The organism is Stenotrophomonas sp. 82F1, from assembly GCF_056861525.1.
Genome location: NZ_JBSPUD010000022.1, coordinates 4772 through 61928, shown reverse-complemented (window position 1 = coordinate 61928; position 57157 = coordinate 4772). Strand labels below are relative to the sequence as shown.

Here is a 57157-nt window from a genome sequence, read left to right as displayed (position 1 = left end):
CGGCCGCGTTTGGCGAGGGCGGACGTCATTTCACCACCCATGACGCGCTGTCGCAGGCGCTGAAGGACGAGCTGCACGCCGGCGTGCGCTGCCTGGTCAAGGGTTCCCGTGGCAGCGCCATGGACACGATTGTCAAAGCGCTGCTGGCGCAAGGAGAGGAATCCCCGCATGTTGTATGAACTGGCTCGATGGTTGCAGCAGTTGGAGAGCCTGTTCGGGCTGTTCAACTACCAGACGTTCCGCGCCATCCTTGCCGCGTTGACGGCGCTGTTCTTGTCGCTGTGGCTCGGCCCGGCGATGATCCGCAAGCTTGCCCAGTTCAAGGGCGGCCAGCCGATCCGGACCGATGGTCCGCAGACCCATTTCTCCAAGGCCGGTACGCCGACCATGGGCGGTTCGCTGATCCTGCTCACCGTCACCCTGTCGGTGCTGATGTGGGCCGACCTGCGCAACCGCTACGTGTGGCTGGTGCTGGCGGTGATGCTGTGCTTCGGTGCCATCGGCTGGTACGACGACTGGATCAAGATCGTCCGCCGCGACCCGAACGGCCTGAAGTCGCGCTGGAAGTACTTGCTGCAGTCGATCTTCGGCCTGGCTGCAGGCATCTTCTTGTTCCAGACCGCCGACGTGCCGGCGGCGCTGACCTTCTACATCCCGATGTTCAAGTCGGTGGCGCTGCCGCTGGCCGGCATCGGCTTCGTGGCCATCGCCTATTTCTGGATCGTCGGCTTCTCCAACGCGGTCAACCTGACCGACGGCCTGGACGGGCTGGCGATCATGCCGACCGTGCTGGTGGCCTGCGCGCTGGGCGTGTTCGCCTATGCCTCGGGCAACGCCGTGTTCGCCAACTACCTGCAGATCCCGCAGATTCCGGGCGCCGGTGAGCTGGTCATCATCTGCGCGGCAATCGCTGGCGCAGGGCTGGGCTTCCTCTGGTTCAACACCTATCCGGCCATGGTGTTCATGGGCGATATCGGTGCGCTGTCGCTGGGCGCGGTGCTGGGCACCATCGCGGTGATCACCCGCCAGGAACTGGTGCTGGTGATCATGGGCGGCGTGTTCGTCATCGAAACGCTGTCGGTGATGATCCAGGTCGCCTCGTTCAAGCTGACCGGCAAGCGCGTGTTCCGCATGGCGCCGATCCACCACCACTTCGAGCTGAAGGGCTGGCCGGAGCCGCGCGTGATCGTGCGCTTCTGGATCATCTCCGTCGTGCTGGTGCTGATTGGCCTGGCCACGTTGAAGGTACGCTGATGAATGACCTGTCGCACCAGGCAACACGCCTTGAGGCCATCGGTGGCAGCTACGACAAGTGGCTGCTCGGCGCGATGATCGCGCTCACCGGGCTGGGCGTGGTGATGGTCGCGTCCAGTTCGATCGCGTTGATGAGCAGCCCGTTCTACTACCTCAACCGCCACCTGATCTTCCTGGCGGTCGGCATCGTGCTGGCGATCATGGCCGCGCGTACCGAGCTGAAGACCATCGAGCAGTACAACCAGATGCTGCTGCTGGGCTGCTTCGCGCTGCTGGTGGTGGTGTTCGTCCCCGGCCTGGGCAGCAGCGTCAACGGCGCCCGCCGCTGGATCAACCTGGGCATCTCCAAGTTCCAGACGGTCGAAGCGGTGAAGGTGCTCTACATCGTCTGGCTGTCCAGCTACCTGGTGCGCTTCCGCGACGAGGTCAACGCCACCTGGCCGGCGATGCTCAAGCCGCTGGGCGTGGCCGGTGCGCTGGTGGTGCTGCTGCTGCTGCAGCCCGACTTCGGTTCGTCCACCCTGCTGCTGGCGATCACCGCCGGCATGCTGGTGCTGGGCGGGGTGAACATGCCGCGCATGTCGATGCCGGTGGTGATCGGCCTGGTGGGCATGAGCGCGCTGGCGATCATCGAGCCGTACCGCATGCGCCGCATCACCTCCTTCCTCGACCCGTGGGCCGACCAGCAGGGCGACGGCTACCAGCTGTCCAACGCGCTGATGGCGGTGGGCCGTGGCGAGTGGACCGGCGTCGGCCTCGGCAACTCGGTGCAGAAGCTGTACTACCTGCCCGAGGCACACACCGACTTCATCTTCTCGGTCACCGCCGAGGAATTCGGTTTCCTCGGCACCTGCACCATCGTGGCCCTGTATGCGCTGCTGGTCGGCCGCACGTTCTGGCTGGGCATGCGCTGCGTGGAAATGAAGCGCCACTTCTCCGGCTACATCGCCTTCGGCATCGGCCTGTGGATCAGCATGCAGACCTTCGTCTCGATCGGCGTGAACCTGGGCATCCTGCCGACCAAGGGCCTGACCCTGCCGCTGATTTCGTCGGGCGGTTCGTCGGTGCTGATGACCTGCGTGGCGATGGGCCTGCTGCTGCGCGTGTCGTATGAGCTGAAGCGTGCCGAGCGCCGCCAGGCCGTGCGCATGGGCGCCGCCGACGACGTTGCTGGCCCGGCTCCGGCCGAGGCGCCAGCCGCACCGGTGGCGAAGAAGGTGCCGATGGCCGCCGAACCGGCCGCTGCCGAGTCGGCTGCCGTGCGCGGCACCAGCCGCCTGCAGTCGCGCGTCGAACCCACCTTCGGGAGGCTCGGATGAGCGCGGTCCAGAACAACGCCCGGCCGGTGATGATCCTGGCCGGTGGTACCGGCGGGCACATCTTCCCGGGCCTGGCCGTGGCACGCGTGCTGCGCGCGCGTGGCGTGCCGGTCACCTGGATGGGTGCTGATGGCGCCATGGAAACCCGTCTGGTTCCGCAGCACGACATCCGCATCGATACGCTGGCCATCACTGGTCTGCGTGGCAAGGGCAAGCTGGCCCTGCTGGCCGCGCCGTGGCGCCTGATGCGCGCGCTGCGTGCCGCCGGCCTGATCATCCGTGATCGCCAGCCGCGTGCGGTGGTCGCCTTCGGTGGCTTCGCGTCCGGCCCCGGTGGCATGGCCGCGCGCCTGCACGGCCTGCCGCTGATCGTGCACGAACAGAACCGCGCGCCGGGCCTGACCAACCGCATCCTGTCGCGCTACGCGCGCCGCCTGCTGACCGGGTTCCCGGGCACCTTCGCTGCACGCGAGGAATTCGTGGGCAACCCGGTGCGCGCCGAAATTGCCGCGGTCGCGCCGCCGCAACAGCGGCTGGCCGATCGCAGCGGTCCGCTGCGCCTGCTGGTGCTGGGCGGTAGCCAGGGTGCTCGCGCGCTCAACAGTGGTGTGCCGCAGGCACTGGCCGCGCTCGGTGCGCAGGTGCCGGTGGTGGTGCGTCACCAGAGCGGCGAGAAGCTGCATGCCGAAGCGGTCGAGGCCTATGCCAAGGCGGGCGTGCAGGGCGACGTGACGCCGTTCATCGCCGACATGGCCGAAGCCTTTGCTTGGGCCGACCTGGTGGTGTGCCGTTCCGGCGCGTCCACGCTGGCCGAACTCTGTGCGGTCGGCATCGGTAGCGTGCTGGTGCCATTCCCCGCTGCTGTCGACGATCACCAGACCCGCAATGCGGAGTATCTCGTCGAGCGCGACGCGGCCGTGTTGCTGAAGCAGGACGAAACGCTGGCAGACGGCATTGCCGCGCTGCTGCGTGATCTGTCCGAAAATCCCGCCCGCCGCATGCAGATGGCGCAAGCCGCGCGTGCCCTGGCCAAGGTCGATGCCGCCGAGCGCATCGCCGATATCATTCTCGAGGAAGCTGTATGAAGAAGGCACGCTCCAGCGCCTGCCCTGCGCGAGGCCGCGCATGATCCGCCGCCTGCATGACACCAACGATCTGGTGCGCGCGTTCCCGCGCGTGCATTTCGTCGGCATCGGTGGCACCGGCATGAGCGGCATCGCCGAAGTGATGCTGACGCTGGGCTACGAAGTGTCCGGTTCGGACAACGCCGACAACACTGCCACCCGCCGCCTGGCCGGCCTGGGCGCGCGCATCATGCGCGGCCATTCCGCTGCCAACGTGCTGGGCACGGACTGCGTGGTGGTCTCCAGCGCGATCCGCGAAGACAACCCGGAGCTGATGGAAGCGCGCAGCCAGCGCATTCCGATCATGCCGCGCGCGGCGATGCTGGCCGAACTGATGCGCTTCCGCCGCGGCATCGCCGTGGCCGGTACCCATGGCAAGACCACCACCACCAGCCTGACCGCTGCGGTGCTGAGCGAAGGCGGGCTGGACCCGACCTTCGTGATCGGTGGCCAGCTGCTGGCAGCCGGTGCCAACGCCAAGCTCGGCGGTGGCCAGTGGCTGGTGGCCGAGGCCGACGAGAGCGATGGCAGCTTCCTGCGCCTGAACCCGTTGATGTCGATCATCACCAACATCGATTCCGATCATCTGGAGAACTACGGCAACGACTTCGCCCGCGTGCAGGCGGCGTTCGCCGAGTTCCTGCAGCGCCTGCCGTTCTACGGCCTGGCAGTGCTGTGCATCGACGACCCGGAAGTGGCCGCACTGGCCGCCAAGACGCCGCGCCACGTGATGAGCTACGGCATGAGCCCGCAGGCCGACGTGCGCGCCGAGAACGTGGTGCAGGAAGGTTCGCGCATGCGCTTCACCCTGCGCCTGCCGCAGGGCACCAGCCAGGAAGTGGTGCTGGCGCTGCCGGGCAAGCACAACGTGCTCAATGCGTTGGCCGCTGCGGCGGTGGGTTGGCAGCTGGGCGTGTCTCCGGACACGATCGCGCGTGCGCTGGCCAGCTTCGCGGGCGTCGGTCGCCGCTTCAACGATCTGGGCGAAGTGACCACCGCCACGGGTGCAAAGGTCCGCATCATTGACGACTACGGTCACCATCCGAGCGAGCTGGAAGCGGTGTTCGCTGCCGCGCGTGGCGGCTGGGCCGACAAGCGCCTGGTGGTGGCCTTCCAGCCGCACCGCTACAGCCGTACCCGCGATCAGTTCGACAAGTTCGCCGCGGTGCTGTCGAGCGTCGATGCACTGGTGCTGAGCGAGGTCTATCCGGCCGGTGAGGAGCCGATCGCCGGTGCTGATTCGCATGCGCTGGCCCGCGCCATCCGTGCGCGTGGCCGCAGCGAGCCGGTAGTCGTGGGCAAGGCGTCCGAGCTGGCAACCGTGCTGCCGGACGTACTGCAGGACGGTGATCTGCTGCTGATGATGGGGGCGGGCGACATCGGCGCCGTCGCCAGCCACATTGCCGTGGAAGGCTTCAAGGCGGAGGGCGAGGCGTGAGCACGCTGACCTTCCCGCCGCTGCGCAGCACCGACCCGGCCGTGTTCGGCCGCGTCGCGGTGCTGCTCGGTGGCAGCTCCAGCGAACGTGAAGTGTCGCTGGATTCGGGCCGCAACGTGCTCGAAGCACTGCAGTCGCGCGGCGTCGATGCGGTCGCCATCGATGGCATTCCGGCGCTGGCCAAGGCGCTGGCGGCCGGCGGCATTGATCGCGTGTTCAACATCCTGCACGGCCACAACGGTGGTGGTGAGGACGGCATCGTGCAGGGCCTGATGGACGCCTTCGGCGTGCCCTACACCGGTTCCAACGTGCTGGGCTCGGCATTGAGCATGGACAAGATCCGCACCAAGCAGGTGTGGCTGTCGCTGGGCCTGCCGACCCCGCAGTATCGGAAGGTCGATGCCTCCACGGTGCACGCGCTGGCGGCCGAACTCGGCCTGCCGGTGGTGGTCAAGCCGGCCAACGAAGGCTCCAGCGTGGGCATCAGCCGGGTCACCGACGACGCCGGCCTGGACGAAGCGGTGGCCCTGGCCGCGCGCTACGACGGCCAGCTGCTTATGGAGCAGATGGTGGTGGGTGACGAGCTGACCGTGGCCATCCTCGGCGATGTTGCGCTGCCGTCGATCCGCATCGTGCCCAAGGGCCAGTGGTACGACTACAACGCCAAGTACATCGCCGAAGACACCCAGTACCTGTGCCCGGGCCTGGACGGTGAGGACGAAGCAGAGATCCGCCGCATCGCGCTGGCGGCCTTCCGCGCCGCAGGTTGCCGTGGCTGGGGTCGCGTCGATGTGATGCGTGACCGCACCAGCGGCCGCTTCTTCCTGCTGGAAGTGAACACCGCGCCGGGCATGACCAGCCACTCGCTGGTGCCCAAGGCGGCCGGGCAGGCCGGCATCAGCTTCGAAGAGCTGGTGTGGCGCGTGCTGGAACAGACCCTGGAGGCATCGCACGCATGAACGCGGTGCTGCGCATCTTCGTCTGGCTGTTGGCCCTGTCGGTGGTTGCACTGCCGGTGGTGGCCGTGGTCAATGGCTGGGTCGGCGCCGAGCGCTGGCCGCTGGCGAAGCTGCGCGTGCACGGTGAGTTCAAGCGGGTACCGCCGGAACAGCTGCAGCAGGTGCTGCTGCCGTATGCACATGCCGGCTTCTTCGCGGTGAAGCTGCAGGACGCGCAGGACGCACTGGAAAAACTGCCGTGGGTGGAAAGCGCGCAGGTGCGCAAGCAGTGGCCGGACGTGCTGGAAGTGACGCTGGTCGAGCACAAGCCGTTCGCGCGCTGGGGCGAAGGTCGCCTGCTGTCCGAGCAGGGCAAGCTGTTCCCCACGCCGAAGAAACTGGCCGACCTGCAGCTGCCCGAGCTGGACGGCCCGGACAGCCAGACCGAGGAAGTGGTCAAGCTCTACAACGATTCGCGCGCGCTGTTCGCGCCGGCTGGCGTCGATGTGCGCCGGCTGACCATGGACGCGCGCGGCAGCTGGTCGCTGCTGCTGAGCAACGGCACTGAAGTGGTGGTCGGCCGCGACGATGCGCGTTCGCGCCTGCAGCGCTTCGTGCGCGTGCTGCCGCAGCTGGCCAACCAGGCCGCGCCGATCGAGCGCGCCGACCTCCGATATACCAATGGTTTCACGCTGAGCTGGGGCACTCCGGCCGCCCCCGCCAATGCACCGGGCACCCCGGCACGAAGGACGCAGGAAAGAACATGAATCGCAAGGGTGACAAATCGCTGATCGTCGGCCTGGATATCGGCACCTCCAAGGTGGTGGCGCTGGTGGGCGAGTATTCGCCGGGCAACCCGATCGAGGTGATCGGCATCGGCTCGCACGAGTCGCGCGGCCTCAAGCGCGGCGTGGTGGTGGATATCGAATCGACCGTGCAGTCGATCCAGCGTGCGGTCGAAGAAGCCGAGCTGATGGCCGGCTGCGAGATCCGCTCGGTGTATGCCTCCATCTCCGGCAACCACGTGCAGTGCAAGAATTCGCCCGGCATCGTGCCGATCCGTGACGGCGAAGTGACCTGGGGCGACCTGGATCGCGTACTCGATGCGGCCAAGGCGGTGGCGATTCCGGCCGACCAGAAGATCCTGCATGCGATCCCGCGCGAGTACGTGCTGGACGATTCGCAGGAAGGCATCCGCAACCCTGTCGGCATGACCGGCGTGCGCCTGGAGGTGCATGCGCACCTGGTGGTGTGCGCGCAGTCGGCCGCCGCCAACATCAGCAAGTGCGTGCAGCGCTGTGGCCTGCAGGTGGACGACCTGGTGCTGTCCTCGCTGGCCTCCAGCGTGGCGGTGCTGACCGCCGACGAGCGCGAGCTGGGCGTGGTGCTGGTCGACATGGGCGCCGGCACCACCGACATCGCGGTGTTCGTGCAGGGCGCGATCTGCCACACCGCCTCGCTGCCGATCGCCGGCGACCACGTGACCAACGACATCGCGCACATGCTGCGCACGCCGACCCCGGAAGCCGAGCAGATCAAGGTGCGCTACGCGTGTGCCCTGGCCCAGCTGGCCACCGCCGAGGAAAGCATCCAGGTGCCGTCGGTCGGTGATCGTCCGCCGCGCCGCATGCCGCGCCACGCGCTGGCGCAGGCCGTGCAGGGCCGCTACGAAGAGATCTTCGAAATGGTGCAGGCCGAACTGCGCCGCTCCGGCTTCGAGGAACTGGTGCGCGCCGGCATGGTGCTGACCGGTGGTGCCTCGAAGATGGAAGGCGTGGTCGAACTGGCCGAGGAAATGCTGCAGATGCCGGTGCGCGTGGGCATTCCGCAGCACGTCACCGGTCTGGGCGAAGTGGTGGGCAACCCGGTGCATGCCACCGGCGTGGGCCTGCTGCTGATGGGCAGCCAGATCGAGCATCCGCGCCGGCCGTCGCTGCCGACTGGCCGCGCCGGAAGCATGTTCAAGAAACTCAAGACCTGGTTCCGCGGCGAATTCTGACGCGGGACCTGCACTACCCGGGCTCGCCCGGTTGCAACACCGGCAACACGACGCAACACCGGCAACACATAACCCACACAGCCGCAACGACGGCATGCAGCACGAAGGCAGGACGCCCGAAGGCCCATGCAATCGAAAGCGGATACAACGAGGACACGGACATGGCGCATTTTGAACTGATCGAAAAGATGGCACCCAATGCGGTGATCAAGGTGGTTGGCGTGGGCGGCGGCGGCGGCAATGCCGTGGCGCACATGGTCAACTCGGCAGTGGATGGCGTGGAATTCATCACCGCCAACACCGACTCGCAGGCCATCAAGAATTGTGGTGCCAAGCTGCAGCTGCAGCTGGGTACCAATGTCACCAAGGGCCTGGGCGCAGGCGCGAATCCGGAAGTCGGCCGCCAGGCTGCGCTGGAAGACCGTGAACGCATCATGGACGCGCTGCAGGGTGCGGACATGGTGTTCATCACCGCTGGCATGGGCGGTGGCACCGGTACCGGCGCTGCGCCGGTGGTGGCACAGCTGGCCAAGGAAATGGGCATCCTGACCGTGGCCGTGGTCACCAAGCCGTTCCCGTTCGAAGGCCGTCGCCGCATGCAGGTCGCGCTGAAGGGCATCGAGGAACTGAGCCAGCACTGCGACTCGCTGATCACCATTCCCAACGAGAAGCTGATCACCGTGCTGGGTCGCAACGCGACCATGATCCAGGCCTTCCGTGCCGCCAACGACGTGCTGCAGGGCGCCGTGCAGGGCATCGCCGACCTGATCGTGCGTCCGGGCCTGATCAACGTCGACTTCGCCGACGTGCGCACCGTCATGTCCGAAATGGGCCTGGCGATGATGGGTACCGGTACCGCCCGCGGCGATGACCGCGCGCAGGCAGCGGCCGAGTCGGCCATCCAGAACCCACTGCTGGACGATGTGAACCTGGCCGGCGCCAACGGCATCCTGGTCAACATCACCGCCGGTGCCGACTTCACCATGGCCGAGTTCGACGAGATCGGCCGCACCATCGACGGCTTCGCTTCGGAAGACGCGACCGTGGTGGTGGGTACCGTGCTCGATCCGGACATGCAGGACGAAGTGCGCGTGACCGTGGTCGCCACGGGTCTGAACCGCGTCTCGGCCAGCAAGACCCAGCGTCCGGGCGAGCGTGCACCGATCAAGCTGGTCCGCAACGCCACCACCGGCCAGCCGGAGTTCGGCGAGTTCGACAACGGCGGTGATGCGGTGTCCAAGGCCGTCGGCGGCATGGGCCTGGGCCTGCGTCGGGCCAGCAGCGACAGCGTGGCAGCTTCCACCCCGTCGGCTCCGGCCTCCTCGGCCCCGGCCGCGGCGGAACTGCCGAACGATTACCTGGACATCCCGGCGTTCCTGCGCCGCCAGGCGGACTGATCGACGCTGCCCGGGGCTTGTCCCCCCGGGTTGCGCCACCATGTCCTGAAAACGCGGGCGCCGGGCCAGGATGGGCCCGGCCGCCCTGCTTTACGCGCGTCCCACCGGCGCGCCGGTGTGTCCTGCCGGCGTTTCAGTCAGGGTAGGGGACCCTGCGTGTTAATCTACTGTGTCACTTCCGGTCGTCCCCCATGATCCAGCAACGCACCCTCAAGAACACGATCCGCGCCACCGGTGTAGGCCTGCACAGCGGCGACAAGGTCTACATGACCCTGCGTCCGGCGCCGGTCAACCATGGCATCGTGTTCCGGCGCGTGGACCTGGACCCGGTAGTGGAAGTGCCTGCCAAGGCCGAGCTGGTCACCGAAGTGACCCTGTGCACCGGCCTGACCTGCAACGACGCCAAGATCCAGACCGTCGAACACCTGATGTCGGCCCTGGCCGGCCTGGGTGTGGACAACATCATCGTCGAACTGTCCTCGGCCGAGCTGCCGATCATGGACGGTTCGTCCGGCCCGTTCGTGTTCCTGCTGCAGTCGGCCGGCATCGTGGAACAGGATGCGCCCAAGCGCTTCATCCGCGTGCTGAAGACCGTGGAAGTGACCGAGGGCGACAAGGTGGCCCGCTTCACCCCGTATGAGGGGTACAAGCTGGGCTTCACCATCCAGTTCGACCACCCGATGATCCCGGCCAAGCAGTCGCGCCAGGAAATCGAGTTCTCGACGATGGCCTACACCAAGGAAATTTCCCGCGCGCGCACCTTCGGCTTCATGCGCGACCTGGAATACATGCGCGAGCGCAACCTCGGCCTGGGCGGTTCGATGGACAACGCCATCGTGCTCGATGAGTTCCGCGTGCTCAACGAAGACGGCCTGCGCTACGCCGACGAATTCGTGCGCCACAAGATCCTCGATGCGATCGGCGACCTCTATCTGGCCGGCGGCCAGGTGCTGGGCGCCTACGAGGGCTTCAAGTCCGGCCACGCGCTCAACAACAAGCTGGTGCGGGCGCTGATGGCCGATGCCACTGCCTGGGAATGGGTCACCTACGACTCGCCGGCGGTGCCGGACCCGGTCGTGTACGCCACACCGGCCTATGCCTGATCGCACAAGCTATTGAATTTTAATGCAAAAGCGCCGCCTGCCAGGGCGGCGTTTGCGTTTCCGAGGTTCCGTGAGGCGGTGGCGCAGCGGGTGACGCGACGGCCGGGCCGAGGTCACGGTTTTGTGAACCTGTTGGATCGGAAGCCTGAATTTAACGTTGTTTTAACAACAATCTAACGACTGCCCCACCGGGGCCAGCTAGGATGCGACCCGGCCCCCGAAATGTTTCACGCTGCGGTGACACGCGCGACGGGGAGTGGAGCAGGACGCTCCGCTGCTTTCAGGTTTCCCGCTTCGGTTTCGAAGGAAGGTCCTGCAGAGCTGCCAAGGCGTCGCGTAGCCCTTTGTGCGTGGCGGCTGAAACTGCGTGGGGTCCATTCCGGTTGTCGAGCGCTGGGGAGCGCGTGGGAGTGGGAGACGCAGTCTTGACGGTCACCTTGGTGGCCTTCAGCCCGATGGACCGGGCCGCGTCGAGCAACTGGGCTTCGGCAAGCCGCAACTTGGCATGCCAGACCGGGGACTCGACGAGAAAAACGAGGTGTTCCCCGTCCACATTGGCCAGCCGGCAACGGCTGCGCAGAGGTGGCGGCAACTGGGGGCGCAACTGACGGTCCAGCGCGTCGAGCCATAGGGCACGCCGCAGCGGGTTCCCGCTTTTGTCCGCCATCACTACATCCAGGGCCGGTTTCGGTCTGGATGCGGGACGAACGCTGGATTTCGGCTCAGACATGAAAACTCACTGATGGCATTCAAAAAGATCGTAATCAAAACGCGTGAAGGACAGGCCAAATCGGCGCTCACGCGTTTGCGGTTCTACTTCGAGGACCGCCCCCGAGCCCTGCTGGGCAGCGTGCTCGGCGCAGGTTGCATTATCGGCCTTGCCGGCGGCATTGGCGCCAGTGCGCTCAATGATTCGCGCCTTCAGGCCAAGGTCGACCGCCAGGAGGCCGAGCTGGCCAAGGTCCAGCGCGATGCGCAGACCCAGGTCAACGCGCTGGCCGCCCGCCTCGGCGAGCTGCAGGCACAGGCTACCCGCCTGAACGCCCTGGGCGAGCGGCTGACCCAGATGGGCAAGCTGGAAGACGGCGAATTCGACTTCAACGAGACCCCCGGCCTCGGTGACGGCGATGCTGGCGGCCCGACCGCCGACATCCCGGTGAAGGACGTCAACGCCGACTTACAGGTGCTGGAGCAGCGCTTCGCTGCTTCAGGCCGCCAGTTGTCGGTGATGGAATCGCTGATGTTCGACCACCAGCTGCAGCAGAACGCCGTGCCCTCGCGCATGCCGATCCGCAACAGCTATGTCACTTCCGGCTTCGGTACCCGCGCCGACCCGTTCGGTCGCGGTGCCGCCACCCACAAGGGCATGGACTTCCACGCCCGCGTCGGTGACCCGGTGATGGCCGTGGCCGATGGCGTGGTCAGCTTCTCCGGGGTCAAGGGCGGTTATGGCAACGTGGTCGATGTCGACCACGGCAATGGCTACGTCACCCGCTACGCGCACAACTCGCGCCTGGTGGTGAAGGTCGGCGACCTCGTCCGTGCCGGCCAGGAAGTGGCCAAGGCCGGTTCCACCGGTCGTTCGACCGGCGCCCACGTGCACTTCGAGGTGTGGGAGAACGGCAACGTGGTCAACCCGCGCAAGTTCCTCGGCGATGGCGGCAATACCCCGGTCGGCCGCATCACCCGCGGTTGATTCCAACGCCGGGCGTGGTCCGGCGCTACCGGGACGCCGTCGGATCCCGGCGGTAGCGCGGGGCCATGCCCCGCGAGCGCGAAGCGCGGCCGCCAGGACCCCGGTCCCGGCCGCCTGGACGACCGCAAAGGGTTGAAACCCCTGCCGCCCATCCCAAGCTACAATGGGTGTTGCCATCGACAGGGCGCCAGGCGCCCTGTTTCGTTTGCGGCGGACGGATCCTCCCGGAGCCGTGCGGCATTCCCATCCAACCCGGTTCCTTCAATGATCAACAGCCTGCTTACCCGCGTATTTGGCAGTCGTAATGAACGACAGCTGCGCCAGCTCAACCGCATCGTCGCCAAGATCAATGCGCTGGAGCCGGAGATCGAGAAGCTTTCCGACGAGCAGCTGCAGGCCAAGACGCCGGAGTTCAAGCAGCGCATCGCCGGTGGTGAAGCCCTGGACAAGGTGTTGCCGGAAGCCTTCGCGGTCTGCCGCGAGGCCGGTCGCCGCGTGCTGGGCATGCGCCACTACGACGTGCAGCTGATCGGCGGCATGGTGCTTCACCTGGGCAAGATCGCAGAAATGCGCACCGGTGAAGGCAAGACCCTGGTGGCGACCCTGCCGGTGTACCTCAACGCGCTGGAAGGCAAGGGCGTGCACGTGGTCACCGTGAACGACTACCTGGCCCGCCGCGATGCCGCGCAGATGGGCAAGCTGTACAACTGGCTGGGCCTGAGCGTGGGCGTGGTCTATCCGGGCATGCCGCACAGCGACAAGCGCGAAGCCTATGGTTCGGACATCACCTACGGCACCAACAACGAATTCGGTTTCGACTACCTGCGCGACAACATGGCGCTGTCCAAGGCCGACCGCTACCAGCGCGGCCTGCACTATGCCATCGTCGACGAAGTCGACTCCATCCTGATCGACGAAGCACGTACCCCGCTGATCATCTCCGGCCCGGCCGACGATTCCCCGGAGCTGTACATCCGCGTCAACCGCATCGTGCCGAACCTGGTCAAGCAGGAAGCGGAAGACGGTGAGGGTGACTTCTGGGTCGATGAGAAGGGCAAGCAGGTGCACCTGTCCGAAGCGGGCATGGAGCACGCCGAACAGCTGCTGGTCGAAGCGGGCATCCTCGATGCCGAGACCGAAGGCCTGTACGCGGCGCAGAACCTGACCGTGGTCCACCACCTCAACGCCGCCCTGCGCGCGCACGCCATCTACCAGCGCGATGTGGACTACATCGTGCGCGATGGCGAAGTGGTCATCGTCGACGAATTCACCGGCCGTACCCTGGCCGGCCGCCGCTGGTCCGACGGCCTGCACCAGGCGGTGGAAGCGAAGGAAGGCGTGCCGGTCCAGCGCGAGAACCAGACGCTGGCGAGCATCACCTTCCAGAACCTGTTCCGCATGTACAAGAAGCTGTCCGGCATGACCGGTACGGCCGATACCGAAGCGTTCGAATTCCAGAGCATCTACGGCCTGGAAGTGGTGGTGATCCCGACCAACCGCCCGACCATCCGCAAGGACAGCCCGGACCAGGTGTTCCTCAACCGCAAGGGCAAGTTCAATGCGGTGCTGGCCGACATCGAAGAGTGCGCCAAGCGTGGCCAGCCGGTGCTGGTGGGTACCACCTCGATCGAAACCTCGGAAATGCTGTCCGAGCACCTGCGCAAGGCGGGTGTGAAGCACGAAGTGCTCAACGCCAAGCAGCATGACCGCGAAGCGACCATCGTCGCCAACGCCGGTCGTCCGGCCGCCGTGACCATCGCCACCAACATGGCCGGTCGTGGTACCGACATCGTGCTGGGTGGTTCGCTGGAAGCGGAAATCCACGAGCTGGGCGAAGGCGCGACCGACGAGCAGAAGGCGGCGATCAAGGCTGAGTGGCAGAAGCGCCATGACGCGGTCAAGGCGGCGGGCGGCCTGCACATCGTCGGCACCGAGCGCCACGAATCGCGTCGTATCGATAACCAGCTGCGCGGCCGTTCGGGCCGCCAGGGTGACCCGGGCTCGTCCCGCTTCTACCTGTCGCTGGAAGACAACCTGATGCGCATCTTCGCCTCCGACTGGGTGCAGAAGGCCATGCGCATGATGGGCATGAAGGAAGACGACGTCATCGAGGACCGCCTTGTCAGCCGCCAGATTGAAAAGGCGCAGCGCAAGGTCGAGGCCCACAACTTCGACATCCGCAAGAACCTGCTGGATTTCGACGACGTCAACAACGACCAGCGCAAGGTGATCTACGCCCAGCGCGATGAACTGCTTGACGCCGAGTCGGTGAAGGACAACGTCGATGGCATCCGCGACGACGTGATCTTCGACATCGTCGCCCGCTTCGTGCCGCCGAACTCGGTGGACGAGCAGTGGGACCTGCGTGGCCTGGAGGCCACCCTGCAGTCGGACTTCGGCGTGGACATGTCGCTGACCGATCTGGTCAAGTCGCACGAGGAACTGGATGCCGAAGGCATCACCGCCAAGGTGCAGGAACGCATCAACCAGCACTTCGCCGAGAAGGAGGCGGGTGTGGGCGAAGAGACCATGCGCGCGCTGGAGAAGCACGTGATGCTGACCGTGCTCGACCAGAGCTGGAAGGAGCACCTGGCGCGCATGGATTACCTGCGCCAGGGCATCTACCTGCGCGGTTATGCGCAGAAGCAGCCGAAGCAGGAATACAAGAAGGAAGCCTTCGAGCTGTTCTCGGACATGCTGGAGAACGTCAAGCGCGAAGTGGTGACCCTGCTGGCTCGTGTGCGCATCCGCAGCGACGAGGAAGTGCAGGCACTGGAAGCGGCCGAGCGCCAGCAGGTGGAAGCCCGCCTGAAGCAGTCGCAGTTCCAGCACCAGGACGCAGGCGGCTACAGTGCCGATGAGGAAGCGGCGCAGGTCGAGGCCGCCCAGCTGCAGCGTGACGAGCCGAAGATCGGTCGCAACGACCCGTGCCCGTGCGGCAGCGGCAAGAAGTACAAGCACTGCCACGGCCAGCTGAGCTGACCCCCGGAGAGCCCCGCGAAAGCGGGGCTTTCCTGTTATGGGCCTTGAAGCGTTCGGCGATTGCGCCGGTGCCCCGGTTTTCGGCATGCTCCCCCCATGCCTTCCCCGAAACGATCGATCCACGTCGTAGCCGCCGTCATCACCGACGCCCGCGGCCGCATCCTGCTCAACCGCCGTACCGAAAGCCGCGACATGGCCGGCCTCTGGGAATTCCCGGGCGGCAAGCGCGAGCCCGGTGAGACCTCCGAACAGGCGCTGGCGCGCGAACTGCATGAGGAGCTGGGCATCGGGGCCGAGGTCGGTGAGTGGATCATGGACGTGCCGCAGCGCTACCCGGACAAGGACCTGATCCTGGAGGTGCGGCACGTACGCAGCTGGAAGGGCAGCCCGCGTGGACGCGAGGGCCAGGCCATCACCTGGGTGGCGCCGGACAAGCTGGCCCGCTATTCCATGCCGCCGGCCGACCTGCCGGTGGTGGCTGTGCTGCGGCAGCCGGACTGCTACCTGATCACCCCCGCACCAGAGGGGGATGAGGGGGGCCTGCAGCGTTGGCACGGCCAGCTCCAGCAGGCGGTCGCTTCGGGGCAGCAACGCATCCAGCTGCGCCTGCCCGCCGAGCATCCGCAGCGGCAGGGCATGATCGAGCAGGCCGTACGCGCGCATCGGCGCGGCGTGCAGTGGTTGCTCAACCGCGATATCGAGCTGGCACGCACCCTCGGCGTCGGCGTGCACCTGGGAAGCGAGCAGCTGCAGTCACTGCAGGAACGGCCGCTGCCGGCCGGGCAACTGGTGGCCGCCTCCTGCCATGACCTTGAACAGCTGTTGGCGGCACAGCGGCTCGGCTGCGACTTCGCGGTGCTGGGGCCGGTGCAGGCTACTGCGAGCCATCCCGATGCCGCGCCGTTGGGGTGGGAAGCCTTCGCCGCGATGCGCGCGCAGGTCTCGCTGCCGATCTACGCGCTTGGCGGCATGACACCGCAGCATGTCGCCGAGGCCCGCCGTCACGGCGGGCAGGGTATCGCCGCCATCCGCGGACTGTGGCCGGCGTAGCGCCATACGCGGGGTCGGATCCCCGCGACGCGGGGTTCTGACCTCGTCGCTCGAATCCGGGGTCGGAGCCCTTTCCGCTGGAAAGGGATCCGACCCCTCACCGCAGGCAGTAGATCCACGCCATGCGTGGATGAGCAGACCCACGCCACGCGCCGACCAGTAGATCCACGCCATGCGTGGATGGCGGTTCCGCAGCACCGCTCACAACGTAATCCAGAAACACCCATATTGCCGCCGCAGCCCAAGCACGGTCGCTGCGCGCGTGGCGCTGCCTGGCAAGGTCTGCTCCAACCGCAACCCGACCGGATGTCGCCGCGCAGCCGCTACCGGCACCGTCTGCGAATCCTGTGCGGCGATGTCCTGGCCCTCGTCCAGATCCTGCCGCGGATACACCGGCACCACGTCCACCAGCGGCCGCCGCACCACCGATTCCAGCTGGCCAAGAATCCGCTGAGCGCCCGCATCGGACACCGCGCCCCACAGGTACAGCGAAGAGAGCCGGTTCACATCACCGACGGCGGCCGCCGTGTGCAAGGCCTGCACCAGTTCGCTCAAACGGCGTGGGCAGGTGCTGCCGAGGCTGTCGCGCTGCAGGGTATTGCCGGAAGGCGCCGGCGGCGGACGCCGGGACTGCGCACCCAGGCTGTCGCAGGGACGGTCGGTGTAGACACTTTGCCCCTGCGGATCGGTGCAGCGGTTCAAGCGCGTGGACTGCGCCTGCGCGATGGCGCAGACGCCGGGCAGCAGCAGGAGCAGCAACAGGGACAGGACGACCTTCATCGCCGCAGCGTAGCGCCGATTGCGATAACGCAGCGTACTTTTCAGCCGCGCAGCAGCGTCAGTACCGAGACCGTCGGCTTGGCCAGGTTCAAGGTGTAGAAGTGCAGGCCCGGTGCGCCGCCTTCAACCAGGCGCTGGCACAGCTTGGCCACCACTTCGGCACCGAACGCACGCACCGATTCGGCGTCGTCACCGTAGGCCTGCATCTTGCGGCTGATCCAGCGCGGAATTTCCGCACCGCACTGTTCGGAGAAGCGGCGCAGCTGGCTGAAGTTGGAGATCGGCATGATGCCCGGGGTGATCGGCACCTGCACGCCGAGCCGCTGCACTTCGTCGACGAAGTGGAAGTAGGCGTCGGCGTTGAAGAAGTACTGGGTGATGGCCGCATCGGCACCGGCGTCGATCTTGGCCTTGAAGTGCTTCAGGTCGAGCAGGGCGTCCTGCGCCTGTGGATGCGTTTCCGGATACGCGCCCACTTCGATGCGGAAGGCATCGCCGTGTTCGGCGCGGATGAAGGCGATCAGTTCGGAGGCGTAACGCATGTCGCCGGGGAAGCCCATGCCCGACGGCAGGTCGCCGCGCAGCGCGACCAGGCGCCGGCAGCCGATGGCACGGTACAGCTTGAGCAGTTCGCGGATCTCCTGGCGGGTGCCACCCACGCAGGACAGATGCGGTGCCGCATCGAAGCCGTGGTGCTGGTTGAGATGGCGCACGGTCTCGGAGGTGTAGCTCAGGGTCGAGCCACCGGCGCCGAAGGTACAGGACACGTACTCGGGGGCATACGCCTTCAGCCTGGCCGCGGCACGGTCCAGCTGGGTGCGCTGTTCGTCGGTCTTGGGCGGATAGAACTCGAAGCTGATGGCGATCATGGCACGGGCGGCGGCAGCGGGTGCTTAGTAGTATATCTCTCCATCGAGATGGATGTGCAAATGGTGGTCTCGGCCCGCGGGGGCCACGATCCGCTCCGTATGGAATGGCCTATGGCTTTCACCACAGGCCACCCAAGTCACCAGCTGGCGTGACTCTCAGCGCTTTTCGACCTTGTTGCCATGCTCGGCAAACAGCGCATCGAGCTTGCTCCAGCTGAGTCGATAGCCTTTTTTTCCATCGGCGCGAAACCACACCGCAGACCCGTTGGACACCTTGAGCTCGCCAAACTTGTCGTCATCCTTGCGGACGGCGAATGACACATCAGCCTTACCCAGTTCGCGGGAAGGCAGGGTGAAATGTACTTTATGGGTTGCCATGAGGATTTCGTCCTGAAATTGATGTCATCGAACTTGCAGCTGATTTTCCAGCCACCGAAGTCATGGCGGCATGCACTGGAATTTCTTGAGTGCTGATGTGGTGGAACCAATGCGGGCAGAGAGCGTGTTTGGCAGACGCACTGCCGTCCGACCCGTTACCCTGACGGTCTGTTCCAGTCCGTGGTTCGCCATGTCCATCGTCCTCACCGATTTCGCCCGCCCCCGCCTGTTCCCCCGCGTGCCGCGCGGCAACACCATCCAGGACTGCAGCGCCGAGCAGTTCGAGGCGCATTTGAACGCGCATCCGCCTCTGAAGGTGCTCGATGGCTATGCACCGTTCTGCAAACTGTTCGTGTACGAGAACTGGACCAGCACACGCTGCCTGACGGTGCCGATCACCGACGCCAACCGCCACCAACTGCGCAGCGGCTACGAAGCGCGCAACCGCGAGGAACTGCCGGTGCTGGTGCGCTGGTTCGAGGGCGTGGAATCGCCGCGTGCCAACTACCTGGTGGTGATCCTGTACAGCGCCGAGCAGTTGGCCAAGGAGGGCTCGCCCATTGATGCTGAGTGGGGCATCGTCGGCTGCATCTACACCGCCGAACCGGAAGAAGTGCCGATGGCGCCGATCACCATGATGCGCAATGCACTGGGTGTGGAAGAGGGTGGTTCGGGTGTGCCGCTGGATCGCGAGGCCTACCAGCGCGCGGTGGCATTCTGGGAGAGCAACGCCAACTGGCGGCCGTGAGAACGCAACGTCGCCAAGCGCAGCGCGAGGCCGCCAGGTAGTGCCACGCCATGCGTGGCATCGACAGCGCGCTGGGATGTGAATTCGGGCCGGGTGCCGCGCGATACGATGCAGCCTCCATCACAGCAGGAAGCAACGATGATCAGGACGTGGATGCCGTGGGCGTTGGCACTGGGCGCCTTGCTGGGTTCATTCGACAGTTCGGCCCAGCGTTACGATGCCGCCGCCGCGTGCGGTGGATTGACAGACGCGACATCCATCCAGGATGTGGGCGTCACCGCGCTGCAGGCACGTGTCCAGCAAGGGCGCTGCACATTGCACGTGGTGGCTGTTGATGCGGACGCATTGGCGCGCCAGCAACGCATGCTGGAAGCGGTGTCGATGGCCGCATGCAAGGCCGCGTTGGAACCGCAGTCATCTGCGCAGCCGTTGTCGCTGGTGCTGCGTTTGCCTGCACGTTGCCCGCTGTCGTCCAAGACCACGTTGTTCCCTGCCGCCAACGGCAACTGGAAGCCCGGCATTCCGGAATATCCGGCTACGGCTGTCCGTGACGGATTGCAGGGCAAAGTGCGTCTGAGGGCGCTGGTGAACGAGAACGGCAGGGTTGTTGCAGCGGTAGTACGCGTGTCCAGCGGTCACGCGGTGCTGGACACGGCAGCGGCCAAGGGGGTCCGCTCGTGGACCATGCAACGCGACGTGCAACAGCCTGCACTGCCCGCCATGAGTGTGATGGAAGTGCCGGTGACCTTCGCCCTCAACGAATGATGGATGCGCCTGTCTGGCATCCGTAACCGGAACCGGCGCAACCAGCTTGGCGTAGACCCACCTTCGCGGCGGAGCCACGCCACGCGTGGCTTCAATCATCGGCGATCATGGTCCACTCCCACCACGGGTAGTGGTACTCGCGATCGGTCGCGTCCCACCGAAGGCCGCAGCTGGTGCAGGCCACCCGATGCCGGTCGCCCCAGCCATCCTCGGCCACGCCCTGTTCCAGCAGCTGCACATGCCCCTGTTCGATCAGCCGGCGTGGGTTGAAGAACAGATAATCTGGATACAGCGCGCACAGGCAGCCGCTGCGTTCGCGCCAATAGCGCAGGCGGCGCAGTGCGGCTTTCAGGTGCACGTCGTTGCTCACCAGCGCACCGCCGAGCTGCATGCCCTGGCAGGCCTGCTCGATCCGTTCGGCATGTGGCGCCAGTGCATCAAGCGTAGCGGCGCTGAACAACCGAGCCAGGCGGCTGCTGGCGGCATGGATACGACTGGCATCGCGCGACAGCAGATCCTGCAGCAGCACGTCAGCCTGCGGATCATCCGGCCGCGGTGGCGGCGATGCGGACCATGGCCAGCGCATCAACGGGGCCTGCCGATCGCGGCGTAATGGCCGCCGGTCAGGCGCAGCAGGTCGGCGGGTGCCAGCTCGACTTCCAGTCCACGCCGCCCCGCGCTGACATGCAACTGCGGCAGCGTCTGCGCGCTGGCATCAAGGAAGCTGCGCAGGCGCTTCTTCTGCCCCAGCGGACTGATGCCACCGACCAGATAGCCGGTTGCGCGCTGCGCCGCATCGACGGCGGCCATCTCGCATTTCTTGCAGCCGGCGGCTTCGGCCAGTGCTTTCAGGTCGAGCTGGCCGGCCACCGGCACGATCGCTACCAGCAGTTCGTGGGTTTCGGTGCTGGCCAGCAGCGTCTTGAATACCTGTGCAGGGTCCAGGCCCAGCTTTTCGACGGCTTCGCCGCCGTAGGATTCGGCATGGGCGTCGTGCACGTAGCTGTGCACGGTATGGGCGATCTTCTCGCGCTTGAGCAGGTTGATGGCCGGGGTCATGGGGGAATCGTAGCGCGGCCTTTCCCTGCTGACTTGACCGAGGCTACTGCTGCATCGGCTGGTGATGGGAAGCGGCTCCCCGGCATCCCGGCGCGGGCAACTCATCACGTCCGCGATAGTCGGCGGTAGATGGATCCACGTCATGCGTGGATCCACCCGATCCATCGCAGATCAGCGCGACATCGGCTGCTGCGCTTGTGCCTGTTCCTGCGCCTGCCGTTGTGTCTGTTCGGCGTTCAACGCTTCGCTCTGGCGTGTGCTGGACGGCAGGTCCTGGCCGACCGCCTGCGCAAGGTCGATGTAGGTGCGGTGCGCGGCAGGATCACCCAGCTGGCCCTGTACCGCGAACACGCCCTGGCCATCCGGGCGCGCCACCACGGTGTCCACCTGTGACATGCCGACGACCTTGGACTCGTAGGCGACCTGTCCAGCGGCATTCTCCAGCTGGCCGCGGTCATGGAACAGCGGCGAAAGCCCGCCCTGGCTGCGCTGCTGCTCAAGCGCCTCCAGTTTCTCCACCACCTGCTGGTAGCGCGGATGGTCGGCGTGCCCGGGCGTGGCCATGCTCGGTGCTGCTGCGGGCGCCGCAGGTTCGGCCTGCTGCTGGCGCTGCTGGCTTGCCGCGTCCAGCGCACCCAGGGTGCCGTTGCCGGCTTTGCCGTCCACGGTCAGCTGATGATCGCGCTGGAACTGCTGGACCGCCTGCAGCGTGCCCGGGCCAAAGTGACCGTCGGCCACCAGCGGTGCACCGTCCTTGCCCGTGTAGCCGAGGTCGGCCAGCTTCTGCTGCATGGCCTGCACCTCATCGCCCTTTGTGCCGTTCACCAGCACGCCGCTGCCAGCCGGCGCACCGGGAGTGGTGGGCGAGCCGTGCGAGGGGGCATGGGTTGGGGTGATGCCCAGCTGGCTCATGGCCGTGTCGAAGCGTTCATCGCGGCTGGTCACGGCCGCAGGTGACTGGATGCCGTACTTGGTTGCATCGACGAAGGTCTGTACGTCGGCCCGGGTGGGTGGATCGCCGGCCTGGATGGTACCGCCCTGCAGCGTTTCCGCATTGCCGGCCAGATAGTTGATGAACTGCGGGCCCATGCTGCCGAACTGGTTGTCATAGTCGGCCATGGCCAGCTGCAGTTCCGGGTTTGCCACGATGGCATCGGCGGCGGCCGGGTTGCTCGCACGCACCTTGGTGATGGCCTCGTCGACGCGCGCGATGGCGCTGTCCAGCTTGGCGTTGGTGAGCTGATCGATGTTGGCCTGCGGGATGGCCTGCAGCTTGGCGTCGAGCGCGGCCAGCTGCTGCGTGCTCAGCCCACCCTGCTGGGACAGCAGTTCGATGTCACCATTGGTGAAGCCGTTGTCGCGCAGGAAGCGCCTGGCCTGGGGGTTGCCGCCGACGTCGAACTGCACCAGGCCGAACGAGTAGGTGCTGGTGCCCTCCTTGGCGTAGGAGAAATGGTCCAGATGGCGGGTGTTGCCGCCCAGTTCGGTGTTGAGGAACAGGGTGGACAGCTGCTCGCGGGTGAGGGTGGAATCCGTTGCCATGGTCATCGTCCTTCAATGAGGGAAAAGGTGCGGGCCCGCCTGGCGGATGTCAGCCGGCGCAGTGCTGCTGGGTGAAGCCGAGCAGCTGGCGGGTGGCCTCGGTGCCGTAGGCGGCGGGCGCCGGCTCGATGGCGAACTGTCCGACCATCTGGTTGCTGCACAGCTGCACGTTGCGCTTGCCGCTGGCCGTTTCCTGGGTGCAGTTGGCCGCCAGCTGGGCGTTGTGGCCGCCGCCGATGTTGGTAGCCGCCGTGCAGCCCAGCAGGCGGCCTTCCTGGCCGTTTTCGCCCAGCAGCGTGTTGAAGGTCGCCAGCTGGCTGTTGGGGTCGCGCAGCACCAGCATGTCCACGCACTGCTGCTGGCCGTCGGGCACTTCGCAGGCGTCCTGGTCGATCAGGCCGTCGCGCGTGGCCGACAGCACCTTGAGGCGGTCGGCGACTACCTGTTGCAGGCAGTGCGCGTCGCTGCACAGGTCGCGCGTGTGCTGGATCCAGCGCTGCTGCTCGGCCTGCAGCTTGGCCTTGCCGGCGGCATCGAGGGTTTGGCTTGCGGTGGCTTCGGCCTTGGCCAGCTCGCCTTCCTGCTTCAACAGGGCGGGGTCGTTGCAGATCAGGGTCTGCACCGACGATGCCGAATCGGCGCAGGCGGTGCTGCCGGCGCTCGCTGCGGGGGCGCTGGTCGCCTTGCCGTCGGTGTTGGCCTGTCCGCTGGCTGCTGCAGGCGTCGTGGCCTGGGCATCGCCGGACGGCGGGGTGCAGGCGGCCAGCAGGGCCACGCAGCACAGGGTCATGAGGGGCTTGATGGCGCGGGTCATACGTTCACTGCTGCGCTGCATGTCTATCCTTTGATGTCTGCGTCCTGGCGCATGGCCTGCGGGCGGCAGGCATGGGGCGAACCATGGAACTGGGGGGCCGTCGGGGGGAACAGAGCGTAGCAAGCGTCGTCGTAGGGCTCTGTGACAACGCGCGCGGATCGGGCTGGCGGGCGCCGGAATGCAGAACGGGCGCCCGAAGGCGCCCGTCCGTGTGCATCCGTTGCTGGGGCCAGAGCCCTTTCCTGCGGAAAGGGATCCGACCCCGCGCACGGCATCAGTAGCGGTAATGATCCGGCTTGAACGGACCTTCCACCGGCACGCCGATGTAGTCGGCCTGTTCCTGGCTCAGGGTGGTCAGCTTCACGCCGATCTTCTCCAGGTGCAGGCGGGCCACTTCTTCGTCCAGCTTCTTCGGCAGCAGGTACACCTTGTTCTCGTAGCTGCCCTTGTTGGCCCACAGGTCGATCTGGGCCAGGGTCTGGTTGGCGAACGAGTTGGACATCACGAAGCTCGGGTGGCCGGTGGCGCAGCCCAGGTTCACCAGGCGGCCTTCGGCCAGCAGGAAGATCGCGTTGCCGTTCGGGAAGATGTACTTGTCCACCTGCGGCTTGATGTTGACGTGCTTCACGCCCGGGAAGGCGACCAGCGCATCGACCTGGATCTCGTTGTCGAAGTGGCCGATGTTGCAGACGATGGCCTGGTCCTTCATCGCGCTCAGGTGCTCGATGCGGATGATGTCCTTGTTGCCGGTGGTGGTGACGTACAGGTCGGCACGGCCCAGGGTCGACTCGATGGTGTTGACCTCGAAGCCTTCCATCGCCGCCTGCAGGGCGCAGATCGGGTCGATCTCGGTAACCACCACGCGCGCGCCGTAGGCACGCAGCGAGGCGGCGCAGCCCTTGCCGACGTCACCGTAGCCGCAGACCACGGCGACCTTGCCGGCCAGCATCACGTCCATCGCGCGCTTGAGACCGTCGGCCAGCGACTCGCGGCAGCCGTACAGGTTGTCGAACTTGCTCTTGGTGACCGAGTCGTTGACGTTGATCGCCGGGATCAGCAGGGTGCCGGCCTGCGCCAGCTGGTACAGGCGGTGCACGCCGGTGGTGGTTTCTTCGGAGACGCCCTTCCAGTCCTTGACCACGCGGCCCCAGTAACCCGGGCGCTCCTTGGCCACGCGCTTGAGCAGGTTCTTGATCACCTGCTCTTCGTGCGAGGCGGCCTTTTCGTCGACCCAGGTGCTGCCGTTTTCCAGCTCGTAGCCCTTGTGGATCAGCAGGGTCACGTCACCGCCGTCGTCGACCACCAGTTCCGGGCCGGTCAGGGTGCCGTCGGGAAGGGTGAAGGTCAGCGCGTCCAGGGTGCAGTCCCAGTACTCTTCCAGCGACTCGCCCTTCCAGGCGAACACAGGGGTGCCGGTGGCGGCGATCGCCGCAGCGGCGTGGTCCTGGGTCGAGAAGATGTTGCACGAGGCCCAGCGGACGTCGGCGCCGATGTCCTTCAGGGTCTCGATCAGCACCGCGGTCTGGATGGTCATGTGCAGCGAACCGGTCACGCGCACGCCCTTCAGCGGCAGCTCGGCCTGGTACTTGCGGCGGATCGACATCAGGCCCGGCATTTCGTGCTCGGCGATGTCCAGTTCCTTGCGGCCCCAGTCGGCCAGGGTGATATCGCGGATCTTGTAATCGCCTTCGGTGGAGAAGGTCTTGGCAACAGCATTCATGCAGTAGCTCCGGTTGTGGGCGAGCGGATGCTCGCATCTGGCCGGGCGCCGTTGTTGCAAAGCCACCTGGCCGAGCCTGGCCGGTCTCAGAGGATCCGGTCGCAGCGCCCCTCGGCAGGGGAGGATGCCCATTATATCGCGCCTCCGCTGTGACACAGCGATGACCCAACCATCGGCAGATGGGCGGATGTGCATGGCCTGTTAAGGTCGAGGGCTTCACGCAGCGAACAGGTGGAACAATGATGAGCACGCACGCACGCCGCAACCGGCGCTTGACCGGCCTGGTCCTGTCGATGGCCCTGCTGGCGGTGGTCCCGCAGGCCTGGGCTGCGGCACCGCAGGCGGCCACGGCGCAGGCGCAGGGCGTGGCCGGCTACGAGCTGCCCTCGGCCGCACTGCAGGCGGTGGTCGACGCGCCGCGGGCGCCGTCGCTGTACCTGTCGCCGCGCCGCGATGTCGCCGCGCTGATGCAGATGCCGTCGCTGCCGTCGATCCAGGTGGTGGCACAGCCGGAGCTGAAACTCGCGGGCCTGCGCATCAATCCGAAAACCTTCTCCGACAGCCGCTTCAGCTTCGGCCAGAAGCTGTGGCTGATGAATGTGGCCGACGGCAAGGAGCGGCAGATCAGCGGGTTGCCGGCGACGTTGTCGATTGCCAGCCTGACGTGGTCGCCGGACCAGAAGTGGCTGGCCTTCAACCAGGTCGATGCCGCTACCGGTGCCAATGAGCTGTGGCTGGTGGACGTGGCCGGCGGCAGTGCCCGTCGTCTGGTCGCCGGCCTGAACACCGTCCTGGGCAGTGGCTACCAGTGGTTGCCGGACAGTCGTGGGTTGGTGGTGTTCACCCGCCCGGCCAACCTGGGCGCCGCACCGGCCGCGGATGGCATTCCGACCGGCCCGGCCGTGCAGCAGACCAGCCAGGGGGGTGGCGTGGTCTCCATCCGCACCTATCAGGACCTGTTGAAGAACGAAGCCGATGCGCGCCAGTTCGATTACTACGCCACCACCCAGCCGATGGAGGTCAGCCTGGACGGGCAGCGCCGTGCCATCGGTGCGGCCGGCATCTTCATGGGCTTTGCGGTCTCGCCCGATGGCCGCTTCGTGCTCAGTCAGCCGGTGCAGCGCCCGTACTCCTACGTGGTGCCGGTGAGCAGTTTCCCGCGCCGCATCGAAGTGCTCGACCGCAGCACCGGCAAGCTGGTGCATACTGTGGCAGTGCGTCCGCTGGTGGAAGGCCTGCCGACCGGCAACGATGCCGAAGTGACCGGCGTGCGTGACATCAGCTGGCGCGGCGACGCCGATGCCACCCTGGTGTGGGCCGAAGCGCAGGACGGCGGCGACCCGAACAAGGAGGCCAAGGTGCGCGATGCGGTGTTCATGCAGGCCGCACCGTTCGACACGCCGCCGGTGACCCTGGCCCAGCTCGGCAGCCGCTACGCCGGCATCAGCTGGGGCCGTGGCGACCTGGCCCTGCTCAACGAATCGTGGTGGAAGACCCGTCGCAGCAAGACCTGGTTGATCGCACCGGACAACGCCAGCGCTGATGCCAGGCTGCTGTGGGACCGCGATGCGCAGGACCGTTACGCCGATCCGGGTCGGCCGCTGATGACCAGCGATGACCGCGGCCGCTCGTTGCTGCAGACCACCGCCGATGGTGGCAGCCTGTACCTGGCCGGGGCCGGTGCATCGCCGGAAGGCGACCGTCCGTTCGTTGATCGCTTCGAGGTGGCCAGCGGCAAGGCGACCCGCCTGTTCCATTCGCAGGCACCGACCTACGCCGCACCGGTGACGTTGCTGGATGCGCAGGCCAGTTCGCTGCTGATCAGCCGCGAGAGCCCGGATGAACCGACCAACTTCTACGTGCAGTCGCTGGCCGACACCCATGCCGCACCGCGCGCGCTGACCCACTTCGCCCATCCGCTGCCGCAGCTGAAGGGCGTGCAGAAAGAGCAGATCCGCTACAAGCGCAAGGATGGCGTGGACCTGACCGCGACCCTGCTGCTGCCGCCGGGCTACGACCCCAAGCGCGATGGTCCGCGGCCGCTGCTGATGTGGGCCTACCCGGGTGAGTTCAAGAGCGCGGCGGCCGCCAGCCAGGTGACCGATTCGCCGTACCGCTTCAACGCGATCAGCTACTGGGGCCCGCAGGCGTTCCTGGCCAAGGGCTATGTGGTGTTGGCCAGCCCGTCGATGCCGATCATCGGCGAAGGCGACAAGGAACCCAATGACACCTACATCGAACAGCTGGTGGCCAATGCGCAGGCCGCGGTGGACGAGGTGGTGCGGCGTGGCGTGACCGATCGCGAGCACATCGCCATCGGCGGCCATTCCTACGGTGCGTTCATGACCGCCAACCTGCTCGCGCATACCCGCCTGTTCAAGGCCGGCATCGCCCGCAGCGGTGCCTACAACCGCACGCTGACCCCGTTTGGTTTCCAGGCCGAAGAGCGCAACTACTGGCAGGCGCAGGACGTGTACCAGAAAATGGCGCCGTTCAATTACGCCGACCGGATCAAGAATCCGATCCTCTTCATCCATGGCGTGGACGACAACAACTCGGGCACCTTCCCGCTGCAGAGCGAGCGCATGTTCGCTGCGGTGAAGGGCTTGGGCGGCACGGCCCGCCTGGTGATGCTGCCGAACGAATCGCATGCCTACCGCGCACGCGAATCGATCATGACCATGCTGGCCGAAAGCGAGCGCTGGCTGGAGCAGACTCTGGGCCCGGTGCAGCAGGACAAGGCCAGGAAGAAGCGCTGACCCGCATGAGGGCGGCCCCGCAATGGGGGCCGCCTGTGCGGCTGCGCCGCCGCCCGAGCATGGGCTCGGGCGCTACACGGTATGGCGCGTGATGACGTCTGTAGAGCCGAGCCCACGCTCGGCTGCTTCTGCTGCGGATACGTGCAGATGAAACCATTTCCGCATCGCAGCATCGTGCGTAATCTGGTTTAGGCTTGGGGTCTGGATACGTTGACCGAGGCCTGTGCGTCGCCGATGAACGAGTACCGCAGCAGTATCGAGTTCGCTTCCCCCGATCTTCCCCTGCGTGACGACGTGCGCCGTCTCGGTGCACTGGTCGGCGACCTGCTGGTCGAGCAGGTGTCGGCCGCTTTCCTCGATGACGTCGAGGACGTGCGTACGCGTGCCATCGCCCGTCGCGAGAACCAGGCGCCGCTGTCCGAGCTGGCCGATGGCCTGGCCGGGCGTGCGCCGCTGCAGGCCGAGACCATGGTGCGTGCGTTCAGCACCTACTTCCAGGTAGTCAACATCGCCGAGCGCGTGCATCGCATCCGCCGCCGTCGTGACTACCAGCGCGCCGTTGCCGCCGCACCGCAACCCGATGGCCTGCAGGATGCCTTGCAGCACCTGAAGGCACAGGGCGTTGGCCTGGACGAACTGGCGCAGTGGCTGCCACGCATCGATATCGAGCCGGTATTCACCGCGCACCCGACCGAAGCCGTGCGCCGCGCGCTGCTGGAGAAAGAGCAGCTGATGGTGGCCAGCCTGGTCGACAACCTCGACGGCCAGCGTACGCCCGGTGAGGCCGCTGCCGACGCCGCGCGCTTCCGCATGGCGTTGACCGCCTCGTGGCAGACCACCGATTCCTCGCCGGTGCGTCCGACCGTGGACGATGAGCGCGAACACGTCGGCTTCTATCTGGTGCAGGTGCTGTACCGGGTAATTCCGGTGCTGTACGAATCGCTGCAGCAGGCGCTGCGTGATACCTACGGCGAGGAACTGCCGTTGCCACGCCTGCTGCGTTTCGGCACGTGGGTGGGCGGCGACATGGACGGCAATCCCAATGTGGATGCGCACACCATCCGCAACACGCTGGATGCACAGCGCGTTGCCGTGCTGGGCCAGTACCAGAAGGAACTGCTGCAGCTGGCCAGCCTGCTCAGCCAATCCACCGAACGGGTGGGGGTGAGCGATGCACTGCAGGCGCGGGTCGCGCACTATCAGCAGTTGCTGCCGCAGGTGCAGTCGCGGCCACGCCATGCCGACATGCCGTACCGGTTGCTCAACGACCGCATGCGCGCACGCCTGCAGGCCACGCTGGATGATGCCGACGGCGCCTATGCCGGTCCCGGTGAGCTGATCGACGACCTGCAGCTGATCCTCGACAGCCTGCGTGCGAACCGTGGCGAACATGCCGGCGGCTTCGCCGTGCAGCGCCTGCTGTGGCGGGTGAAGACCTTCGGCTTCCATCTGGCGCGGCTGGATGTGCGCCAGGAATCGAGCGTGCATGCGCGCGCGCTGGCAGCCGTGCTGGGTGGAGATGCTGCCTGGGATGCGTTGGATGCAGCCGGTCGCGCCCGCCTGTTGGCGTCCCATGCCAGTGGTGAAACCCCCTTGCCGGTTGGCGATGACGAGGGCAACCAGCGCCTGGATGCGGTGTTTGCCGCATTGGCCGATGCGCGCACGCGGCATGGTGGCGACGCGCTGGGCAGCTACATCATCTCGATGGCGCACGACCGTGGCGATGTGCTGGCGGTGCTGGCATTGGCGCGTCGCGGTGGCCTGGTCGATGACGCTGGCGACGTGCCGCTGGATATCGCGCCGCTGTTTGAAACCGTGGACGACCTCAAGCGTGGCACTGCAACATTGCGCGATCTGCTGGCCGATCCGGTGTACCGCGCGCATCTGCGTGCACGCGACGACGTGCAGATGGTGATGCTTGGATACTCGGACAGCAGCAAGGACGGTGGCATTGCCGCCTCGCGCTGGGGCCTGCAACGCGCGCAGGTGGAACTGCTGGAGGTCGCGGCCGAAGCGGGCCTGCGCCTGACCTTCTTCCATGGCCGCGGCGGTTCGATCAGCCGCGGTGGCGGCAAGACCACGCACGCGGTCGATGCTTCGCCCCGCGGCAGCATCGATGGTCGCCTGCGGGTGACCGAACAGGGCGAGGTGATCCACCGCAAGTACGGCATCCGCGCGCTGGCGCTGCGTTCGCTGGAGCAGGCCACCGGTGCGGTACTGCGCGCCAGCCTGCGCCCGCGTGCCGCCGAGCCGCGCGAGGAGGACTGGCGGCCGGTGATGGACGTGGTCGCCGGTTCCAGCAGCGAGGTCTATCGGGCGTTCGTCGGCCAGCCGCGTTTCATGGATTACTTCCGCACGGCCACGCCGATCGATGTGATCGAACGGATGACGCTGGGGTCGCGGCCGTCGCGCCGGCTCGGCCAGGATGCGGCGTTGACCAACCTGCGTGCGATTCCATGGGTGTTCGCCTGGAGCCAGGCGCGCGCGGTGATTCCAGGCTGGTATGGCGTCGGCAGCGGCCTGCAGGCGGCGGTGGATGCTGGCCATGAAGCCACGTTGCGCGAGATGGCGCGGGACTGGCCGTTCTTCCGCACCTTCCTGGATGACATCGCGATGGTGCTGTCGAAGGGCGATATCACCATCGCCGAACAGTTCTCGCGCCTGTCAGGCGAGCTGCACGATGCGTTCTTCCCGCAGGTCGAGCGCGAACTGGAACTGACCCGGCACTGGCTGCTGGCGCTGATGGAGCAGCAGACCCTGCTGGACCACGACGCGCGGCTGGCGCTGTCGATCCGCCTGCGCAACCCCTATGTGGACCCGATCAGTGTGCTGCAGGTGGACCTGCTGCAGCGCTGGCGCGAAAGCGGCCGCGAGGACGACGACCTGCTGCGCGCGCTGGTGGCCTGCGTGAATGGTGTTTCGCAGGGCGTGCAGAACACCGGGTGAAATGCATCCGCCGGGCATGGCCCGGCGCTACCCGCTTCGGTGGGTGCGGGGCTTGCCCCGCACGCCTTCATTCTTCCGGTGACGGCGGATTCGACGCCAGCAGTTCCAGATGCCGCTGTTCCATTTCCTGGCGCAGCTGGCGGCGGATCAGTGCGGCGGCCTGGCGGCGCTTCTCGTCCGAGCTGGCCGGCTGCAGTGACGGAACCGGCGTCGGCCGGCCGTCCTCGTCCACCGCCACCATGGTGAAGAAGCAGCTGTTGGCGTGGCGCACGCTGCGCTTGAGGATGTCCTCGGCCACCACCTTGACGCCGATTTCCATCGACGAGGTGCCGGTGTAGTTCACCGAGGCCAGGAAGGTAACCAGTTCGCCCACGGCGATCGGCTGGCGGAACACCACCTGGTCCACCGACAGGGTGACCACGTAGCGGCCGGCATAGCGGCTGGCGCAGGCATAGGCGACCTGGTCGAGCAGGCGCAGGATCGCGCCGCCGTGGACCTTGCCGGAAAAATTGGCCATCTCCGGCGACATCAGCACGGTCATGGACAGCTGGTGGGATTTGAGTTCGGTCGACATGCGGCGATTGTATCGGGCACGCATCGCCCTTGTAGAGCCGAGCCCACGCTCGGCTTTCTTTTTGCCTGCACCAAGAGCAGCCGAGCACGGGCTCGGCTCTACAGAAAGCAGAAGGGCCGCTTGCGCGGCCCCTCGTGTTTCTTACTTCAGCTTCGCATCGGCGCGCAGGGCGGCGGCGCGATCGGTCTTCTCCCAGGAGAAGGCCGTGGCGTTGACGGTCTCGCCTTCGCCGTTGATGTAGCTGAACTCCTTCGGCTTGCGGCCGAAGTGGCCGTAGGCCGCAGTCTGCTGGTACATCGGGTGGACCAGGTCCAGCATCTTGATGATGCCGTACGGGCGCAGGTCGAAGTGCTTGCGGATCAGCTTCTCGATCTTGTCGTCGCTGATCTTGCCGGTGCCGAAGGTGGTGACCGAGATCGAGGTCGGCTCAGCCACGCCGATGGCGTAGGAGACCTGCACTTCGCAACGGTCGGCCAGGCCGGCGGCAACCACGTTCTTGGCGACGTAGCGGGCAGCGTAGGCGGCCGAACGGTCGACCTTGGACGGATCCTTGCCGGAGAACGCGCCACCACCGTGACGGGCCCAGCCGCCGTAGGTGTCGACGATGATCTTGCGGCCAGTCAGGCCGCAGTCGCCCACCGGGCCGCCGATCTCGAACTTGCCGGTCGGGTTGATGTGGAACTTGGTGCCCTTGTGCAGCCACTTGGCCGGCAGCACCGGCTTGATGATCTCTTCGCGGACGGCCTCGATGAGGTCCTTCTGCTTGATGCCCGGGGCATGCTGGGTCGACAGGACCACCGCGTCGATGGCCGAGACCACGCCGTTTTCATAGCGCAGGGTGACCTGGCTCTTGGCGTCCGGACGCAGCCAGGACAGCGGCGAGTTGCGCTTCTTGCGGATCTTGGCCTGCTGCTCGACCAGGCGGTGCGACAGGTGGATCGCCGCCGGCATGTAGCTGTCGGTTTCGTTGGTGGCATAGCCGAACATCAGGCCCTGGTCGCCAGCGCCCATTTCTTCCGGCTTCTTGCGGTCAACGCCCTGGGCGATGTGCGGGGACTGCTTGCCGATCAGGTTCAGCACGCCGCAGGTGGCGCCGTCGAAGCCGACGTCGGAGCTGTCGTAGCCGATGTCCACGATGACCTTGCGGGTCAGCGCTTCCAGGTCGATCCAGGCGCTGGTGGTGATTTCGCCGGCAACGATGGCAACGCCGGTCTTGACCATGGTCTCGCAGGCCACGCGGGCGCGCTGGTCCTGGGTCAGGATCGCGTCCAGCACCGCATCGGAGATCTGGTCGGCAACCTTGTCCGGATGGCCTTCAGAGACCGACTCGGAGGTGAAGAGGTAGCTGGACATCAGGCTTAATATCCTTTGATTCGGATGGAAAGATGGGCGCGAATGATACACGGGGTGCGCCGCCTGTGCATTGTGAACCGGTATGGGTTGCCGGTGGTTAAGGTGTTGTGCCCGCCCGGGCAAGGCCTGGCGGGCATTGCGGGGGCATCGTGCACAGGCAGTGTTCCACTGGCGTGACCATTGCCGCCGCCGCCAGGCCCGGAGGGGCCGGTGCAGGCGCCGTCATCATTCTGCCGCCAAACCGCCATCTGGCTGCCGCCTGTCGGGCGCAGGCTCTCGGCCAACCCGGCCGCCGGGCAGGAGTGGACACGCCATGCAGGAACTCGAACAGCGTCTGCAGCAACGCTATCCCGACTGGTTCCATGGCCGTCGCGGCCAACTGGCCCGGCCCCTGCTGCGCAGCGTCGGACGCTGGTCGCGGCTGGACCGGATCGAGGCGTTCCTGCGCCGCAACGCCGACGTGCGCGGCTTCGACTTCGTCGCCGCCGGGCTGGAGTTCATCGAGGGCCGCTACCACGTCGACCCTGCCGCGCTGGCGCGGATCCCGGCCACCGGACGCCTGTTGATCGTGGCCAACCATCCCTCCGGCGCGCTGGATGCCCTGGCCCTGCTGGATGCGGTCGGCCGCATCCGCCGCGACGTGCGCATCGTCGCCAACGATCTGCTGGGCGCGATCGGGCCGCTGCAGGACCTGCTACTGCCGGTCCGCATCCTCGGTGGCAAGGTCCAGCGCACCAGCCTGCAGGCGGTGGAGCAGGCGCTGGCGGCCGAGCAGTGCGTGATCGTGTTCCCGGCTGGCGAGGTCTCGCGGTTGTCGCTGCTCGGCATCCGCGATGGTCGCTGGCAGCGGGGGTTTGTCCGTTTTGCCCGCGCCGCCGCCGCACCGGTACTGCCGGTGCGGGTGGAAGCGCGCAACTCGGCGCTGTTCTACGGCGCGTCGACCCTGTTCAAGCCGGCCGGTACGGCCCTGCTGGCACGCGAGATGTTTGCCCGCCGTGGCCGGCCGCTGCGGCTGCGCATCGGCGAACCGATGCAGCTGGGGCAGGGTGACCCCGGCGCGCAGCTGCTGGCGGTGCGCCGCGCGGTGTACGCCCTGGGGCGCACTGCGCCGGTTGCCGAAGGCTGTCCGGCAGGGCCCGAGCCGCTGGCCGCGCCGGTGCCGCCGGCACAGGTCGCCGCCGGGATTGCCGCCGCCACCGTGCTGGGGCAGACCGCCGATGGCAAACAGATCCTGCTGGCCCGCTGCGCGGCTGATTCGCCACTGCTGCTCGAGCTGGGGCGGCTGCGCGAACTGACCTTCCGCCAGGTGGGCGAGGGCACGGGGCGCAGTCGCGACCTGGACGACTTCGACCTGCACTACCAGCACATCGTGATCTGGGACGGCACCGCCCAGCGCATCGCCGGCGCCTACCGGATCATGCGTGGCGCGCAGGCATTGGCGCGCCGGGGCCTGGCCGGGCTCTACAGCGCTTCGCTGTTCCGCTATTCCGACGATGCCATCCCACGCATTGCCGAAGGCCTGGAACTGGGCCGCAGCTTCGTGGTGCCCGACTACTGGGGCAGCCGCAGCCTGGATTATCTGTGGCAGGGCATCGGCGCCTATCTGCAATGCCAGCCCGGCATCCGCTACCTGTTCGGTGCGGTGTCGATCAGCGCGGCCTTGCCTCGCGATGCGCGCGAGCAGCTGGTCGCCTATTACCAGCGCTACTACGGTGCGGCCGATGGGCGGGTGCAATCGAACCGGCCGTTCCAGTATTTCGCCGTGCCACCGTGCTTCGGTGAACTGGACGCGGCGGCCGCCTTCGACGTGCTCAAGGCCAACCTCGCCGCGCTCGGCACCGGTGTGCCCACCTTGTACCGGCAGTACACCGACCTGTGCGAACCCGGCGGTGCACGGTTCCTGGCCTTCGGCGTCGATCCGGATTTCAGCGACTCGATCGACGGCCTGATCGAAGTCGACCTGCACGCGATCCGGCCACACAAGCGCAAACGCTACCTGCGCGATGCGGGGATGCCGGCATGAGCACGCTGGCGAACCTGGCACCGCATCGTCGCGCCGTGTTCGTCTCCGATGTGCATCTCGGGTCGCGGCATTGCCATGCCACCGAGCTGGCGCGTTTTCTCGGCACGCTGCGCTGCGAACGCCTGTACCTGGTCGGCGACATCATCGACCTGTGGTGGATGGCACACCGGCGCGCCAACTGGCGGCAGTCGCACAGCGAGGTCATCCTGGCCCTGCACGCGCTGCGGCGCGCCGGTACCGAGATCATCTACATCCCCGGCAACCACGACGCGTCGCTGCGCCAGGTATGTGGGCTGATGCTGCCGGCGATGCAGGTGCGCCGCCGCGCGATCCACACCACGGCCGATGGCCGCCGGCTGCTGGTGGCGCATGGCGACGACTATGACGGTGTCACCCACTTCGGCGGCCTGCAGGAGCGGTTTGGTGACTGGCTGTACTACCGCATCCTCACCGGCAACCATCTGTTGAATGCGGTGCGGCGTCGACTCGGAATGCGCTACTGGTCGCTGTCCGAATTCCTGAAGCGCCAGAGCGGTGCAGCCGAACGTTACATCGAGCGTTTCGTGCAGGCCGGTCTGGATGATGTGCGCCGTCGCGGCCTGGATGGCATCGTCTGCGGACACATCCACCGCGCCGCGCTGATCGAACGTGACGGTCTGGTCTATGCCAATGACGGCGACTGGGTGGAAAGCCTGACCGCGTTGGCAGAGGACCACGACGGCGCGTTGCGGCTGCTGGACCACAACGGGCAGACACTGGTCGAGCTGCCCGGCGCGCGATTGTCGCAGGCGGCGTAAACCGCTCCTGTAGCGTCGAGCCATGCTCGACGGGCGTGCAGGGTGGTCCCGCTGTAGAGCCGAGCCCGTGCTCGGCTGTCGTGGCGCCGAACGAAGCGCAGCCGCGCATGGGCTCGGCGCTACATACACCGCGCGCAACCCGCTAGCATCGGCCGATGGACTCATTGACCCAGATCGTTCTCGGCGGCGCTGTCGCTGCCGCCATCGCCCCGCCCGGACACCGCCGTGCCGCTCTGTTGGCAGGTGCCGCGCTCGGTACCCTGCCGGACCTGGACGCCCTGTGGCTGGGCGTTGCCGCCGCCGACCCGGTGGCGAACATGACCGACCACCGCAGTTTCAGTCATTCGCTGCTGGTGCTGCCGTGGGTAGCGGCGTTGATCTGGTGGCTGTTCAAGCGCTTCGGCAAGGGCAGGGTGGCGCAATCACCGGTGCGCTGGTTCTGGGCGATCCAGCTGGCCTTGGTCACCCACCCCGTGCTGGATGCGTTCACCGTGTACGGCACGCAGCTGTGGTGGCCGTTGCAGCCGCATCCGGCTATGGGCTCGAGTGTCTTCATCATCGATCCCGGCTACACGGTGTGGTTGCTGCTGGGCTGCGTGCTGGCCTGGTTCGGTCGGGCGCGGCCGTGGGCGGGCAAGGTGCTGGGTGTTGCGCTGCTGCTCAGCAGTGCGTACCTGGGCTGGGGGCTGATCGCCAAGGCCCAGGTCGACCGTGCCGCGCAGCAGAGCCTGGCCGCGATGGGCCTGGGTGACGCGCCGCGATTCTCGGTGCCGATGCCGTTCAATACCCTGTTGTGGCGGGTGGTGGCGATGACCCCCAACGGCTACGTGGTGGGTGACCGCTCGCTGGTGGCCGACCACGCGCCGATGCGTTTCGAGGGGTATCCGTCCAACGTGCAGGCATTGCGCGAAGCCGCGGGAATTCCAGCAGTACAGCGTCTGCAGTGGTTCAACCGTGGCTTCATGCGCGCGCAGGTGGTGGACGGCCGGCTGGTGCTGAGCGACCTGCGCATGGGCCTGGAGCCGGACTACACCTTCAACTTCGCGGTGGCCGAGCAGGTTGACGGCCAGTGGCGCGCGATCGTGCCCGAGCAGCTGCGGGTGGACTACAGCAGCCCGGCCGCGCGTGCCGATGCCGGTCGCCGGTTGTCGGCCATGTGGCAGCGCATCTGGCACGAACCCGAACAGTAGATCCGCGCCACGCGTGGATAGGGTGTGCATCGGCGGCGGCAGCCACGCATGGCGTGGCTCTACTGCTTCAATCGGTAGCGCCGGGGCCGCTCAGTACACCGTTGCGCGGCCTTGCACGAACGAATAGAAGAACACCGCGTTCGGATCGTTCTGCACCAGCCGGAACTCGCGGCGCATGCCCTCTACCGTCGCTTCATCCACCGTGCCGGCCTGCAGCAGCTGGTCGGCCGCCGACAGCAGCAGCTGTTCCCAGAACGCGATCATCGTCTTGCGACGTGCCGGTTCGCGGTTGTCCAGGTGGATGGTCTTGATCTCGGTGTGCACATCGCGGAAGCCGCCGGCCAGCAGCAGATTGCCCAGCTTGGCGCCGACGAACGGGTCGCCGCCATGGTCGTACTGGAAATCGTTGAAGGCCATCCAGTAGCGCCAGATATGCGGCGAATACGGATCAAGCAGGAACGAGGCATTCATCACCTCGGTGATGTACACCGGCGAGCCCGGGGCGAGTACGCGGCGTACTTCACTCAGCACGCGCGCGGGCGAGGGCACGTGTTCCAGTACCCAGCACAGGAAGGCCGCATCGAAGGTACGCGCCTCGAATGGCAGTTCGCCGGCATCGGCCTGCTGCAGCGTGTAACGGTCGCTGCACCACGGCGTGCGCGCAAGATTTTCGCGTGCGGTTTCCAGCTGGGTCTCGCTCAGGTCCACGCCGGTCACGTGCAGCTCGGGGAAGCGGCGCAGCAGGATCTCGGTCTGTGCACCCACGCCGCTGCCGACTTCCAGCAGACGCTTTGCGCCGCTGTAATCGATCTGGCCGAAGATGCTCGATTCCAGCAGGCGCGCCTGGGTCATCAGGCGCTGCTGCTCGGTGCCGGAGAACCCGTGCAGGTAGGTCGGGGAAGAAATCGGCGGAGTCATGATGGCGGGCTCAGGCAGCAGAAGACATCGCCGGTTCCCCGGCGATCAGGCGGTCGAAATAGTCGGTGGTCAGCGCGATCTGGCTGGCCGGATCCTCAGCACGGTTGACCACCGCGCGGAACGCGGCATTCTCCGGCCGGTCCTTGGCGTACCAGCCCAGGTGCTTGCGCGCGATGCGCACGCCCTGCGGTTCGCCATAGAAATCGTGCAGTGCGTGCAGGTGGCCGAGCAGGATGTCGCGCACTTCGTCCAGCGACGGCGGCGGCAGTTCCTCGCCGGTGGCCAGGTAATGCGCCACCTCGCGGAAGATCCACGGCCGGCCCTGTGCGGAGCGGCCGATCATCACCGCGTCCACGCCGGTCTGCTGCAGGACGAAGGCGGCCTTCTGCGGCGAATCAATATCGCCGTTGGCGATCACCGGGATGCGCAACGCGGCCTTGATCTCGCCGATCGTGGCGTACTCGGCCTGGCCGGTGTAGTGCTGGTCGCGGGTACGGCCGTGCACGGCCAGGGCGGCGATGCCACTGGCCTCGGCGATGCGGGCGATGACCGGGCCGTTGCGGTGGTCGCAGTCCCAGCCGGTGCGGATCTTCAGCGTCACCGGCACGTCCACCGCGTTGACCACGGCTTCCAGGATGCGCGCGACCAGCTGCTCGTCGCGCATCAGCGCAGAGCCCGCCCAGGCGTTGCACACCTTCTTGGCCGGGCAGCCCATGTTGATGTCGATGATCTGCGCGCCATGGTCGACGTTGTAACGCGCCGCCTCGGCCAGCTGCTGCGGCTCGGTACCGGCGATCTGCACGCTGATCGGCGCCGGTTCACCGGCATGGTCCATGCGGTGGATCGACTTGCGCGTGTTCCAGAAGCGCGGGTCGCTGATGGTCATTTCCGAGGCGGCCAGACCTGCGCCCAGCCGTTTGCACAGCAGGCGGAAGGGCTTGTCGGTGACGCCGGCCATGGGCGCCAGCACGACGTTGGGGGCAATGGAGTACGGGCCGATCTGCATGCGCCCATTGTAGGGCGCGGCCGGCGCCCCGGCGGGGTTGCCGGCCTGCCGGTTCAGGCCGATCCGGACCGACCTCATGCCGCACGGGCATCAACAGATGCTTGACGGTTGCTTCCGTCGCCCCCAAGGGCGGGTGATGGTGGGCGGCTGGGTGTACCGGCGGCGCGCATCCACGCATGGCGTGGATCTACTACGGGCCCGACCCGCTCGGACGGGGCCGTCGCGCCCCGCGTCCCGGTAGATCCACGCCATGCGTGGATGGGGCCGTCGCGCCCCGCGTCCCGGTAGATCCACGCCATGCGTGGATGGGGCCGTCGCGCCCCGCATCCCGGTAGATCCACGCCATGCGTGGATGGGGCCTTGTCCATGAACGTGAAAAGGCCCGGGCATCTGCATGCCCGGGCCCGATCATCATCCCCGCAGGGAGGTGGCGTTATTTCACTTCCGCGTCCGCCGGGGTGAAGCGCGGCATTGCCGCCGCCGCGCCTTCCTTCTCGGTCGAACGACCGGCGAACTGGTTGGCGAAGCGCACGTGGCGGGCGAACGGAGCGTCCGGCACCTGGGCGAGCGAGGCCACCAGCGCACCGTTGAAGGCATCGCCGGCGCCGGTGGTGTCGATCGCCTGCACCTGTTCGGCACCCACGCGGTAATACGGCTGGGTGTCGCCACGCAGGTGCTCGTCGGCATGCGACACGAACACGCCCACCGAACCCAGGGTCACCACCACCGTGCCGTTGCCGACCAGCTTGCGGCACAGCGCATGCAGGCTGGCGCCGTCCAGCGCGGCAACGTCGTTGGCATCCACGCGCTCGCCGACATGACGGCCGAGCAGGGCAGCGAACTCGGTCTCGTTCGGGGTGATCACGTCGGCCAGCTTGAGCAGGCCGATGGTCGAGGGAGCGTCGGCCGGTGCGGTGTTGAGCACGGTGGTGACACCGGCCTCGCGGGCCACGGCCAGCGCCGCTTCGATGGTCTGCACCGGCGATTCCAGCTGCACCAGCACTACCTTGGCGCCGGTCAGCAGGGCCTCCTGTTGCTGCACGAAGTCGGTGCTCAGCGCCGCGTTGGCGCCCGGGCCGATGACGATGGTGTTGCGGCCACGGGCATCAACGTAGATGCCGGCGGTGCCGGTCGGCTCGCTGCTGGCTTCGGCGATCAGCGCGAAACCATCCTGCGCGGCCAGGTCACGGGCGGTGGCACCACCCGCATCGTCGCCCAGCGCACACAGGAAGCTGGTGTCAGCGCCGGCGCGGCAGGCGGCAACGGCCTGGTTGAAGCCCTTGCCACCCGGACCGGTGCTGTAGCGGCCGGCAATGGTCGCACCCGGCGCCGGCAGCGACTCGCACCGCCACACGTGATCGACATTGAAGGAACCGACGACAACGACACTGCTGCTCATAGGGAATCTATTCTCAAACAAGGGTTCAGCTGAAATGCGTCAGCACGCCGGCGATGGTAGCCGTCATGAAGGTGGCGATGGTACCGCCCAGCACCGCGCGCAGGCCGAACTTGGCCAGATCGTGGCGTCGCTCCGGTGCCAACCCGCCGATGCCGCCGATCTGGATCGCGATCGAGCTGAAATTGGCGAAGCCGCACAGCGCGTAGGTGGCGATCAGGCGACCTTCGTCGGACAGGCTCATGCCCGGCACCTGGCCATTCACGATCTTCGACAGTTCGGTGTAAGCGACGAACTCGTTGATCACGACCTTCTGGCCGATCAGCGAACCGACGGTGGTGGCGTCGGCCCACGGGGTACCGATCACCCAGGCAATCGGCGCCAGCACGTAGCCGAAGATGGTCGACAGGTCGGTCGGCTTGCCGATCGCAGCCGCCAGGCCGGTGACTTCACCAATCCAGGTCAGCGGCGCATTGAGCAGGGCGATCAGGGCGATGAAGGCCAGCAGCATCGCACCGATGTTCAGTGCCAGCTTCAGGCCGTCACCGGCGCCGGCAGCGGCCGCGTCGATGATGTTGCTGGAGGTCTTCTCCACTTCCATCTTGACCGTGCCGCGGGTCAGCGGGGTACCGGTTTCCGGAATCAGCAGCTTGGCCACGACCAGGGTGGCCGGGGCCGCCATGATGCTGGCCGCCAGCAGATGCTTGGCGTAGAACGCCTGCTGCACCGGATCGCCGCCGCCGAGCATGCCCACGTACGCGGCAAGCACGCCGCCGGCGATATGGGCCATGCCGCCGATCATCATCGTCAGCAGCTCGGACTGGGTCATCTTGGCGATGTACGGACGCACCGTCAGCGGTGCCTCGGTCTGGCCGATGAACACGCTGGCGCAGACGCTGGTGGTTTCCGCACCGGACACGCGCATCACCTTGGTGATCGACCAGGCCATCACCCGCACGATCGCCTGCATGACGTTGAGGTGGTACATGACCCCCATCAGCGCCGAGAAGAAGATGATCGTCGGCAGCACCTGGAAGGCGAAGATGAAACCGTAGTTCTTGACGTCCATCAACGAGCCGAAGATGAAGCTTGAGCCCTCGTTGACGAAGCTCAGCACCTTCACGAAGCCCTGGCCCAGCGCATCGAATACGTCGCGCCCGCCCGGTACCAGGATCACCAGTGCCGCAAAGGCGATCTGCAGGGTGATGCCGGTGGCGACCAGCTTCCAGTCCACCGCGCGCTTGTTGTTGGAAAACAGCCAGGTGATGCCGATCAGCACCGCCAAACCGAACAGGCCGAAGCCGATCCTGCCCAAACCTTCGACCATCTGAGTGACTCCCCTGGGGCGTCGCGAAAAACGGGAAGCCTAGTGCAGGGCAGGGGCCGGAGCAAGGAAAAGCGGTCTGCGCGCGGCCATCGGCTCCGATCAGGCCAGCAACAGCAAGGGGTTGCGCCTGCCGGGACAGGTAGAATGGTGGCTTGATCCCGGCCCGAATGCGGGCCCGCAGCAGGAGAATCGCATGCTCTACCGTCGCCTTGGCTCCACCGGCCTGCCGATGTCCGCCCTGTCCTTCGGCGCCTGGGTGACCTTCGGCGACCAGGTGCCACGCGATGAGGCGCGCAACCTGGTGGCGGCGGCCTGGGATCATGGCATCAACTTCTTCGACAACGCCGAGGGCTATGCCAACGGCCGCGCCGAGCAGGTGATGGGCGATGTGATGGCCGACCTGCGGCTGCCGCGCGATGGCTTCTGCGTGTCCAGCAAGGTGTTCTTCGGCAGTGCCAAGGACCCGCGGCCGACCCAACGCGGCCTGTCGCGCAAGCATGTGACCGACGCCTGCCACGCTGCGCTCAAGCGCCTGCGGGTGGACTATCTGGACCTTTATTATTGTCATCGCCCGGATCCGGACGCCCCGATCGCTGAGACGGTGCATGCCATGGATACCCTGGTCCGGCAGGGCAAGGTGCTGTACTGGGGCACCTCGGAATGGTCGGCCAACCAGATCCAGCAAGCGGTGGACATCGCCGCGCGCCACAACCTGCAGGCACCGTCGATGGAGCAGCCGCAGTACAACCTGCTGCATCGGGAGCGGGTGGAGGTGGAGTACGCGCCGCTGTATGCCACCGCCGGGCTGGGTACCACGATCTTCTCGCCGCTGGCCTCGGGCCTGCTGAGCGGCAAGTATGACGACGGCGTGCCGGCCGATGCGCGGCTGGGCCGCGAAGGCATGGGCTGGTTGCAGGACCTGGTGCTGGGCGACAACGCCGATGCGCGCCTGGCCCAAGTGCGACGCTTCAGTGCGGTAGCCCGCGAGCTGGGCCACGCCCCGGCCAGCCTGGCCATCGCCTGGTGCCTGCGCAATCCCAACGTCTCCAGCGTGATCCTCGGCGCCAGCCGGGTCAGCCAGCTGCTGCAGAACCTGCAGGCGCTGGACGTACTGGCGCAGGTGGATGATGCCGGCTGGGCGCAGGTGGAAGCCGTATTCGCCTGAGGGCCGAGGACAGGTTGTAGGGCCGAGCCCACGCTCGGCCGGCCTTACCGCGCCCAATTGCACCTATTTCGATAGGCAAAGACTATCGAAATTGAAATTTCGATCATTAATTCCATCAATTAAGTTGAGAATGATTGTTGATTGTCAACTGAGAATCATTATCATTTAACTCGTCCCTCGCACGAGTCCAGATGCTCATGAATGCTCAACCTGTACTGCTGCGCCCCGAAACGTTGACCCTCCGCGACCGCCCGGTTCGTGTCGTGCCGCCGGAAGAGGTCATCGACAGCGAAGCCCTGCTCAAGGGCCGTCGTGAAATCCTGATCCAGCACGGTGATCGTTTCTACCGTCTGCGTCATACCAGCAACGACAAGCTGATCCTGACCAAGTAACGCGGTCTGGTCGCCCGCCTCCCTCCCTCCTGTCGGCCGCGCCGGCAGGGTGGGCGACCCGTCCGCTCCTGCTCTCTCCCCCTCGGTCTACCGTTCATGCCTGCTTGGCGTGGCGGTGGCCGGGGGTTCCCCTGCCTGACCGAACGATGCCGATGACCCGCCCGACTGCCCTTTCCATTGCCCTGTGGATGGCCCTGCCGCTGTCCGCCCATGCTGCTGCCGACGCCGCGCCCGACGCGCGCGAGTTCGATCGCGTGCAGGTCACCGCCACCCGTACCGAACGTGCGGTCAGCGATGTCGCTGCCACCGTCGATGTGATCGACCGCGAGCAGATGGACCGCCAGCTGGTGCAGGACATCAAGGATCTGGTGCGCTACGAGCCGGGCCTGTCGGTCAGCCGCAGCGCCACCCGCTTCGGCATCGGCAGCATCCGCATCCGCGGCCTGGACGGCAACCGCGTGCGCATCCAGACCGACGGCATCGCCATGCCGACCAGCTTCAACATCGGCTCGTTCTCCAACGCCAACCGCAACTTCACCGACCTGGACACGCTCAAGCGCGTGGAGATCGTGCGCGGCCCGGCCAGCTCGCTGTACGGCTCGGACGCACTCGGTGGCGTGGTTGCCTTCGTCACCAAGGACCCGGGCGATTACCTCAAGGATGGCAAGGACAGCTACGTCGGCCTGAAGTTCGGCTACGACGGCGAGTGGAAAGGCCTGCTCGGCGGCGTGACCAGCGCCTTCGGTGGCGAGCACTGGAGCGGCATGGTCAACATCAACCACCGCCAGGGCCAGGAAACCGACAACAAGGGCGATGTGCGCAGCAGCGACAACACGCGCACCGCGGCCAACCCGCAGGACCGCGATGGTCGCAGCGGCCTGGCCAAGCTGGTCTATGCGCCCAGCGACGACCAGCGTTTCCGCCTGACCGTGGAAGGCAACGAAGACAACACAGATACCAACGTGCTGTCCTCGATCGACCGCACCACCACCACCGGCATGAAGGCGCGCGACACGCAGAACCGCACCCGCGTGTCCTTCGCCCACGAGATGGATGCGCTGGACAAGGGCTTCGCCGACAGCCTGCACTGGCAGGTCTATACGCAGGACAGCGAAACCACGCAGCGTACCGATGAAGCGCGCGCCAACGGCAGCCGCCGCCATCGCGAGTTCAGTTTCGACCAGCGCGTGTATGGCCTGCAGGCTGTGTTCAACAAGGCGTTCAGCACCGGCAGTGTCGAACACGCGCTGACCTATGGCTTCGATGGCGCCCGCACCGAGATCCGCCAGAAGCGCGATGGCTACCAGGTCAGCAACCGTGGCGTGGTCAGCACGACGATCCTGCCCGACGCGTTCCCCGTGCGCGATTTCCCGATCAGCAAGACCACCGAGCTGGGCCTGTACGCACAGGATGAAATGCGCCTGGCCGACGGCAAGCTGTCGCTGGTGCCGGGCGTGCGCGTGGACCGCTACGAACTGAAGCCGGACGTGGACAGCATCTTCGCCGAGGACAATCCCGGCGTGGCCGTGTCGGAGCTGAAGAAGACCAGCGTGTCGCCGAAGTTCGGCCTGGTCTATCGCTTTACCGATGAGTGGTCGCTGTTTGCCGGTTATTCGCGTGGCTTCCGCTCGCCGCCGTACAACGACGTCAATCTTGGTTTCACCAACTTCGCTTTCGGCTACACCGCCATTCCCAATCCGGACCTGAAGCCGGAAACCAGCGACGGCGTCGAACTGGGCATGCGCTTCCTGTCGCCGGCGGCGTACGTGAGCCTGAGCGGCTACTACAACGACTACAAGGACTTCATCGAGTCGCAGACGCTGGTGGGCACCAACGCGCAGGGCTTGATGGTGTTCCAGTCGCGCAACATCGCCGACGCACGCATCTACGGTGCCGAACTGAAGGCCGGGGTCGACTTCGGCCAGATCAGCCCGGCGCTGCAGGGTTGGGCGCTGCGCAGTGCGGTGGCGTGGTCGCGCGGCGACAACAAGACCGCCGATGTGCCGCTGGATTCGGTCGATCCGATGCGCGGCACCGTCGGCCTGATGTACGACACCGACTCCTGGGGCGTGGAACTGGCCGGTACCTTCGTCAAGCGCAAGGACCGCGTGGCCTCGGCCAGCATCTATCGACCGGCCGGCTACGGCGTGGCCGATCTGATGGCGCACTGGAACTTCGCCCCGGGCGCCACCTTCAACGTCGGTGTCTTCAACCTGGGTGACAAGCGTTACATCGACTGGTCCAACGTCGGCTCGACCCTGTCGGCCAGCAGCACCGTTCTGGACCGCTATACCAGCCCCGGCCGCACTCTGTCGGCCAGCCTTGCCGTGTCCTGGTGATCCCATGAGCCGAGCCCTGTCTGCACGTCGCCTGCCGTCCTCCCTGTCGCGTTCGTCGCTGCGGGCCTGGCCTGCGCCGGCACAGCTGGCAGCGCTCGGCACCGTGTTGTGCCTGTACCACGCCGATGGCAACGAGCTGGGCGGTTGGCGCCAGGCGGTATCGGTGCATGCCTGCCAGGGCGTGGACAGCGAGGGCCTGCGCGAAAGCCTGTGCTTCCTCGATGCACGCGGCCGCTGCGTGTGGCGCCTGTACCTGTTGCCGGACAGTGATTTCCTGGCCTGGGACCGGCTGGTGGCGACGCTGCCGCCCGGTCCTTCGCACGATGCCGAGGGCAGCGTTGGTGAGCGCCTGTGGCGGCGCCTGGCCGGGCACCTGGGCGGCCAACGCTGGCGCCTGTGCACGCTGCGCCTGCACGCTGCCGACGAAGGCCGCACGCTCGCTGCCAGCCTGTCCACGTTGTCGTCGCTGGGAGCCGCCACCGCGCGCCGGATCGCGCGCATCGAAGGCGCCGAAGGCGAACTGGCGATCGACGACTGTTGTTGTGCCGATGCCGCACGCCGCCCTGCCGCGCGCGCTCCCGGCGACCTGCCGCTGGTCCGCCTGTGACCTGATTGCGATGGATCGCCCGCTGGCCAGGATGGCCTTTCCACGAAACCTGCAACCCCGAAGGAAGACCCGATGAAGTTCCAGACAGCCAGCGTGATGGTGCTGCTCGCCGCCAGTGGCGCCGCCGACGCGCAGCCCTCCGACATCGCCCGCGACCACGACAGCATCCTGGCCATGCAGGGTGAGTACACGGTGGATTTTGCCTTCGACGAGACCGTGCTGCTGAAGCCGGGCTACGAGCGCGCACCGGCCATGCGCAGCGGCGGCAACGAAGTGGTGATCGTGGTCGAGGACAGCCCGAAGCGCATCGTGCTGCAGCACCTGCTGCTGGACGAGAAGAGCGGCCATGTGACCAAGCACTGGCGCCAGGACTGGGTGTACGAAGCGCCGAACCGTTTCGAGTTCAGCGCCGACCAGACCTGGCAGGTGCGCACGATTCCGGCGGCGACCAACCAGGGCGCCTGGACCCAGTGCGTGTACGAAGTCAGCGATGCACCGCGCTACTGCGGCACCGGCACGTGGACCTACGGCAACAACGTGCCGACCTGGACCAGCGACATCAGCTGGCGCCCGCTGCCGCGGCGTGAGTACACCAAGCGCAGCGATTACAACGCGCTGGCCGTGGTCAACCGCCACACGCTCACCCCGAACGGCTGGACCCACGAGCAGTTCAACACCAAGGTGCAGCGCAACGCTGATGGCAGCCACGTCGAAATCGCCCGCGAATTCGGCTTCAACGACTACATCAAGACCACCGAGGTCGACTTCACCCCGGCGCGTGATTACTGGAAGGCCACTGCCGGTTACTGGAGCAAGGTACGCCAGCGTTGGGACGGCTTCCTGACCCAGGCCCCGGGCGTGCACCTGAAGACCAAGCTCGACGGCATGGCGATGATCATTCCGCTGTTCACTCAGGCCGAAGACGTGCAGGCCGGCAAGAAGGTGAAGGACACCCAGATCGACGAAGTCTTCGCCAAGTACGTGGAAAAGGCGCCGAAGGAAGGTTGATCGGCGCGGAGGGTGCCGGGCTTGCTCGGCACTGCATCCACGCATGGCGTGGATCTACTGGGGCTATCGCTGGTAGATCCACGCCACGCGTGGATGCCTTTGCTTTCACAACGGTGTCAGGCCTCCCGCAGCGCCAATGCCGGCGGCGTGTGCAGGATCCGCCGGGTGCCCAACCAGCCGGCCAGCAGGCTCAGCGCAATACCGAGCAGCCCACCCAGCAGCAGGCCCGGCCACGGCGGCAGCAGCGGCAGCTCGAACACCTTCTGCGACACCGCCACGCCGATCACCGCTGCCGCGCCTACCGCCAACAGCGCCGCCAACGCGCCCAGCGCACCGAACTCGACCAGTACCGCGCCACGCAGCTGGCGCCGCGTTGCACCCAGCGTACGCAGCACCGCGCTGTCATAGCGGCGCTCGCCAGCCGTCGCCTGCAGTGCCGCCAGCAGCACCAGCACGCCGGCCAGCAGGCTGAACACCATCACCAGCTGCACCGCCTGCGCCACCCGTTCCATCACATCGCGCACCTGCGAGATCACCGCATCCACGTCCAGCAGCGACAGGTTCGGCTGCGCGCGCACCAGGGCCCCGAGACCCGCCGCCTGTCCCGCCGGCAGGTGGAACGCCGACAGCAGGTTGTGCGGCGTATCGCCCACCGCATTCGGGTTCAACAGCACGAAGAAGTTCGGCCGGAAGGTGTTCCAGTCGGCCTTGCGCACGCTGGTGACGGTGAACTCGCGCTCCTGTTCGCCCACCGCAATGGTGATGCGATCACCCGGGTACACGCCATAGCGCTTGGCCCAGCCGATCTCCACGGATGCCTCGGCGGCGGTGCTGTCCGGTTTCCAGAACGTGCCGTTGACCAGTGTGTTGGCCGGCGGGAACGTGCTGCGCCAACTGAAGTTCAGTGGCCGGTTCTCGTCATCGTCGTCGCGCTGTCCTTCGCCCTGCGGCTGGGTGTCGTCGGCCGGCGTGCGGTCCACCCGCAGCGGTGGTTTGCCGTTGATTGCGATCAGGCGGCCGGTGGCCATCGGTTCGATGCTGGCATCATCCGCACCCAGGCCCTGCAGCGCGGCCAGCACGCTGTCGCGCTGCTCGGGCTGGATGTTGATCAGGAAGTAGTTCGGCGTGTCCGCGGGGAGGCGCTCGCGCCACTGCTGCAGCAGGCCGGGGCCGATCACCGCCAGCAACAGCAGGGCGCACAGCGACAGAGACAGCCCCACCAGCTGCATCACCGCCAGCATCCGCCGCCGTGTCAGCGCCGCCAGGCCCAATCGCCAGTTGCCGTGCAGGCGGTGCTGCAGGCCACGCAGCAGTTGCAGCAGCAGGAACCCGACCACGCCTGCGGCGACCGCCAGCCCGGCCAGCCCACCCAGCACCCACAGGGCCAGCTTCAGATCGCCGGTGACCTGCACCGCCAGTGCCAGGCTGGCGGCCAGTGCGGCCACATAGGCCAGCAGCGAAGCAGGCGGCAAGGCGGCGAACGAGCGGTTGAGCACACGCATCGGCGGCACGCCACGCAGGCGCAGCAGCGGCGGCAGTCCGAAGCCGAACAGCAGCAACAGGCCAATCCCCGCGCCGGTCAGCGCGGGCATCGCTTCGGGCAACGGCAGGCGTTGCGGCACCAGGCTGCCCAGTACCTGCACCAATCCTTCCTGCGCCGCCATGCCCAGGCCGATGCCGATCGCACAGGCAGGCACCGCCAGCATCAGCAGCTGCAGGGCCAGGCCAGCCAGGATGTCGCGCTGGCGTGCGCCCAGGCAGCGCAGGATCGCCACCTGGTCGATGCGACGCAGGGCGAACCGGTTGGCCGCCAGTGCGGTGGCCACGCCGGCCAGCAGCACAGCCAGCAGTGCGCTCAGACCGAGGAAACGACCGGCCAGGTCGAAGGCCTGGCGCACCCCGCGCTGGGTATCGTTCACGCTGAGCAGGCGCATGCCCTTCACCTGCGGCAGCAGCCATTGCCGGAATGCAGCGATATCGGTGGCCGGGCCGGCGAACATCAGCCGGTAGTTGATACGGCTGCCGGGGCCGAGCAGGCCGGTGCCTTCCACATCGGCGCGGTTGACCAACAGGGTCGGCGACAGCGTCAGCAGGTCGCCGCCGGCATCCGGTTCCGATTCGATGATGCCGGCAATGCGCAGCGTGCCTGCACCAAATTCCAGATCGTCGCCGGACTTCAGGCCCAACGCCTGCAGCAGGCGTGGATCGGCATAGGCCTGGCCCTTGGCCGGCATGCCGGCGTCGGCAATCAGCGTGCCGCCGGGCGTGGCGCGCACACGCAGCGCGCCGCGCAGCGGGTAGCCTGCTTCCACGGCCTTGATGCTGGCCATCTGGCTGGCATCGCCCTGGAACAGCACGCTGCCGAAGCTGGCCAGCCGTGTGTACGCCAGGCCGCGTCGCTGCGCCTCGTCGGCGAATGCCGCAGGCGGGTCATCGCGCCCGGCCACGCCGAGGTCGCCGCCGAGCATTTCCGCCGCGCTGCCGGTCAGGGCCAGGTTGACCCGGTTGACCAGCGTGCCCACCGCCGTCATCACCGCCACGCCCAGTACCAGGGCGGCGAAGACGGTCAGCAGGTCACCGGCCAGGGCTTCGCGGCGCAGCGCGCGCCACGCATGCCGCAGCAGGTTCATGCGTCCACTCCATGTTCCACCGGCTGCAGGCGGCCGTTGTCGATGCGATGGATGTACTGGCAGCGCTGCGCCAGGCGCAGATCATGGGTGACCAGCACCAGCGTGGTTCCGCTGCCGGCATTGAGTTCGAACAGCAGATCGCTGATGTGCTGGCCGGTGGCCTGGTCCAGCGAGCCGGTGGGCTCATCGGCGAACAGGATGCGCGGGCGGCTGACGAACGCGCGGGCGAGGGCCACACGCTGCTGCTCGCCGCCGGACAACTGCCGCGGATAGTGGCGGGCGCGGTGCGATAGCCCGACCGCAGCCAGCACCTCGTCCACCCGCGTGCGGTCCTCGCGCCCGGCCAGTTCCAGCGGCAGCGCGATGTTCTCGGCCGCCGTCAGCGCCGGCAGCAGGTGGAAGCTCTGGAACACGAAGCCGACGTCGCGGGCGCGCAGTTGTGCACGGGCTTCTTCGTCCAATGCCGTCAGATCCTGGCCTGCCAGCGTGATGCGGCCGCGGCTGGGCAGGTCCAGCCCGGCCAGCAGGCCGAGCAGGGTGGTCTTGCCGGAACCGGAGGCGCCGACGATGGCCACGCTGGTGCCTTCATGGACGGTCAGGGTGATGTTGTCCAGTATGTGGACTTCACCCTCCGGGCCATGCACGGATTTGCCGACCTGGTCGACGGCGATGGCGACGGGCGCGCTGCGGGGGGACAGGCTGTCGATGAGGAGACTCCAATGCACAAGACGGGATGGAGCCGGCAAGCCGGCGCAATGATGGTGCTGTTGCTAGGGTTGCTGCTGTTGCCGGCACTGGCGTGTGCCAAAGGTCCGGCCACCGGTACCGTGCTGGTGCTCGGTGACAGCCTCAGTGCCGCCCACAATATCCCGGCCGACGCAGGCTGGGTCAGCCTGCTGCAGCAGCGGGTCAGGCAGCAGTCGAAAACTCCGCCGCGCATCGTCAACGCCAGCATGAGCGGGGAAACCACCGCCGGCGCGCTGACCCGGCTGCCGGGCCTGCTCGCGCGGGAGAAGCCCACGGTGGTGGTGATCGCCCTCGGCGGCAACGATGCGCTGCGCGGCCTGACCCCGGCGCAGGTGCAGGGCAACCTGGAAAAAATGGTGCAGGCCAGCCAGAAGGCCGGTGCCAAGGTGCTGCTGCTGGGCATCGACGTGCCGCCCAACTATGGGCCCGGCTACCGCCAGCGCCTGGCGGCGGCGTACCGGGCCCTGGCCACCCAGTACAAGGTACCGTTGCTGCCGTTCCTGCTGGAAGGCGTGGCCCTGCAGCCGGGCTTGATGCAGGCCGATGGCCTGCACCCGACCGCGCAGGCGCAGCCGAAAGTGCTGGACAACGTATGGCCGCTGCTGAAACCGCTGCTGTGAGCACGCCATCTTCTTTTCATTGACGCAACTTCACATCGCGTGCACCGTCGATCGGGCATGTTTCACAAAGCTGAAGAAAAAGGGATTCTCATGCGTCAGACGAAGGAGACTTCCGGCTTGGTGCTGGTAGTCGAAGACAACCGCAACATCTCCGAGATGATCGGGGAGTACCTGGAAGGCCGTGGCTTCGAGGTGGACTATGCGCAGGATGGCCTGGACGGCTACCGTCTGGCTGCCGAGAACAGCTACGACGTGGTCGTGCTGGACCTGATGCTGCCGCGACTGGATGGCATCGAAGTGTGCCGCCGGCTGCGCAACGATGCGCGCAAGTCGACCCCGGTGCTGATGCTGACCGCGCGTGACACGCTGGATGACAAGCTCACCGGCCTTGGTTTTGGTGCCGATGATTACCTGACCAAGCCGTTCGCGATCCAGGAACTGGAAGCCCGCCTGCGCGCGCTGATCCGCCGCGAACGTCGCCAGGTCGGTTCGGAAGTGCTCAAGGTCGCCGACCTGGTGCTCGATCCGGTCAGCATGCGTGCCACGCGTGCCGGCACCGAGCTGCAGCTGTCGCCGATCGGCCTGCGCCTGCTGACCATCCTGATGCGCGAATCGCCGCGTGTGGTCACCCGCCAGGAAATCGAGCGCGAAATCTGGGGCAACGGCCTGCCTGATTCGGACACGTTGCGCAGCCACCTGTACAACCTGCGCAAGATCATCGACAAGCCGTTTGATCGGCCGCTGCTGCACACCGTGCAGAGCGCGGGCTATCGCATCGCCGATATCGCCCAGCCGATGGCCTGATCGACGTCGTGCCGGTGTTGCAGCAGAACCGGCACGGCTGTGGTCGGCAGGGAAGGGGTGAACGTTCCGGATGCCCGGTCGTCATCGTCCATGCACGATCACGGCACAGCGCGCTGCCTATAATCGCAGCGCTCTGACCGGGACACCGCAATGCCGCACGGCCTGCCGCGCAAGATCCGTATCGCCTTCATCCTGCAAGCCGTGCTGGCCAGCCTGGGTATCCTGCTGGGTGCCTGGCTGGTTTCGCTGGTGATCAAGCACAGCCTGGTGGGCGCTGCCCTGCGCGAAGAAGCGGCGTACTACTGGACGCTGCACGAGGCCTCGCCCGTGCAGCCGCCGCCCAATACCCAGAACATCCGTGGCTACCTGCTGGAGCGCGGGCAATCGAGCCTGTCGCTGCCCGCCAACCTGCGCACGTTGGAACCGGGTTTCCACGAACTGCCCGACGACGATCAGCTGGTGCTGGTCGACGCCCGTGAGGAGGGCCGCCTGTACCTGGTGTTCCTGCGCTCGCGCGCGGAGATGCTGGCGTTCTGGTTCGGCATCGTGCCGGTGCTGCTGACCCTGCTGGCGGTGTATGGCGCCTCCTGGATCACCTACCGCGCGTCCAAACGCCTGGTGTCACCGGTGAACTGGCTGGCGCGGCGCGTCTCGCGCTGGGATCCGGGTCATCCGGAAGCGGCCGATCTGGAGCCGAACAAGCTGCCCGCGGACATGCAGGGCGAGACCCGGCAGCTGGCGGCGGCGCTGCATTCGCTGGCCAACCGGGTGACTGCGCACGTGGCACGCGAACGCAACTTCACCCGTGATGCCAGCCATGAACTGCGCACGCCGCTGACGGTCATCCGGGTGGCCAGCGACATGGCGCTGGGCGATGAAAGCCTGGAGCCGCGCCTGCGCCGCAGCCTGCAGCGCATCCAGCGTGCCGGGCGGGACATGGAAGCGGTGATTGATGCGTTCCTGATCCTGGCCCGCGAGGCCGACGTCGAGCCGCAGGTGGAACTGTTCGACGTCAACGACATCGTCCGCTACGAAGTGGACAACGCCAACGAGCTGCTGGTGGGCCGGCCACTGGCGGTGCACCTGCACAGTGACGCGGCCGTGCAGCTGCATGCACCGCCGCGGGTGCTGCAGGTGGTGGTCAGCAACCTGGTGCGCAACGCCTGCAGCTACACCGACGAAGGTCGCATCGACGTGCACGTGCACAACGACCGGGTGGTGGTAAGCGATACCGGCATCGGCATGTCCGCCGACGCGCTGTCGCGTGCATTCGAGCCGTTCTATCGTGCTGATCCCAGCCGTCCGCAGGGTACGGGCCTGGGCCTGTCGATCGTGCGTCGCCTGTGTGAACGCTTCGGCTGGAAGGTCAGTTTGACCAGCGAGCTGGGCAAGGGCACCGAGGCGACGGTGATTTTCCGCTGAGGGCCGGGCTGCGAAGCAACAGCAACAGCGGACATTCCGTGGGATGGCGGGGCGCTGTGGGTGTCCTGCAAAGTTTGCAGGACACGCCGTAAACCCATCCATGGGGGCTCGATGGCGCCATCCATGGCGCCAACGGTCCTGCAAACCCACAGCGCCCCGCCTTCGACAGGTTCCGCGATCTGCAGTAGATCCACGCCATGCGTGGATGAAGCGTCCCGGTAGTGCCGGCCGCTGGCCGGCAACCCCAGCATCACTCAGTTGCAGTTGACCTTCGGCGCCAGCGCCTTGGTCCAGATCGCATAGCCGGCCGGGGTCATGTGCAGCATGTCCTCGCGGAACAGCGAGGCATCGGGCTGTCCATCGGCCCCCAGCATCGGGGTGTAGATGTCGGTGTAGCCGGTGTTGGGCAGCTTCGCCAGCGCAGCCTTGATCTTCGCGTTGGCGTCGTTGATCGCCGGCAGCAGGTGCGCCCGCGACGGGCTGGGCTTGATGGAGACGTACTCCACCTTGGTCTTCGGCAGGTCGCGATGCACGCGCTGCACGAAGGCCACCACATCGTCGCGTACCTGGGTCGCGCTGCGGCCGCTGTTGAGGTCGTTGTCGCCGGCGTAGAAGAACACCTTGCACGGCGCGTACGGCACGATCGCCTGGCCGGCGTACCAGGTGCTGTCGCGTACCTCCGAGCCTCCGAAGCCGCGGTTGAACACCGGTTGCCCCGGGAAGTCCTGGGCCAGGCTGTCCCACATGCGGAAGGACGAGCTGCCAATGAATTCGATGCCGCCGCGCGGCGGCGGATTGGTGCGGTCGGCGGTGGCAAAGGAGGCCATGTCGGCGGCCCAGGCCACGTTGGAGACCTGCGCGGGTACCTGCGGCGGCGCCGGCGGGCTCAGGGCCTGGGCGAGCGGCGCGGCCAGCAGGCCGAGCAGGATCAGGCAGGTGCGGGGACGGGTCATCAGGCACTCCGGCAGGGCAGGGGGCATCCATCATAGAAGCTGCTCCGGCCCCGCGCTTGGCCGTGCTGGGCCGTTCGCGGGGCTTTCCGGCAGGGCTTCCGGGCTGCCATTGCCGCCCTTGTGGCAAAATGGGGGCTGTCTGCCTATCCCTGTGCACCCATGATTCCCTGCCGTGCGTCTGAGCGGTCGCTGCGCCGCGCCCCTGTTGCTGGATGCTTCACCCGTGGCTGATCAGTTCGGCCACATGCCCCGCGGCCCACGTCGCATCTTCCAGGCCGCCCGTTGGTCCTGGCAGGGCCTGCGAGCCGCCTGGCTGCACGAGTCCTCATTCCGGCTGGAGGTCTACCTGCTGGTGCTGCTGACGCCGCTGGCGATCTGGCTGGGCCAGACACCGGTGGAGCGCGCGCTGATGATCGGCTCGATGCTGCTGGTGCTGGCGATGGAGCTGGCCAACTCGGCCATCGAGGCGGTGATCGAACGCTATGGCGCGGAAATCCATGAACTGGCCGGCCGTGCCAAGGACATGGGCTCGGCGGCAGTGTTCGTGCTGATGATGAACGTGCTGCTGTGCTGGGCCCTGGTGCTGGTGCCGCGGTTGTTCCCGGCCAGCGTCGGCTGATCCTTCTTCCTCCCCCCTTGTTGAAGACTTCCCATGTCCCTTGAGTTTCTCGCCGATCCGAATGTCTGGTTGACCCTGTTCACCTTGAGCGCGCTGGAAATCGTGCTTGGCATCGACAACCTGGTGTTCATCTCCATCGCCGTCAGCAAGCTGCCCGAGAACCGCCGGCCGTTCGCGCGCCGCCTCGGCATCGCGGTGGCGTGCATCACCCGTATCGGCCTGCTGGTGTCGCTGGCGTACCTGGCGCACATGCAGGCGAACCTGTTCACCGTGGCCGGCATGGGCATCTCCATCCGCGACCTGGTGCTGATCGTCGGTGGCCTGTTCCTGATCATCAAGGGCTGGATGGAGATCAAGGAAATGATCACCGGAGGCGAGGACGAGGACCCGACCACCACCAAGACCTCGGCCGTGTTCGGCTACGTGATCGCGCAGATCGCGATCATCGACATCGTGTTCTCGCTGGACTCGGTGATCACCGCCGTCGGCATCGCCGACCACGTGCCGGTGATGGTCGCTGCGATCCTGCTGTCGGTGGCAGTGATGCTGCTGGCCGCCAACCCGCTGGGCCGCTTCATCGATGCCAACCCGACCGTGAAGATGCTGGCTCTGGCCTTCATCCTTCTGATCGGTGCGGTGCTGATCCTGGACGGCCTGGACGTGCACGTGCCCAAGCCCTACATCTACGCCGCGATGGGCTTTTCGGTGCTGGTGGAGTGGCTGAACCTGCTGATGCGCCGCCGCGCACGCGAACACCACGTGCCGGGTGCCGGCGACTGGTAAGCATTACCCCGAACCCCCGGCCAGCGCCGGGGGTTCTGCTTTCCGGGCCCCGCTGCGCTCGCCGGGCATGGCCCGGCGCTACCCGGATGGCCGACCTGCCCGACACTTGTGAATCGGGATCAACACTGTTTTCCCGCGCCGAGGCTTACTCCCGGCCGGCAAAGCGCGCAGGCTACGCGCTCATTTTTCACAGGGCCTGCCCCACGCAGGCAACTCTCATGAATTCCAGAGCCGCATTGCTGGCACTCGCCGTCGGCGCCTTCGCCATTGGTACCACCGAGTTCACCCCGATGGGCCTGTTGCCGGTCATCGCCAGCGGGGTGGGGGTCAGCATCCCCACTGCCGGCATGCTGATCACCGCCTACGCGGTGGGCGTGATGCTGGGCGCGCCGGTGATGACCCTGCTGATGGGACGCTTCGGCAAGCGCACCGCGCTGATGCTGCTGATGTCGATCTTCGTGGTCGGCAACGTGCTGTCGGCGCTGGCCCCGAACTACGGCCTGCTGTTGCTGTCGCGGCTGGTGACCAGCCTCAATCACGGCGCGTTCTTCGGCATCGGCGCGGTGGTCGCCGCCAGCCTGGTGCCGAAGGACAAGCAGGCGGCGGCCGTGGCAACGATGTTCATGGGCCTGACCATCGCCAACATCGGCGGCGTACCGCTGGCGACCTGGGTCGGCCAGCAGCTGGGGTGGCGCTTGGCCTTTGCCGGCACTGCCGTACTCGGCGTGGTGGCGATCACCGCGTTGGCGATGGCGCTGCCGCCGTCGGCCGCAGGTGCACGCCCGGATGTCCGGCGTGAACTGAAATCGATCATGCAACCGCAGGTGCTGCTGGCGATGGCGACCACGGTGCTGGGCGCAGGCGCGATGTTCACCCTCTACACCTATGTGGCGCCGGTGTTGACCGAGCTTACCGGTGCTTCCAATGCCTTCATTGCATTGTCGCTGGCACTGATCGGTATTGGTTTCACCTTCGGCAACGGCATCGGTGGACGCATGGCCGACTGGTCGCTGGACGGCGCCACGCGCATTTTGCTGGCCATCCTGGCGGTGCTGATGTTCGTGCTGCCGCTGGCCTTCATGAGCCACGCGACCGCAGCGCTTGGCGTGTTGCTGTTCGGCGCGGCAACCTTCGCCATCGTGCCGCCGCTGCAGATCCGGGTGATGCAGGCCGCCAGCGAGGCGCCGGGGCTGGCGTCGTCGATCAACGTGGGTGCGTTCAACCTGGGCAATGCACTGGGCGCGGCGCTGGGTGGTGCGGTGATCAGCCTGGGGCTGGGCTACGCCGCGATTCCGGTGGCCGGCGGCCTGCTGGCGGCGTCGGCGCTGCTGCTGGCGTGGCTGGGGCGTGCTCGCGTGCCGGCTGCTGAGGCTTGCTGAGGGGTTTGGCAGCAGGGCTGCGCCCTGCACCCGCCGAGGCAACGGCAACAGGCCGGAGCAACGGCAAAAGCTGGCTATCCGTGGGATGGCGGGGTGGATCCGGTTGCGGGGGACGCCGTAAACCCATCCCTGGGGGCTTGGCCGCGGCATCCATGCCGCGGACACCCCCGCAACCGGACCCACCCCGCCTTCGACAGTCTCCCGCGATCTGTCGGGACGGCGTTCTGTGCTGCTGGTAGATGTCGACCTTGGTCGACACAAATGTCTGAAGAATCGGTTTTTGCTTTTGATTTTTCTTTTGATCTTCCCGCGGTGCGCAGGAAATTGTCCGTGGCCGGGAGGGTGGGTTGGCTGGGGGCGTGAGCCGCATGGATGCGGCGACCGAGCTTACATGGACGTACTTGCAGCGTCCCCCAGCCAACCCC

Annotated in this window: 48 protein-coding genes, 1 pseudogene and 1 riboswitch (1 of these 50 only partly in view); of the genes and pseudogenes, 31 read left to right on the top strand and 18 right to left on the bottom strand. The window is 66.8% G+C overall.

The annotated features are described in order from the left end of the window. From AC13GI_RS18015 to lpxC, 10 genes and pseudogenes are all read left to right on the top strand, one after another. Positions 1-179 carry the final stretch of a UDP-N-acetylmuramoyl-tripeptide--D-alanyl-D-alanine ligase gene (locus AC13GI_RS18015; protein WP_099820301.1) on the top strand. It extends 1216 nt beyond the left edge of the window, so 179 of the gene's 1395 nt are visible here — the last part of the coding sequence; the start codon falls outside the window, past its left edge; the stop codon is at positions 177-179. Continuing rightward, positions 169-1254 (top strand): phospho-N-acetylmuramoyl-pentapeptide-transferase, encoded by a 1086-nt coding sequence (mraY, locus tag AC13GI_RS18010; RefSeq protein ID WP_025876592.1) that lies wholly within the window; start codon positions 169-171, stop codon positions 1252-1254. Before AC13GI_RS18015 ends, mraY begins: the two co-directional genes overlap by 11 nt. Beyond that, positions 1254-2573, top strand: coding sequence for a putative lipid II flippase FtsW (gene ftsW / locus AC13GI_RS18005; protein WP_099820300.1), 1320 nt, complete (start codon positions 1254-1256; stop codon positions 2571-2573). Before mraY ends, ftsW begins: the two co-directional genes overlap by 1 nt. Continuing rightward, on the top strand, positions 2570-3658 hold the full coding sequence (murG, locus tag AC13GI_RS18000) for an undecaprenyldiphospho-muramoylpentapeptide beta-N-acetylglucosaminyltransferase (RefSeq protein WP_482996969.1): 1089 nt from the start codon (positions 2570-2572) through the stop codon (positions 3656-3658). The genes ftsW and murG overlap by 4 nt, the downstream gene beginning before the upstream one ends. A 40-nt stretch (positions 3659-3698) precedes the next feature. Next, positions 3699-5135 (top strand): UDP-N-acetylmuramate--L-alanine ligase, encoded by a 1437-nt coding sequence (gene murC, locus AC13GI_RS17995; protein ID WP_099820298.1) that lies wholly within the window; start codon positions 3699-3701, stop codon positions 5133-5135. Next, a complete protein-coding gene (locus AC13GI_RS17990; protein ID WP_099820297.1) occupies positions 5132-6094 on the top strand; it encodes a D-alanine--D-alanine ligase in 963 nt (320 codons plus the stop codon). Before murC ends, AC13GI_RS17990 begins: the two co-directional genes overlap by 4 nt. Then, positions 6091-6768 (top strand): annotated as a pseudogene (locus tag AC13GI_RS17985) (cell division protein FtsQ/DivIB); the annotation flags it as partial. The gene AC13GI_RS17990 and the pseudogene AC13GI_RS17985, both read left to right, overlap by 4 nt. A gap of 68 nt (positions 6769-6836) precedes the next feature. Beyond that, positions 6837-8072 (top strand): cell division protein FtsA, encoded by a 1236-nt coding sequence (ftsA, locus tag AC13GI_RS17980; protein WP_025876580.1) that lies wholly within the window; start codon positions 6837-6839, stop codon positions 8070-8072. Positions 8073-8233: 161 nt separating this feature from the next. After that, entirely contained in the window at positions 8234-9469 is a 1236-nt protein-coding gene (ftsZ, locus tag AC13GI_RS17975) for a cell division protein FtsZ (protein ID WP_025876577.1), read from the top strand. Between the two features lie 191 nt (positions 9470-9660). After that, on the top strand, positions 9661-10572 hold the full coding sequence (gene lpxC, locus AC13GI_RS17970; protein WP_089238783.1) for a UDP-3-O-acyl-N-acetylglucosamine deacetylase: 912 nt from the start codon (positions 9661-9663) through the stop codon (positions 10570-10572). Between the two features lie 280 nt (positions 10573-10852). Here the strand turns inward: lpxC and AC13GI_RS17965 are convergent, their stop codons facing one another. Next, complete coding sequence (locus AC13GI_RS17965; RefSeq protein ID WP_162292002.1) at positions 10853-11302, bottom strand: DciA family protein; 450 nt, start codon at positions 11300-11302, stop codon at positions 10853-10855. A gap of 12 nt (positions 11303-11314) precedes the next feature. Here AC13GI_RS17965 and AC13GI_RS17960 point away from each other — a divergent pair, with 12 nt between their 5' ends. The 3 genes from AC13GI_RS17960 (at position 11315) to AC13GI_RS17950 (ending at position 16300) form a co-directional block, all read left to right on the top strand. Continuing rightward, positions 11315-12268 carry a M23 family metallopeptidase gene (locus AC13GI_RS17960; RefSeq protein WP_099820294.1) on the top strand — a complete coding sequence of 318 codons (954 nt, stop codon included), beginning with the start codon at positions 11315-11317 and terminating at the stop codon, positions 12266-12268. Positions 12269-12532: 264 nt separating this feature from the next. Continuing rightward, entirely contained in the window at positions 12533-15250 is a 2718-nt protein-coding gene (gene secA / locus AC13GI_RS17955; protein ID WP_099820293.1) for a preprotein translocase subunit SecA, read from the top strand. 96 nt (positions 15251-15346) lie between these two features. Beyond that, complete coding sequence (locus tag AC13GI_RS17950; RefSeq protein WP_482996968.1) at positions 15347-16300, top strand: Nudix family hydrolase; 954 nt, start codon at positions 15347-15349, stop codon at positions 16298-16300. Between the two features lie 201 nt (positions 16301-16501). Here AC13GI_RS17950 and AC13GI_RS17945 read toward each other — a convergent pair whose 3' ends face one another. The 3 genes from AC13GI_RS17945 to AC13GI_RS17935 all read right to left on the bottom strand — a co-directional run bounded on the left by AC13GI_RS17945 (position 16502) and on the right by AC13GI_RS17935 (position 18327). Beyond that, positions 16502-17080 (bottom strand): DUF4124 domain-containing protein, encoded by a 579-nt coding sequence (locus tag AC13GI_RS17945; protein ID WP_482996967.1) that lies wholly within the window; start codon positions 17078-17080, stop codon positions 16502-16504. A gap of 41 nt (positions 17081-17121) precedes the next feature. Continuing rightward, complete coding sequence (gene metF / locus AC13GI_RS17940) at positions 17122-17949, bottom strand: methylenetetrahydrofolate reductase [NAD(P)H] (protein ID WP_482996966.1); 828 nt, start codon at positions 17947-17949, stop codon at positions 17122-17124. 156 nt (positions 17950-18105) lie between these two features. Further along, on the bottom strand, positions 18106-18327 hold the full coding sequence (locus AC13GI_RS17935; RefSeq protein WP_105163456.1) for a hypothetical protein: 222 nt from the start codon (positions 18325-18327) through the stop codon (positions 18106-18108). A gap of 190 nt (positions 18328-18517) precedes the next feature. On the opposite strand from AC13GI_RS17935, the gene AC13GI_RS17930 reads away from it, so the two are divergent. Together AC13GI_RS17930 and AC13GI_RS17925 are read left to right on the top strand one after the other, a co-directional pair. Beyond that, positions 18518-19075, top strand: coding sequence for a DUF3228 family protein (locus AC13GI_RS17930; protein WP_482996965.1), 558 nt, complete (start codon positions 18518-18520; stop codon positions 19073-19075). 138 nt (positions 19076-19213) lie between these two features. After that, positions 19214-19840, top strand: a complete 627-nt coding sequence (locus tag AC13GI_RS17925) for a TonB family protein (RefSeq protein ID WP_482996964.1) — start codon at positions 19214-19216, stop codon at positions 19838-19840. Between the two features lie 91 nt (positions 19841-19931). Here AC13GI_RS17925 and AC13GI_RS17920 read toward each other — a convergent pair whose 3' ends face one another. The 5 genes from AC13GI_RS17920 to ahcY all read right to left on the bottom strand — a co-directional run bounded on the left by AC13GI_RS17920 (position 19932) and on the right by ahcY (position 24975). Further along, on the bottom strand, positions 19932-20426 hold the full coding sequence (locus AC13GI_RS17920; protein WP_482996963.1) for a hypothetical protein: 495 nt from the start codon (positions 20424-20426) through the stop codon (positions 19932-19934). Continuing rightward, positions 20426-20899: a Cys-tRNA(Pro) deacylase gene (gene ybaK, locus AC13GI_RS17915; RefSeq protein WP_100551579.1), complete on the bottom strand. Its 474-nt coding sequence runs from the start codon at positions 20897-20899 to the stop codon at positions 20426-20428. Before ybaK ends, AC13GI_RS17920 begins: the two co-directional genes overlap by 1 nt. A 171-nt stretch (positions 20900-21070) precedes the next feature. Then, entirely contained in the window at positions 21071-22441 is a 1371-nt protein-coding gene (locus AC13GI_RS17910) for a peptidoglycan-binding protein (RefSeq protein WP_482996962.1), read from the bottom strand. A gap of 49 nt (positions 22442-22490) precedes the next feature. Then, the gene (locus tag AC13GI_RS17905) at positions 22491-23276 is read right to left on the bottom strand and encodes a lysozyme inhibitor LprI family protein (protein ID WP_482996961.1); all 786 of its coding nucleotides are present in this window, start codon (positions 23274-23276) and stop codon (positions 22491-22493) included. 253 nt (positions 23277-23529) lie between these two features. Then, complete coding sequence (ahcY, locus tag AC13GI_RS17900) at positions 23530-24975, bottom strand: adenosylhomocysteinase (protein WP_180166765.1); 1446 nt, start codon at positions 24973-24975, stop codon at positions 23530-23532. A 36-nt stretch (positions 24976-25011) separates the two neighbouring features. Then, a riboswitch (S-adenosyl-L-homocysteine riboswitch) is annotated at positions 25012-25094 on the bottom strand. Positions 25095-25217: 123 nt separating this feature from the next. On the opposite strand from ahcY, the gene AC13GI_RS17895 reads away from it, so the two are divergent. Both AC13GI_RS17895 and ppc read left to right on the top strand, forming a co-directional pair. After that, positions 25218-27734 carry a S9 family peptidase gene (locus AC13GI_RS17895; RefSeq protein ID WP_482996960.1) on the top strand — a complete coding sequence of 839 codons (2517 nt, stop codon included), beginning with the start codon at positions 25218-25220 and terminating at the stop codon, positions 27732-27734. Positions 27735-27968: 234 nt separating this feature from the next. Continuing rightward, complete coding sequence (gene ppc / locus AC13GI_RS17890; protein WP_482996959.1) at positions 27969-30680, top strand: phosphoenolpyruvate carboxylase; 2712 nt, start codon at positions 27969-27971, stop codon at positions 30678-30680. A gap of 67 nt (positions 30681-30747) precedes the next feature. On the opposite strand, the gene AC13GI_RS17885 is transcribed toward ppc, so the two are convergent. Continuing rightward, the gene (locus AC13GI_RS17885; RefSeq protein WP_025876535.1) at positions 30748-31254 is read right to left on the bottom strand and encodes an acyl-CoA thioesterase; all 507 of its coding nucleotides are present in this window, start codon (positions 31252-31254) and stop codon (positions 30748-30750) included. Positions 31255-31395: 141 nt separating this feature from the next. Further along, on the bottom strand, positions 31396-32607 hold the full coding sequence (gene metK, locus AC13GI_RS17880; protein ID WP_049468504.1) for a methionine adenosyltransferase: 1212 nt from the start codon (positions 32605-32607) through the stop codon (positions 31396-31398). 313 nt (positions 32608-32920) lie between these two features. Here metK and olsF point away from each other — a divergent pair, with 313 nt between their 5' ends. The 3 genes from olsF (at position 32921) to AC13GI_RS17865 (ending at position 36617) form a co-directional block, all read left to right on the top strand. Next, the gene (gene olsF, locus AC13GI_RS17875; protein WP_482996958.1) at positions 32921-34630 is read left to right on the top strand and encodes a bifunctional ornithine lipid synthase OlsF; all 1710 of its coding nucleotides are present in this window, start codon (positions 32921-32923) and stop codon (positions 34628-34630) included. Beyond that, the gene (locus AC13GI_RS17870) at positions 34627-35427 is read left to right on the top strand and encodes a UDP-2,3-diacylglucosamine diphosphatase (protein WP_099820276.1); all 801 of its coding nucleotides are present in this window, start codon (positions 34627-34629) and stop codon (positions 35425-35427) included. The genes olsF and AC13GI_RS17870 overlap by 4 nt, the downstream gene beginning before the upstream one ends. A gap of 155 nt (positions 35428-35582) precedes the next feature. Continuing rightward, positions 35583-36617, top strand: coding sequence for a metal-dependent hydrolase (locus AC13GI_RS17865; RefSeq protein WP_380657783.1), 1035 nt, complete (start codon positions 35583-35585; stop codon positions 36615-36617). Positions 36618-36707: 90 nt separating this feature from the next. On the opposite strand, the gene AC13GI_RS17860 is transcribed toward AC13GI_RS17865, so the two are convergent. The 4 genes from AC13GI_RS17860 to AC13GI_RS17845 all read right to left on the bottom strand — a co-directional run bounded on the left by AC13GI_RS17860 (position 36708) and on the right by AC13GI_RS17845 (position 41264). After that, positions 36708-37535 carry a methyltransferase domain-containing protein gene (locus AC13GI_RS17860; RefSeq protein ID WP_099820274.1) on the bottom strand — a complete coding sequence of 276 codons (828 nt, stop codon included), beginning with the start codon at positions 37533-37535 and terminating at the stop codon, positions 36708-36710. Between the two features lie 10 nt (positions 37536-37545). Then, positions 37546-38541, bottom strand: a complete 996-nt coding sequence (gene dusB / locus AC13GI_RS17855; RefSeq protein WP_380657790.1) for a tRNA dihydrouridine synthase DusB — start codon at positions 38539-38541, stop codon at positions 37546-37548. 433 nt (positions 38542-38974) lie between these two features. Next, on the bottom strand, positions 38975-39940 hold the full coding sequence (locus AC13GI_RS17850; protein WP_380657781.1) for a ribokinase: 966 nt from the start codon (positions 39938-39940) through the stop codon (positions 38975-38977). 25 nt (positions 39941-39965) lie between these two features. Further along, positions 39966-41264, bottom strand: coding sequence for a NupC/NupG family nucleoside CNT transporter (locus tag AC13GI_RS17845; RefSeq protein ID WP_380657779.1), 1299 nt, complete (start codon positions 41262-41264; stop codon positions 39966-39968). A 193-nt stretch (positions 41265-41457) separates the two neighbouring features. Between AC13GI_RS17845 and AC13GI_RS17840 the strand changes: the two genes are divergently transcribed. From AC13GI_RS17840 to AC13GI_RS17820, 5 genes are all read left to right on the top strand, one after another. After that, positions 41458-42429: an aldo/keto reductase gene (locus AC13GI_RS17840; protein ID WP_482996957.1), complete on the top strand. Its 972-nt coding sequence runs from the start codon at positions 41458-41460 to the stop codon at positions 42427-42429. Positions 42430-42626: 197 nt separating this feature from the next. Then, positions 42627-42821, top strand: a complete 195-nt coding sequence (gene hemP / locus AC13GI_RS17835; RefSeq protein ID WP_005412278.1) for a hemin uptake protein HemP — start codon at positions 42627-42629, stop codon at positions 42819-42821. 152 nt (positions 42822-42973) lie between these two features. Then, entirely contained in the window at positions 42974-45160 is a 2187-nt protein-coding gene (locus tag AC13GI_RS17830; RefSeq protein ID WP_482996956.1) for a TonB-dependent hemoglobin/transferrin/lactoferrin family receptor, read from the top strand. Positions 45161-45164: 4 nt separating this feature from the next. Continuing rightward, on the top strand, positions 45165-45767 hold the full coding sequence (locus AC13GI_RS17825; protein ID WP_099820270.1) for a ChuX/HutX family heme-like substrate-binding protein: 603 nt from the start codon (positions 45165-45167) through the stop codon (positions 45765-45767). Positions 45768-45839: 72 nt separating this feature from the next. Then, entirely contained in the window at positions 45840-46775 is a 936-nt protein-coding gene (locus AC13GI_RS17820; RefSeq protein WP_482996955.1) for a DUF6607 family protein, read from the top strand. A gap of 116 nt (positions 46776-46891) precedes the next feature. Here the strand turns inward: AC13GI_RS17820 and AC13GI_RS17815 are convergent, their stop codons facing one another. Together AC13GI_RS17815 and AC13GI_RS17810 are read right to left on the bottom strand one after the other, a co-directional pair. Next, positions 46892-49405 (bottom strand): ABC transporter permease, encoded by a 2514-nt coding sequence (locus tag AC13GI_RS17815; protein ID WP_482996954.1) that lies wholly within the window; start codon positions 49403-49405, stop codon positions 46892-46894. Beyond that, on the bottom strand, positions 49402-50049 hold the full coding sequence (locus AC13GI_RS17810) for an ABC transporter ATP-binding protein (RefSeq protein WP_033832045.1): 648 nt from the start codon (positions 50047-50049) through the stop codon (positions 49402-49404). The genes AC13GI_RS17815 and AC13GI_RS17810 overlap by 4 nt, the downstream gene beginning before the upstream one ends. Before the next feature lie 75 nt (positions 50050-50124). On the opposite strand from AC13GI_RS17810, the gene AC13GI_RS17805 reads away from it, so the two are divergent. From AC13GI_RS17805 to AC13GI_RS17795, 3 genes are all read left to right on the top strand, one after another. Continuing rightward, on the top strand, positions 50125-50772 hold the full coding sequence (locus tag AC13GI_RS17805) for an arylesterase (protein WP_099820265.1): 648 nt from the start codon (positions 50125-50127) through the stop codon (positions 50770-50772). A gap of 90 nt (positions 50773-50862) precedes the next feature. After that, a complete protein-coding gene (locus AC13GI_RS17800) occupies positions 50863-51576 on the top strand; it encodes a response regulator transcription factor (RefSeq protein WP_002811889.1) in 714 nt (237 codons plus the stop codon). Positions 51577-51726: 150 nt separating this feature from the next. After that, positions 51727-52998, top strand: a complete 1272-nt coding sequence (locus tag AC13GI_RS17795; protein ID WP_180166784.1) for a sensor histidine kinase — start codon at positions 51727-51729, stop codon at positions 52996-52998. A 254-nt stretch (positions 52999-53252) separates the two neighbouring features. Here the strand turns inward: AC13GI_RS17795 and AC13GI_RS17790 are convergent, their stop codons facing one another. Next, entirely contained in the window at positions 53253-53951 is a 699-nt protein-coding gene (locus AC13GI_RS17790) for an SGNH/GDSL hydrolase family protein (protein WP_180166785.1), read from the bottom strand. A gap of 223 nt (positions 53952-54174) precedes the next feature. Here AC13GI_RS17790 and AC13GI_RS17785 point away from each other — a divergent pair, with 223 nt between their 5' ends. The 3 genes from AC13GI_RS17785 (at position 54175) to AC13GI_RS17775 (ending at position 56732) form a co-directional block, all read left to right on the top strand. After that, on the top strand, positions 54175-54570 hold the full coding sequence (locus AC13GI_RS17785) for a diacylglycerol kinase (protein ID WP_025877898.1): 396 nt from the start codon (positions 54175-54177) through the stop codon (positions 54568-54570). 33 nt (positions 54571-54603) lie between these two features. Beyond that, the gene (locus tag AC13GI_RS17780; RefSeq protein ID WP_340570609.1) at positions 54604-55353 is read left to right on the top strand and encodes a TerC family protein; all 750 of its coding nucleotides are present in this window, start codon (positions 54604-54606) and stop codon (positions 55351-55353) included. A 218-nt stretch (positions 55354-55571) separates the two neighbouring features. Beyond that, positions 55572-56732: an MFS transporter gene (locus AC13GI_RS17775; RefSeq protein WP_346578970.1), complete on the top strand. Its 1161-nt coding sequence runs from the start codon at positions 55572-55574 to the stop codon at positions 56730-56732. The last annotated feature ends 425 nt before the right edge of the window (positions 56733-57157 follow it).

Coding starts and splice junctions, on each gene's coding strand:
- mraY (WP_025876592.1), top strand. CDS start 169: ATGTTGTATGAACTGGCTCGATGGTTGCAGCAGTTGGAGAGCCTGTTC.
- ftsW (WP_099820300.1), top strand. CDS start 1,254: ATGAATGACCTGTCGCACCAGGCAACACGCCTTGAGGCCATCGGTGGC.
- murG (WP_482996969.1), top strand. CDS start 2,570: ATGAGCGCGGTCCAGAACAACGCCCGGCCGGTGATGATCCTGGCCGGT.
- murC (WP_099820298.1), top strand. CDS start 3,699: ATGATCCGCCGCCTGCATGACACCAACGATCTGGTGCGCGCGTTCCCG.
- ftsA (WP_025876580.1), top strand. CDS start 6,837: ATGAATCGCAAGGGTGACAAATCGCTGATCGTCGGCCTGGATATCGGC.
- ftsZ (WP_025876577.1), top strand. CDS start 8,234: ATGGCGCATTTTGAACTGATCGAAAAGATGGCACCCAATGCGGTGATC.
- lpxC (WP_089238783.1), top strand. CDS start 9,661: ATGATCCAGCAACGCACCCTCAAGAACACGATCCGCGCCACCGGTGTA.
- AC13GI_RS17965 (WP_162292002.1), bottom strand. CDS start 11,302: ATGTCTGAGCCGAAATCCAGCGTTCGTCCCGCATCCAGACCGAAACCG.
- AC13GI_RS17960 (WP_099820294.1), top strand. CDS start 11,315: ATGGCATTCAAAAAGATCGTAATCAAAACGCGTGAAGGACAGGCCAAA.
- secA (WP_099820293.1), top strand. CDS start 12,533: ATGATCAACAGCCTGCTTACCCGCGTATTTGGCAGTCGTAATGAACGA.
- AC13GI_RS17950 (WP_482996968.1), top strand. CDS start 15,347: ATGCCTTCCCCGAAACGATCGATCCACGTCGTAGCCGCCGTCATCACC.
- AC13GI_RS17945 (WP_482996967.1), bottom strand. CDS start 17,080: ATGAAGGTCGTCCTGTCCCTGTTGCTGCTCCTGCTGCTGCCCGGCGTC.
- metF (WP_482996966.1), bottom strand. CDS start 17,949: ATGATCGCCATCAGCTTCGAGTTCTATCCGCCCAAGACCGACGAACAG.
- AC13GI_RS17935 (WP_105163456.1), bottom strand. CDS start 18,327: ATGGCAACCCATAAAGTACATTTCACCCTGCCTTCCCGCGAACTGGGT.
- AC13GI_RS17930 (WP_482996965.1), top strand. CDS start 18,518: ATGTCCATCGTCCTCACCGATTTCGCCCGCCCCCGCCTGTTCCCCCGC.
- AC13GI_RS17925 (WP_482996964.1), top strand. CDS start 19,214: ATGATCAGGACGTGGATGCCGTGGGCGTTGGCACTGGGCGCCTTGCTG.
- AC13GI_RS17920 (WP_482996963.1), bottom strand. CDS start 20,426: ATGCGCTGGCCATGGTCCGCATCGCCGCCACCGCGGCCGGATGATCCG.
- ybaK (WP_100551579.1), bottom strand. CDS start 20,899: ATGACCCCGGCCATCAACCTGCTCAAGCGCGAGAAGATCGCCCATACC.
- AC13GI_RS17910 (WP_482996962.1), bottom strand. CDS start 22,441: ATGGCAACGGATTCCACCCTCACCCGCGAGCAGCTGTCCACCCTGTTC.
- AC13GI_RS17905 (WP_482996961.1), bottom strand. CDS start 23,276: ATGCAGCGCAGCAGTGAACGTATGACCCGCGCCATCAAGCCCCTCATG.
- ahcY (WP_180166765.1), bottom strand. CDS start 24,975: ATGAATGCTGTTGCCAAGACCTTCTCCACCGAAGGCGATTACAAGATC.
- AC13GI_RS17895 (WP_482996960.1), top strand. CDS start 25,218: ATGAGCACGCACGCACGCCGCAACCGGCGCTTGACCGGCCTGGTCCTG.
- ppc (WP_482996959.1), top strand. CDS start 27,969: ATGAACGAGTACCGCAGCAGTATCGAGTTCGCTTCCCCCGATCTTCCC.
- AC13GI_RS17885 (WP_025876535.1), bottom strand. CDS start 31,254: ATGTCGACCGAACTCAAATCCCACCAGCTGTCCATGACCGTGCTGATG.
- metK (WP_049468504.1), bottom strand. CDS start 32,607: ATGTCCAGCTACCTCTTCACCTCCGAGTCGGTCTCTGAAGGCCATCCG.
- olsF (WP_482996958.1), top strand. CDS start 32,921: ATGCAGGAACTCGAACAGCGTCTGCAGCAACGCTATCCCGACTGGTTC.
- AC13GI_RS17870 (WP_099820276.1), top strand. CDS start 34,627: ATGAGCACGCTGGCGAACCTGGCACCGCATCGTCGCGCCGTGTTCGTC.
- AC13GI_RS17865 (WP_380657783.1), top strand. CDS start 35,583: ATGGACTCATTGACCCAGATCGTTCTCGGCGGCGCTGTCGCTGCCGCC.
- AC13GI_RS17860 (WP_099820274.1), bottom strand. CDS start 37,535: ATGACTCCGCCGATTTCTTCCCCGACCTACCTGCACGGGTTCTCCGGC.
- dusB (WP_380657790.1), bottom strand. CDS start 38,541: ATGCAGATCGGCCCGTACTCCATTGCCCCCAACGTCGTGCTGGCGCCC.
- AC13GI_RS17850 (WP_380657781.1), bottom strand. CDS start 39,940: ATGAGCAGCAGTGTCGTTGTCGTCGGTTCCTTCAATGTCGATCACGTG.
- AC13GI_RS17845 (WP_380657779.1), bottom strand. CDS start 41,264: ATGGTCGAAGGTTTGGGCAGGATCGGCTTCGGCCTGTTCGGTTTGGCG.
- AC13GI_RS17840 (WP_482996957.1), top strand. CDS start 41,458: ATGCTCTACCGTCGCCTTGGCTCCACCGGCCTGCCGATGTCCGCCCTG.
- hemP (WP_005412278.1), top strand. CDS start 42,627: ATGAATGCTCAACCTGTACTGCTGCGCCCCGAAACGTTGACCCTCCGC.
- AC13GI_RS17830 (WP_482996956.1), top strand. CDS start 42,974: ATGACCCGCCCGACTGCCCTTTCCATTGCCCTGTGGATGGCCCTGCCG.
- AC13GI_RS17825 (WP_099820270.1), top strand. CDS start 45,165: ATGAGCCGAGCCCTGTCTGCACGTCGCCTGCCGTCCTCCCTGTCGCGT.
- AC13GI_RS17820 (WP_482996955.1), top strand. CDS start 45,840: ATGAAGTTCCAGACAGCCAGCGTGATGGTGCTGCTCGCCGCCAGTGGC.
- AC13GI_RS17815 (WP_482996954.1), bottom strand. CDS start 49,405: ATGAACCTGCTGCGGCATGCGTGGCGCGCGCTGCGCCGCGAAGCCCTG.
- AC13GI_RS17805 (WP_099820265.1), top strand. CDS start 50,125: ATGCACAAGACGGGATGGAGCCGGCAAGCCGGCGCAATGATGGTGCTG.
- AC13GI_RS17800 (WP_002811889.1), top strand. CDS start 50,863: ATGCGTCAGACGAAGGAGACTTCCGGCTTGGTGCTGGTAGTCGAAGAC.
- AC13GI_RS17795 (WP_180166784.1), top strand. CDS start 51,727: ATGCCGCACGGCCTGCCGCGCAAGATCCGTATCGCCTTCATCCTGCAA.
- AC13GI_RS17790 (WP_180166785.1), bottom strand. CDS start 53,951: ATGACCCGTCCCCGCACCTGCCTGATCCTGCTCGGCCTGCTGGCCGCG.
- AC13GI_RS17780 (WP_340570609.1), top strand. CDS start 54,604: ATGTCCCTTGAGTTTCTCGCCGATCCGAATGTCTGGTTGACCCTGTTC.
- AC13GI_RS17775 (WP_346578970.1), top strand. CDS start 55,572: ATGAATTCCAGAGCCGCATTGCTGGCACTCGCCGTCGGCGCCTTCGCC.